Raw genomic sequence first — 55,772 nt, 5'->3', positions numbered from 1 at the left:
CCTGGGTCCGGCACGGCGAGGGCCTCGTCGGCTGGGGCGAGGCCGCACGCCTCGTCCTGCCCGGCGGCGAGGACCGCTTCGTCCGCGCCCGCGAATGGCTCGCCTCGGTTCTGGGCACCGCCACCGTCGAGGACCCGCTGGGCGTCCCCGGCTCAGGGCCCGTCGCCTTCGGCAGCTTCTCCTTCGACGCCAAGGCCGGCGAGTCGGTCCTCATCGTGCCGCGTGTCGTCCTGGGACACCGCGACGGCCGCTCCTGGTACACCACGATCGGCGAGCACTCCGAGTCGCTGGCGCTGCTGCGCCGCCCGGTCGCCCCCTCCGGCATCCGCTGGTCCGACGGCGAGGTCGACGCGCCGCACCACATGCGCGCCGTGGCCGCCGCCGTCGAACGCATCCGCGCGGGGCACCTGTCCAAGGTCGTACTCGCCCAGGACCTGCTCGCGACCGCCGACGCGCCCATCGACACGCGCGTCCTGCTGCGCCGCCTCGCGGACCGCTTCCCCTCCTGCTACACCTTCGCCTGCGCCGGGCTGGTCGGCGCGACCCCCGAGCTGCTCGTACGCCGCATGGGCGGCGAGGTCGAGTCCCTCGTCCTGGCCGGCACCATCGCCCGTGACTCCGCCGACGAATCCCTGGCCACGACCCTGTTCGCCTCGGCCAAGGACCGCGAGGAGCACTCCTACGCCGCCGACATGGTCCGTGACGCGCTCGCGCCGCTGTGCCACGAGCTGACCATGCCCGACGAGCCCGAGCTGCTGCGCCTGTCCAACGTCATCCACCTGGCCACGCCCGTACGCGGCCGCCTGGCCGAAGAACGCTCCGTACTGGACGTCGTGGCCGCCCTGCACCCCACGCCCGCGGTCGGCGGCACCCCGACCGACAGCGCCCTGGACCTGATCCGCGAACTCGAGACGATGGAACGCGGCCGCTACGCCGGACCGGTCGGCTGGATCGACGCACGCGGCGACGGCGAGTGGGGCATCGCGCTGCGCTGCGCCCAGATCGAGGGCGCCCGCGCCCGCCTGTACGCCGGCGGCGGCATCGTCGCCGGCTCCGACCCGGCCGCCGAGCTGGCCGAGGCGCAGAGCAAGTTCCGTGCCATGCGCTACGCCATCGACGGCTGAGACACCCACGGCGCGCGCCCGCCTTCCATCCTCGCCGGCGTACAAAGTGCCTGCGAGTGATCTTGTCGCGGTGATCCTTGTGCAGTCCGCCGGCCGTTCCGCACGATGGTCTCCATGACGGAGTCTGGTGTGGAAGAGCTGCTCGGGTCGTTGTCGGCCAAGGCGTTGCTGCGGCGACCGCCGACCCGCGAGGAGGCTCTCGCGGTCCTGGAGACCGATGACGACGACATCCTCGAGGTGGTCGGGGCCGCCTCCCGCGTACGCCGCCGGTTCTTCGGCCGGCGGGTGAAGCTGAACCACCTGGTCAACATGAAGAGCGGCCTGTGCCCGGAGGACTGCGGCTACTGTTCCCAGCGGCTCGGCTCCACCTCCGAGATCCTGAAGTACTCCTGGATCGGCACGGAAGAGGCCGCCGGCAACGCCGAACGGGCGATCGCGGCGGGAGCCAAGCGCGTGTGCCTGGTGGCCAGCGGACGCGGGCCCGCCGACCGCGACATCAGCCGGGTGGCGGACACCGTCGCCGCGATCAAAGGCACGGCACCCGAGGTCGAGGTGTGCGTCTGCCTGGGCCTGCTCAAGCCGGGCCAGGCCGAACGGCTACGCGAGGCGGGCGCCGACGCCTACAACCACAACCTCAACACCAGCGAGGAGAACTACGGGCAGATCTGCTCGACCCACGGCTTCGAGGACCGGGTACGGACGGTGAACGAGGCCAAGCAGGCCGGGCTGTCCCCGTGCTCGGGCGCGATCTTCGGAATGGGCGAGACCGACGAGGACATCGTGGACGTCGCGTTCGCCCTGCGTGAGCTGGACCCCGACTCGGTGCCGGTGAACTTCCTGATCCCCTTCGAGGGCACACCCCTGGCCGGCCGGTGGGATCTGACCCCGCAGCGGTGCCTGCGCATCCTGGCGATGTTCCGGTTCGTCTTCCCGGACGTGGAGGTACGGCTGGCGGGCGGCCGGGAGATCCACCTGCGAACGCTCCAGCCGCTGGCCCTGCACCTGGCCAACTCGATCTTCCTGGGCGACTACCTCACCAGCGAAGGCCAGCCCGGAGCCGACGACCTGCAGATGATCGCCGACGCCGGCTTCGTCGTCGAGGGGGCCGACGAGCAGACCCTCCCCGACGCCCGCCAGGACCTGGTCACCCTCCGCCGCCGCGGCGCGGGCACCGACCTGCCGGCCAACACCTGACGGCCGCAGGCCCGGACCCCGTACGGGCCCCCGCAGTACCCCCCTCTGGCGGGACGCCTAGGGTCTTTCTCCTGGTCATGCTGTTGCCGTGTGGCGCCCCCTGTGCCGTGTGGCGCGGCCCGGGGTGGCGCCTGGGTGGCGCCACCCCCGGGGTTATCCACAGAATCTCGCTCTACTTCCACCCGCAGCTGTTCCGGCTGGACAATGTGAGTGGGATGGCACCCCCCGGGCGGGTGGGCTCCATGCGGGTGGGCTCCATGCGGGTGGGCTCCATGCGGGTGGGCTCCATGCGGGTGGGCTCCATGCGGGTGGGCTCCATGCCGATACCGAGGACTTCGGGACAGGTCCTAAGGGCGGAGCACGATTTTGCCGTGGGTGTGTCCCCGCTCCAGCTCGCCGAACGCGTCCCGCACCCGCTCCAACGGGTAGGTGCGGGCGATCGGCACCTCGAGGTCCCCGCGTGCGGCGAGCCGGGCCAGCTCGCCGAGCACGACCGCGCAGGCCGCCGCGCCTTCTCCGTCGGTCCGCGCACCGACCTTGGCCGCGGCCTGCCAGTCGCGGATCGTGTCGATCCGCGCCGGTCGTACGCCCAGCTCCACCGCCAGCTCCACGTAGCCGTTGCCGACCGTGTCGATGAACGCGTCGACGGTCCCGCCCGAGGCCTGCCGGATCCGTCCGGCCACGCCCTCCCCGTACTCGACCGGGACGACGCCGTGCTCCTTCAACCAGGCGTGATTCGGCGTGCTCGCCAGCCCGATCACCGTGGCGCCGCGCCGCCGCGCGAGCTGCACCGCGAGGGACCCGACGCCGCCCGCCGCACCGGACACGACGACCGTGTCGCCCGGTCCGGGGTCGGCCGCGAACACGGTGGCGTACGCGGTCGTGCCGGCCACGTACAACGACCCGGCCGCGTCCCAGGACAGGCCCTCCGGACGCGGGGTCAGGTTCACGTCGTTCACCACGACGTACTCCGCGTGGCTCGCCCGTGCGTGGGTGAAGCCCAGGACCTCGTCTCCCACTCTGGCGCCGCGCACATGCGGGCCGAGCTCCACCACGACGCCGGCCAGATCGCTGCCCTGACCGGAGGGGAACGTCGCCGGCCAGCGCTCGTGCAGCTCGCCGGCGCGGATATGGACCTCACCGGGCTGGATCCCGGCCGCGCGGACCTCGACCAGCACCTGCCCAGGGCCGGGCACCGGACGCTCCACCTCCTCCACCCGCAGGACATCGATCCCGCCGTACTCGTGGAACCGCACCGCCTTCATCGCGTGATCACCGCTCTTCCTCGTTCGGAGTTCGGATGGGCCTCGGATGGCCACACCTCGACCCTGCCGTCCCGCCGGCGGCTCAGGAACGGAGCGGTCTCCCTAGGATCGGCGGTCCGAGGATCCAGGGGACGAACGGTGATATCACTAGCGACATGGGGATGAACCGCGACGACCTCGCCGACTTCCTGCGCCGCGCCCGTGCGCGGCTGACTCCACGGGACGTCGGACTGGTCGAGGGGCCGAGGCGGCGTACTCCGGGACTGCGCCGCGAGGAGGTCGCGGCGCTCGCCGCGATGTCGGCCGACTATTACATGCGGCTCGAGCAGGCCAGGAGCCCGCAGCCCTCGGTCCAGATGCTGGCCGCGCTGACGAGCGCGCTGCGGCTGACCACCGACGAGCGCGACCACCTGTACCTCCTCGCCGGGCACCGCCCGCCGGAGGGGGCACGGGCCGGGGAGTACCTGCGGCCGAGCATGCTGTACGTCCTCGATCGGCTGGACAGCGTCCCGGTGCAGGTCCTGAGCGACCTGGGCGACCTGCTGGCGCACAACGACATGGCGCAGGCGTTGTTCGGGTGCGTGTGCACGGTGGCACGGGAGGACCGCAACATCGTGCTGCGCTGGTTCACCGAGCCGGACGTGCGAAACCACTTCGCCGCCGAAGAGCACGAGGAGCAGGCCCGGCAGCTGGTCGCCGACCTGCGCGCCGCGGTGACCCACCGCGGGAACGACGCGGCGTCACGCGCACTCGTCACGCGGCTCCGCGCGGCCAGCGCCGAGTTCGCGGCACTCTGGGACCGCCACGAGGTCGCGGTGCGCAGGTCGCACCCGTACCGGCTCGTGCATCCCGAGCTCGGCAGGATCGAGTTCGACTGCGAAGTGCTGGCGACGCCCGCCACGGACCAGCGACTGCGGGTCTTCACCCCGCCGCCCGGCGGCACCGACGCGCTGGACATGCTGCGTGTGCTCGGCCCCCAGCACCGGCACGACACCGCGGCGACGCGCACCTGACGGACCCCCTCAGGCGCGTGAGCCGATGAGGACGCCGATCCCGTCCAGGACGCGGCGCAGGCCGAACTCGAAGGCGTACTCCGGGTCGTAGGCCGCCTCGTGCGCGGCCCCGGCCGCCGCGCCCACCCGCGCCGCGGTCGGGTGGCGTTCCGCGTCGAAGACCTTCTCCAGCAGCGGCGCGTGCGCCTCCCACCACTGCAGGTCGGTCATCCCGGTACGCCGCTCGGCCTCCTGCGCGTCGACCAGCCCGCGCGCCGCGCCGGTCACGTGGCCCAGCACCAGCGTGAGCACGGAGTCCATCTCCACGTCGGTCAGCCCGATGCCCTCGACCGCGCCGAGCTCGTAGTCGTACTTGGCCAGCATGTTCGGCCCCAGTCCCGGCCGCGCGGCCGCCATGTGCACCAGCCAGGGATGCCTGCGGTACAGCGCCCAGTTCTCCCGTGCGACCTGCTCCAGCCGGCCCCGCCAGCCGCCGGCCACCTGGCCGGGGCGCGCGGTCTCGCCGCTGACCGAGTCCAGCATCAGGTCCAGCAGCTCGGCCTTGCCCGGCACGTAGGTGTAGAGCGACATCGCGGCGACACCCAGGCGTTCGGCGACGTGCCGCATGGACAGCGCCGTCAGGCCCTCGGCGTCGGCGACCTCGACCGCGGCCCGGGTGATCCCCTCGACCGTCAGGCGTGGCCTCGGGCCGCGCCGCGGCCCGGCCGTCCCGGTCGCGCGGCCTCCCCACAGCAGCTCCATGCTGCGCACCGGGTCGCCGCTACCGCTGTACTCCGTCGTCACCCCGCCATTTTGCAGTACTCGCCCGCACGCCATCCCGGTTCGAACTCCGTACGGTGTACGTTATTGTTGGACTCTGTACGGCGTACGGCGTACGGCATTAGGGAGCGGCATGGGCGACGCGGCGATCCGCACCGAAGGACTGCGCAAGCGATACGGCGGCACCGCCGCACTCGACGGCCTCGACCTGACCGTGCCGCCGGGAACCGTACGCGGCCTGCTCGGCCCCAACGGCGCCGGGAAGACCACCGTGATCCGGATCCTGGCCACCCTGCTGCGCCACGACGGCGGCAACGCCGAGGTCGCCGGAATCGACGTGGCCCGCCACCCCGCCGAGGTCCGCCGCCGGATCGGCCTGCTCGGCCAGCACACGGCCGTCGACGAGGTCCTCAGCGGCCGGCAGAACCTACGGGTCTTCGGCCGCCTGCACCACCTCGGCGCCCGCGCCGCCCGCACTCGCGCGGACGAGCTCTTGGACCGGTTCGCGCTCACCGAGGCGGCGAACCGGCAGGTCAAGACCTACTCCGGCGGCATGCGCCGCCGGCTGGACCTGGCCGCGACCCTCATCATGGCCCCGGCCGTGCTGTTCCTGGACGAACCCACCACCGGCCTGGACCCGCGCGCACGCGCCGAAGTCTGGGACGCCGTACGCGCGCTGGTCCGCGACGGCACCACCGTCCTGCTCACCACCCAGTACCTCGACGAGGCCGACCAGCTCGCCGACACCGTCTCGGTGATCGACCACGGGCGCGTCGCCGCCGAAGGGGCACCCGAACGCCTGAAGTCCCGGCTCGGCGCCGACCGCCTCGACATCGTCGTCCGCGACGCCGCACGGATCACCGCGGCCGCCGGCATCCTCGGCCGGGTGAGCGGCGCCGAACCGGCGATCGACCGCGCCGCCCGCCGCGTGAGCGTACCCGTACACGACCGCGTCTCCGCACTGATCGGCACCGCGCGCGCACTGGAGGACGCCGGCATCGCCGCCGAGGACATCGCGCTGCGCCGGCCCACCCTCGACGAGGTCTTCCTCCACCTCACCGGCCATCCCGCCGACACCACGACCGGGGTGAGCGCATGACCGCCGCACCGCCTCGCCTGACGGCAGTGACCGACGGCTGGACCCTCACCCACCGCACGCTCATGCACTGGGCACGCCGGCCCGCCCAGGTCGTCCTCGGGCTGCTGTTCCCCGTCATGACCGTGCTGATGTTCGGCTACCTGTTCGGCGGCGCGATGCTGGTGCCCGGCGGCGGAGACTACCGGGAGTTCCTCCTGCCCGGCATGTACGCCATGACGATGGTCTTCGGCCTCGAGACCACCTTCACCGGCATCGCCACCGACGCGGCCAAGGGCATCACCGACCGGTTCCGGTCCCTGCCGATGGCCTCCTCCGCCGTCGTCACCGGACGCTGCGCCGCCGACATGCTGCACGCCGCGCTCGGTCTCGCCGTCATGATCGCCTGCGGTCTGGCGGTCGGCTGGCACTGGCACCACGGCGCCGGGCGGGCACTGGCCGCGGTCGCGCTGCTGCTCCTGCTGCGCTTCGCGCTGCTGTGGGCCGGCATCTACCTCGGCCTCACCGCCACCGGCCCCGAGTCGGTCGTCGCCGTACAGGTGCTCGTCTGGCCACTGGGCTTCCTGTCCGACATCTTCGCGGCGCCCGCCACGATGCCCGGCTGGCTCGGCGCGATCGCCGGCTGGAACCCCCTGTCGGCCACGGTCTCGGCGGCACGAGAGCTGTTCGGCAACCCCGGCTGGGCCGAGGACACCTGGCCGGCCCGGCACGCACTGCCACTGGCCGTGGCGTGGCCGCTGCTGATCACCGCGGTGTTCCTGCCCCTGTCGGTCCGCCGCTACCGGCGGCTGGGCCGATGAGCACCGAGGCTCGGCTAATGCGGTGCGCCGCCGTCTTCGAACCCGCCGACCCCCCGCGTGACGGACGGCTGGCCTTCTGGGACCCACACGGCGCCCGCCCGCCCGCGCCGCACCACGGCGAACCCGGTGAGATCACGGTCGCCGTCCCCCGCGACGGCTCGATCACCCGTGTCACCGTCCCGGCCCTGCGGATGCCGCCCGGCGCGGCGCTGCCGATCCTGCTGCGAGCCCGGCACACCACCGCGCATCCCGCGACGGCGTTCTGGGCAGCGGCCGCGCTCGCCGCGCTGGACCTCGTGGCACGAGGCCGGATCCGCCCGCTCACGTCCACGGACGGCCACGGCGTCTGGCACGCCGGACCACTGGACGCCGCCGACCTCGAACACCTCGCCGCGCTCGCCGCGGCCCTGCCGCCCGAGGCACGTGCCACTCCCCTGCCCGGAACCCTCGACCTGCCCGACCCCGCCGGCCTCGTCCGCGCGTTCCTGGACGCCGTCGCCGACGAGATGCCCCGCGCACCCGGCCGGCCGCCCCTCGGCCCGCCGCCGGCGGCCACCCGTACCGAAGAGGGCGCGCTGCGGATCTCGCTGCGCGCCGAGCTGATCGACCCGGCCACCGGGGACCTGCGCCTCGTGGTGCAGGTCCACCGCGGTGCCGAGATCGCCGACGCCGCGACCCTGTGGGCCGGCGACGTCCACGGGTTCGGGCCACGCGCCCGGCTCGAGGTGACCCTCGCCGTACGCCGCGCGGCAAGGGCGTGGCCGCCACTCGAGCGACTCTTGCGCCGGCCGCTGCCCGACACGCTCTCCCTCACCGACGAGGAGACCTCCGCCCTGCTCGGCGACGCGGCTCGGCGGCTCGGCGCCGAAGGCGTCCAGGTGCACTGGCCGCGCGAGCTCGCGCGGAACCTGACCTCGATGGCGGTCCTCGGCGACCGCGAGACCCTCCCCGGCGCCCACGACAGCGGCCTGTTCGACGACGATCGGCTCCTGAGCTTCGACTGGCGGCTCACGCTCGGCGGCGAACCCCTCACCGGCGCCGAGATGGACCTGCTCGCCGGCGCGCACCGCCCGGTCGTACGGCTCCGCGACCAGTGGGTCCTGCTCGACCCCGAGCTCGCACACCGGGCACGCGAGCGCACCCAGAAACCGATCACCGCGATCGACGCTCTCGGCGCCGCGCTGGCCGGCACGATCGAGGTCGACGGCACCCGCGTCGAGGTCGCCGCCCGCGGCAGGCTCGCCGCGCTGCGCGAGCGCATCGCCGAACCCGCCGCCGATCCGGTCCGCCAGCCCGCCGAGCTGACCGCGCCCCTGCGCGACTACCAGCTGCGCGGCCTCGGCTGGCTCGCCCGCATGACCTCACTCGGGCTGGGCGGCTGCCTCGCCGACCAGATGGGCCTCGGCAAGACGATCACGTTGATCGCCCTCCACCTGCACCGCCGCGCCGCGGCGTACGGGCCGACACTCGTCGTGTGCCCCACATCGCTGCTCGGCAACTGGCAGCGGGAGATCGAACGCTTCGCCCCCGGCACGCCCGTACGACGCTTCCACGGCGGCCACCGGGAACTCACCGACGAGGGATTCGTGCTCACCACATACGCCACGATGCGGCTCGACGCCGCACGCCTGGCCGCCCACCGCTGGGGTCTTCTCGTCGCCGACGAGGCACAACACGTCAAGAACCCCGCCTCGGGCACCGCCAGGGCGCTGCGCACCATCCCCGCCGCCGCACGGGTCGCGCTCACCGGCACACCCGTCGAGAACAACCTGTCCGAACTGTGGGCCGTACTCGACTGGACCACACCGGGCCTGCTCGGCACCCGCACCGCGTTCGCGGCCCGCTGGGCCGAGCCCATCGAGGCCGGTGACACCGCCACGCCCGAACGCCTGTCCCGGCTGATCCGGCCCTTCCTGCTGCGCCGTCTCAAGTCCGACCCTGGAATCGCGCCCGAACTGCCACCCAAGACCGAGACCGACCGGCCCGTCTCACTCACCCGCGAACAGGCCGGACTGTACGAGGCCGCCGTACGCCAGACCATGACCCGGATCAGGGCCGGCACCGGCATGGCCAGACGGGGACTCGTCATGAAACTGATCACCGCCCTGAAGCAGATCTGCAACCATCCCGCGCACTACCTCAAGGAGACCGGCTCTCTTCTCGCGGGCCGCTCGGGCAAGCTCGACCTGCTCGATGAGCTCCTGGACACGATCCGCACCGAGGACGGCACCGTACTGATCTTCACCCAGTACGTCGCCATGGCACGCCTCATCGAAGGCCACCTCACCCACCGCGGCCTGCCCGCCACCCTGCTGCACGGCGGCACACCCGTACCGCGACGTGAGGAGATCGTGCGCCGCTTCCAGGACGGCGACATCCCCGTCCTGCTGTTGTCACTGCGCGCGGCCGGCACCGGGCTCAACCTCACCCGCGCCGACCACGTCATCCACTACGACCGCTGGTGGAACCCGGCCGTCGAGGACCAGGCCACCGACCGCGCCCACCGCATCGGCCAGACCCGGGCCGTCCAGGTCCACCGGCTGATCGCCGAAGGCACCATCGAGGACCGGATCGCAGGCATGCTCCGGCGCAAACGCGACCTCGCCGAGACCGTGCTCGGCTCCGGCGAGGCGGCGCTGTCCGAGCTGTCCGACGACGAACTGGCCGACCTCGTCGCGCTGCGCGAGGACCCCCGATGACCGCGGACGGCCGGCAGGACCGGATCCGCGGCTTCCCCGCCTTCGCCCGGCAGCGCGCGAGCCGACGGTTCGCCCGGTCATGGTGGGGCCACGCCTGGATCAGGGCGATCGAGGACACCTCACTCGACCAGGCCCTGCTGACCAGGGGCCGTGCGTACGCCCGAGCCGGACGCGTCGGCCCGATCACCATCAGCCCAGGCCGCATCGCCGCACTCGTCCAGGACGACCACGACCTGCCCCACCAGGCCGTCATCCACGTCGAACGGCTCACGAACACCCAGTGGGAACGCCTCCTGGACGAGATCGCCGCCCGGTCAGGGCACATCGCGGCACTGCTCGACGACGAGATGCCCCGTGACCTCGCCACCGCCGCCGAGGACGCGGGCGTGCCCCTGCTGCCCGGCATCGGCGACCTCGAGCCCGACTGCGCCTGCCCCGACTGGGGGCACCCCTGCAAGCACGCCGCCGCGCTGTGCTACCAAGCGTCATGGCTGCTGGACGAGGACCCGTTCGTGCTGCTGTTGCTGCGCGGGCGCGGCCGGCGCGAGCTGCTGGAGGAGCTCCAGCACCGCACCCCGCCCCTCGGAACTCCCGCCGCCGAGGCGTACGCGCTCCCGCCACGGCCACTCCCTCCCCCACCACCGCTGCCCCCGGCGGCCGGATCCGAACCGATGGAACCGCTCGCCGCACTGGCCGCCCAGCGTGCGAGAGCCCTACTCGAGTCGTAGATCTCAGCGAGTCGAGGCCAACACCCGGTTGTTTGACGAGAACCGGTCACCACGGCATCATCGGCGTCGGCGTGGCCTACGCCGAACCTCCCCCGGCCGTCCCCCAGCACGGTCTTCAACGGAGGCAAAGGGGCTGTTGTCTCAGGCCGCTGTCGTGGTCCGATCGTCTCGGGCGTGGTCGCTGGGGGGCTCCGGTCGAGATGCGGAAGGCCACAGATGACAGCGAACACCAATCTCAAACGCCTCGTACGTGCCCGTGCCGCCAAGACCGGGCAGTCCTACACCGCCGCCCTCCAGCACTTCCGTCCGGCTGACGGCCGGCCGGAGGCGAAACCCCTGCGGCTCGCCGTCGCGCAGACCAACGTCCAGCACGACCCGCGCAGCGGCGACGAACTGCGCGAGAGCGGACGTGAGGTGCGCCGCTTGATGCGCGACGCACACAAGGCCGGCGCGCGGGTCGTGCACTTCCCGGAGGGCGCCACCTGCTCCCCGCACAAGCGGATCATGTCCGCCACCGGGCCGGACACGGTCGGCCCGGCGGACTGGGACCGGTTCGCGTGGGACGCCCTGCGGCAGGAGCTGAACGCAACGGCAGAGCTCGCCCGCGAACTCAGGCTCTGGACCGCCCTCGGCTCGGTGCATCGCCTGACTCCGCCACACCGCCCCCACAACAGCCTGTACGTCATCTCCGACGAGGGGACCGTGGCGACCCGCTACGACGAACGCCTGCTGTCGAAGACAAAGATCTCGTACATGTACGCACCCGGCTCCGGCCCCGTCACGTTCGAGGTCGACGGTGTGCGGTTCGGGTGCTCGCTCGGCATGGAGGTCCACTTCCCGGAGCTGTTCGGCGCCTACGAGCGGCTCGACGTCGACTGTGTCCTGTTCTCCTCCACGGGAGGGGCGCCGGACGACGGCGCGATCTTCGCCACCGAGGCTCAGGGGCACGCAGCGGCCAACGGCTACTGGATCGGCTTCTCTGTGCCCACACAGCACAGCACGATCACGCCGTCAGGAGTGATCGGTCCAGGCGGGGAATGGCTCGCCCGGTGTCCACGGGACGGGACGCCTTCCCTTGCGGTCGCCGACCTCGACCACAGCACGGAGAGCGTCGAAGTCGCCCTCACCAAGGCCCGCCCTTGGCGACGCACGGCGCGTGCCGGCGTTTACGACCCGCACTTCGTCCGAGACCCGCGGAGCGATGACCGCAGCACCTTCTAGTCACCGCGGCGCTCGCACGTGCGTCGCGGCCGCACCGGTACACCGCGCGGACGGCTGTCTGCCTGGTGGTGGACTTTTTTAAGAGGGCTGATGTGAAGTCATTTAAGCACCCGCCTTTACATAGTAAGTTCATGCTCAAACCACGCGGAGCGGCACCGTCTTCGATCGACCCGGCCGGATTCTCCACCGCCGGTCATGCCCTCCCCGGCCACCGTGGATCTTGAGAAGCCCGACATCCGCGGCCCGCCCACCGGTCATTGCCACGGCCTGAATCCGCCCAGGAGATGACATCTCCCCCAGATAGGGTCGGCAGCATGACTCGATGGATCGAACTCGACGGCGCCGTCAACGTCCGCGACCTGGGCGGCCTCGCCACGGCCGGCGGTGACACCATCCGTACCGGCCTGCTGCTGCGCTCGGACAACCTCCAAGGGCTCACCGCGGCGGACGTCGACCTCCTCGTGTCCGAGATCGGCGTGCGGCACGTCATCGATCTGCGCAGCGACACCGAGGTCGAGCTCGAAGGGCCCGGCCCGCTCACCCGCGAACCCGAGGTGACCGTCCACCGCCTGTCCCTGTTCGCCGAAGGCGGCGGCCTGACCGACGTCGACGCCGACACCTCCGTTGAAGGCAACGGCATCGACACCGACAAGATCCTCCCCTGGCAGGATCGCCCGGAAGAGGGCGGCCACGAGAGCGAGCGCAGCGTCGGCCACTACCTCGGCTACCTCGCCGACCGGCCCGACTCCGTCGTCTCCGCGCTGCGCGTCATGTCCCAGGGGACCTCGATCGTGCACTGCGCCGCGGGCAAGGACCGCACCGGCGTCGTCATCGCCCTCGCCCTGCACGTCGTCGGCGTGCCCCGCGAACGGATCGTCGCCGACTACGCCGCGACCGGCGAGCGGATCGAGGCCATCCTCGCCCGGCTCCGCTCCAGCCCCACCTACGCCCAGGACCTCGACTCGCGGCCCGCCGACACCCACCTGCCGCACCCGTACACGATGGAGAAGTTCCTCAGCGTCCTCGACGAGCGCGACGGCGGCCCGCTCGGCTGGCTGCGGCGCCACGGCTGGACCGACGACGACACCACCGCGCTCCGGACCGCGCTGCTCGCCTGACCGCCCGTGTCCCCCGCTGACGTGCTCGACCGGTACGCCCTCAACCGCGCCCTGTTCGAACGCCAGTCGCTCCTGCGCCCGGCCGGGCACACCGCCCTCCAGGCCGTCGAACGCCTCGTCGGCATGCAGGCGCAGGCACCGCTCGCCCCCTACGTAGGGCTGTGGACGCGGCTGCGCGACTTCCGCCCCGACGACCTCGCCGGCCTGATCACCGGCCGGCAGGTCGTACGGATCGCGCTGATGCGCGGCACCATCCACCTCGTTACCGCCGCCGACTGCCGCACCCTACGGCCCCTGCTCCAGCCCCTCCTGGACCGTGCGCTGCGGAGCGGTGCCGGCCGCCGGCTCACCGGCCTCGACCTGCACGCGATCGCCGCCGCCGGCCGCGAGCTGGTCGACGAACGCCCCCGCACCTTCGGTGAGCTCGGCGCCGCGCTCACCGAACGCTGGCCCGGCCACGCCCCCGCCGACCTCGCCCACGTGATCCGCGCCCTCGTCCCGCTCGTGCAGGTGCCGCCTCGCGGCCTCTGGGGCCACGGCGGACAGGCCACCCACACCTCGGCCGAGACCTGGCTCGGAGGCCGCCTCGACCCCGCGCCCGCGCTCGACGACCTGGTCCTGCGTTACCTCGCCGGTTATGGCCCGGCGACGCCCCGTGACATCCAGGTCTGGTCCGGCCTGACGCGGCTCCGCGAGGTCGTCGACGGGCTCCGTCCCCGGCTGCGCGTCTTCCACGACGAGCACGGCAACGAGGTGTTCGACCTGCCGGACGCGCCACGCCCCGACCCCGGCACACCGGCCCCGCCGCGCTTCCTGCCCGAGTACGACAACCTGCTGCGGTCCCACGCCGACCGCACCCGCGTACTGCCCGGCGGCCACCGCGACCGGCTGGCCACCCCCAACGACTCACCACGCCCGGCGTTCCTGGTGGACGGCTTCGTCCACGGCACCTGGAAGCTCACCCGCGCCCGCGGCACCGCCACCCTGACCATCGAGCCGTTCGCATCACTGCCCGACCCCGGCGCCGTCACCGCCGAGGCCGCGCGCCTCCTGGAGTTCGCCGCCGCCGGTGACACTCACGACATCAAAATTGCCGAAGTCACGGCGGGCTGACCGGATCGTTCCGCAATGGGCCTGGATCAGGCCTGTCGGCCCGGTGCTCGTCCTGGTCAGACTGGAGACCATGAACCGAGCGCTGATCGTGATCGATGTCCAGGAGTCGTTTCGGGCCCGCCCGAGCTGGGAGCAGATCGCCGACCCGAAGATCGCGGAGCCCGTCAACCGGCTGGTCCGCCTTGCCCGTGCCAACGGCGACCTGGTGGTCTGGGTGCTTCACACCGAGCCTGGCAGCCAGAGTGTGTTCGACCCGGCCCAGGGCCACGTCCGGCTGCTCGAGGAACTGGAACAGCCCATGCCCGGCGAACGGGTACTCCACAAGACCTCCCACAACGCCTTCACCACCACCAACCTGCAACAGTTGTTGACCGAGGCGGGCGTGCGCGAGCTGGTGGTCTGCGGCATCCGCACCGAGCAGTGTGTGGAGACCACGACCCGGGTCGGCAGTGACCTCGGGTACCAGGTCGTCTTCGTGACCGATGCCACCACGACCAGCCCGTACGGCGGGCTCAGCGCCGAGGCGATCATCGAGCGTACGGAGGTCGTCCTGCGTGACCGGTTCGCTCGGATCGCCACGGTGGCCGAGCTGGAAGCGGAGCTGGGAACATCCGAGGCGTGAGCCATGTCGTGTTCGTCCTGCTGCCCGGAGTTCACCTGCTCGACGTGGCCGGACCGGCCCAGGCGTTCGGGACGGCAGCAGACTTCGGGCACGCCTACCGGCTCAGCTATGTCGCCGAGCGGGAGCAGGTGCGCAGTGCCCAGGGCCTGCCGCTGACCACGCACGTCCAGTGGCCGTCTCTGGGCCCCGGCGACCTGGTCGTGGTGCCGGGCTGGCAAGCGCCCACACTGCGTGGCGGGCCGCGGCTGAGCCCAGCCGATGTGGAGCGGTTGCGCGCTCACCACGCCGCCGGGGGCACCGTCGCCAGCGTGTGCGCGGGAGCGGAGGCGCTGGGCCAGGCCGGACTGCTGGATGGACGCCGGTGCACCACGCACCATCACCACCAGGATGAGCTGGCGGCCCGCTATCCCCGGGCGACGGTGGTGCGGGACGTGCTGTTCACCGTCGATGACCGGGTGGTGACCTCGGCGGGAGTCGCCAGTGGCATCGACCTGGCGCTGCATCTGCTGGCCGTCCGGCACGGCCCGGCGCTCGCCGCCCAGGTAGCGCGGGACATGGTCATCTACACCCGCCGTAACGGGCATGAACCGCAGGCCAGCGTCATGCTGCGGCACCGCGCTCATCTGGATGACGCCGTTCACCGTGTCCAGGACCTCATCGACGAGCGGCTCGCCGAGCCACTGCCGCTGGCGTACCTCGCCGCCTGCGTCGGCGTCAGCCAACGCACCTTGACCCGGCTGTTCAGCCGTGCCACGGGCGGGCTCACCCCCCTGCGTTACCAGCAGATACTGCGGCTGGAACGCGCCCAGCACCTGATCGACCATGGAACGATGGTGGAGGCCGCGGCCCGCGAGGTGGGCTTCGAGGACGCCCGAATGCTACGCCGCCTCCGCGCCCGCGCGTCGTGAGCCGCCGCCGGCGACGCTCACGACGCCGGGATCGCCTGAGTCACAGCCGCAGCGACGCGCGTACCGCGTCCTGCCCGGCCTCCCGCATCCGTGCGTGCAGCGCCGCGTTGACCGCGCGGTCCGTGCGGGCCTCCACGATCCGCAGCCCCTCGCCCGCCATGACCTTGGCCAGCCCGTCCATCGACTCCAGCCGTGTGTACGGCAGGGCGTGCGCCGCCGCCAGCGAGGCGATGTCGACGTCATGCGGTGTGCCGAAGACCCGCTCGAAGGGCTCGGGGAACGCCGACTGCGGCAACAGCGAGAAGATCCCGCCACCGGAGTTGTTGATCACCACCAGGGCCAGGTCGGGCCGGCGGTCCTGGGGTCCGATGACCAGACCGTTCTGGTCGTGCAGGAACGCCAGGTCGCCCAGCAGCGCGTACGCCCGGTTGCCGTGCGCGAGCGCGGCACCGATCGCCGTCGACACCAGACCGTCGATACCGCTCGCCCCGCGGCTGGCCAGAATGCGGATGCCCCGCCGCGGATGCATCGTCTGGTCCAGGTCACGGATCGGCATGCTCGCCGCGGCCAGCAGCAGCGACCCGCCCGGCATCGCCGACACCAGGTCACGGGCCAGCCGCGGCTCGGACAGCTCACCGGACTCGTCGAGCACCGCGTCCACCGCGCGGCGCGCGACCAGGTCCGCTGTGCGCCAGCCCTTCAGCCACGCGTCATCACCCGACACGACCGGGATCTCCGCCTCCTGGGCCACCTGCGTGGCCGAGCGCACCGGGTCCGGCCAGCGCGAGAGCGACGGCGTGACCACGACGTGCTCTTCGGCGCGCCGCAGGTAGGACAGCAGCGGGCGCGACAGTCCCGGTTTGCCGAGCGTCACCACGACCTCGGGCCGGTGCCGCTCCACGAACTCCGGCACGCTCAACAGGAAATGGTGCGCCGACAGGGCGTGGTCGCCGTAGCGGGCGTTGCCGTTGGGCTCCGCCAGCACCGGCCAGCCGGCCATCGACGCCGCCGCGACGTAGCGCTTGACGTTGACCGCCCCGTCGCCGACCACGAGCACCCCGCGCCGCGTCGCCGGCACGTGCAGCACCGAACCGGGTGTCGCCGCCCGCACCCTCGTCCACGCACCCGTCGCGTCACCGTCCAGCGGCTCGCACCACGACTCGTCCCCGTCAGGGGTCAGCGGCTCGCGGAAGGGGAGGTTCAGGTGGACCGGGCCCGGGTCCGGGCCCATCGCGAGATGCCACGCGCGGCTCAGGAGCGAACGCCAGTACGCGACCATGCCCGGCCGCTCCTCGGGAGTGCCGACCTCACAGCTCCACCGCACCGCCGAGCCGTACAGCTTGATCTGGTCGATCGTCTGGTTCGCGCCCGTCTCGCGCAGCTCCGGCGGCCGGTCCGCGGTCAGCACCAGCAGCGGCACCCCGGACTCGTGCGCCTCCACGACCGCCGGATGGAAGTTGGCCGCCGCGGTGCCCGACGTGCACACCACGACCACCGGCCGGCCGCTTCGCTTGGCCATGCCGAGCGCCAGGAACGCCGCCGACCGCTCGTCGATCCGCACGTGCATGCGGATCTTGGACTGCTCGTAGAACGCGAGCGCCAACGGCGCGGACCGCGACCCGGGCGCCAGCACCACATCGGTCAGGCCACAGCGCACCAGCTCGTCCACCAGGACGGTCGCCAGAGCGGTCGCCGGATTCACAACACCACCCCACGCTCAGCACGTCGCGCGTCCAGGACGGACCGCGCCTCCGCGGCCCGCCGCAGCCAGCCGTCATCTTCCACCTCGTAGCGGCCCAGGGAGTCCTCGTCGACCTCCGGGCGGCGTACCTCGATCGCACCGTCCACCGCTGCCAGCGGCTCACGTACGACGTCGCCCTCCAGCAGGGACAGCGTGCCGAGCCCGCAGGCGTAGGGCAGCTCCGGCAGCGCGGCGGCCAGCGCCAGTCCTGCCGCGAGCCCCACCGACGTCTCCACGGCGCTGGAGACGACCACGGGCAGCCCGCACGCCTCCGCCACCGCGAGTGCCGCCCGCACTCCGCCGAGCGGCTGGACCTTCAGCACGACGATGTCGGCGGCGTCGGCCGCGCGCACCCGGAGCGGGTCCTCGGCCCGGCGGATCGACTCATCGGCCGCGATCGGGGTGTCCACCCTCCTGCGCACCTCGGCCAGCTCCTCCAGCGTCGCGCACGGCTGCTCGGCGTACTCCAGCTCGCCCAGAGCCGTGATCATCCGTACGGCGGTGTCGGGGTCCCAGGCGCCGTTGGCGTCGACCCGCACCCGGCCGCCGGGTCCCAGCGCGTCGCGTACCGCCTCGACGCGCGCGATGTCGTCCGCCTCGTCCTGCCCGGGCTCGGCCACCTTCACCTTCGCCGTACGGCATCCGGATCCGCGCGTGATCGCGTGGGCGGCGTCCGCGCCGACCGCCGGCACCGTCACGTTGACCGGAATGCGCGTCCGCAGCGGCTCGGGCCAGCCCTCATCGGCCGCTTCGCATGCGGCGGCCAGCCAGCGGGCGCACTCGGCCGGGCCGTACTCGGGGAACGGGGAGAACTCCCCCCACCCGGCCGAGCCACGCACGAGCGCTCCCTCTCTTCGAGTGACGCCGCGAAACCGCGTGCGCATCGGGATGGCGAACACCCGCAATGGCCTGACCCCTTAATCCGTATCCCTCACGTTCGCCCAACCCTACGACCGCACGCCGATGACCCGCGCACCGGATGTCAGTAGTACCAGGGGAAACGGGACCAATCCGGATCGCGCTTCTCGAGGAACGCGTCCCGGCCCTCGGCGGCCTCGTCGGTCATGTACGCCAGCCGGGTCGCCTCACCGGCGAAGACCTGCTGACCGACCAGTCCGTCGTCGATCATGTTAAAGGCGAACTTCAGCATCCGCTGCGCCGCCGGGCTCTTGCCGTTGATCTTTCGCCCCCACTCCAGGGCCGTACGCTCGAGCTCGGCGTGCGGGACGACGGCGTTGACCATGCCCATCCGGTGCGCCGCCTCGGCGTCGTAGGTCTCCCCCAGGAAGAAGATCTCCCGCGCGAACTTCTGCCCGACCTGCCGCGCCAGGTACGCCGACCCGAAACCGCCGTCGAAGCTGGCGACGTCGGCGTCGGTCTGCTTGAAGCGCGCGTGCTCGCGGCTCGCCAGCGTGAGGTCGGCCACGACGTGCAGGCTGTGGCCTCCTCCCGCCGCCCAGCCGGGTACGACGCAGACGACGACCTTGGGCATGACCCGGATCAGCCGCTGGACCTCCAGGATGTGCAGCCGCCCCGAACGCGCCGGGTCGATCGTCGCGGCCGTCTCTCCCTCGGCGTAGCGATAGCCGTCCCGGCCACGGATCCGCTGGTCGCCACCGGAGCAGAACGCCCACCCTCCGTCCTTGGGCGAGGGCCCGTTGCCGGTGAGCAGCACGCAGCCGACGTCACTGGACATCCGTGCGTGGTCCAGCACCCGGTAGAGCTCGTCCACGGTGTGCGGGCGGAACGCGTTGCGGACCTCGGGCCGGTTGAACGCGATACGTACGGTGCCGTGATCGGTGGCCCGGTGGTAGGTGATGTCGGTGAGGTCGAAGCCCTCCACCGCCCGCCACGCGTCCGGGTCGAACAACTCCGAGACCATGCCTGTCCTCTCCTGCCGTCGGCGCCCTGCCATTCAAGCGGTCGGCCGCCTGCCTTGGCGAAGAGGGGGCTCTGTAAGAGACGAGGGGGGAGCGAACCGGCCGCCCGCCTTTACATAGTAAGTTCGATCTTGGATCACCTGGTTCAACCCGCGGAACCGGCCTCGATTAGCCTGGCGACTGCCATGAGCCGAACCCTTCACGCCGTCGTCCTGCCGCCGGGCCCTCTCCTCGCCCGCCGCCTGGAGGCCGCCCTCGACGGCAGCGGCCCCGCGATCTGCCCCCTCTCCCCCGGGCTGCCCGAGCCGGCGCTGCGCTCGATCGTCGACGCGCTCGCTCCGGCCGCGGTGGAGACCGCCGCCGGTACGGACTCCCTCGGCGCCGGACGCCCTGCCGACGCCGCGGTCCTGATCTCGACCTCGGGCTCGACCGGGCAGCCGAAGATCGTCGAGCTGTCCGCCGAGGCGCTGACCTCCTCCGCGGCGGCGACGCTCCGGCGTGTCGGCGCCGCCCCCGGTGACCGCTGGCTGTGCTGCCTGCCCACCGACCACATCGCGGGCGTCCAGGTGCTCACCCGGTCGATCCTCGCGGGCACGACACCGGTCATCCACGAGCGCTTCTCCGCCGAGGCCGCGCTGTCCAGCGGCGTCGAGCACATCTCGGTGGTCCCGACGCAGCTGCGCCGCATGCTCGGCCACGACCTGTCGGCGTTCTCCTCGATCCTGCTGGGCGGTGCCGCCGCTCCCCCGGACCTGCTGGCGGCCGCGCGGGCCGACGGCGGGCGGATCCTGACGACGTACGGCATGAGCGAGACGTGCGGCGGCTGTGTGTACGACGGCGTGCCACTCGACGGCGTCTCCGCCGTCGTGGGCGACGACGGGCGGATCCGGCTCGCCGGGCCGGTCCTGTTCGGCGGCTACCGGCTGCGGCCGGACCTGACCGCCGCGGTCATGGACGGGGGCTGGTTCGTCACCGGCGACCTCGGCGTGGTCGAGAACGGGACCCTGCGCGTGCGGGGACGGGCCGACGACGTCATCAACACCGGCGGCGAGAAGGTCGTCGCCGGCGAGGTCGAACACGTCCTGCGCACTCATCCGGCCGTCGAGGACGTGGTCGTGGTCGGACGGCCCGACCCCGAGTGGGGCGAGCTGGTCACCGCGGTCGTGGTCGGCTCGGTCACGCTCGCGGAACTGCGCGACCACGTCCGTGCGACCCTGCCCGCCCACGCCGCTCCCCGCGCCGTGGAGCTCGTCGCCGAGATTCCGCTGCTGGCATCGGGAAAGCCGGACCGGGTCCGGCTGCGTGGCCGGTTCTGAGAGAATCCCTCGTCGTGGTCGTACGTCGTGGACTGGCCGTGCTGGCACTGCTCGGGCTGGCGGCATGCTCGGCCGGTGGGCATCCGAAGCAGCGGCCCTCCGGCCCTCCCCTGGTGATCCCGAAACCGTCGCCGTCGCCCACCGGCAGACCGCACGCGGCGCGCCCCGGCGAGATCTGCGGGAAGATCACCACGATCGCCGGCTCGTCGGCGCGCGTGGTCGTCGTGCGGGGCCGTACGACCTGCGCGACGGCGTTGCGCGTCCTCGGCAAGTACAACGACCCCGCCGTCCCCGCCGAGGGCACGGCCGGTCTGGCCGTCGTCGACCACTGGACCTGCCAGACTCGGCGTACGGTCACGACCTGCACGCTCAGGTCGACCGTGATCCAGTCGCGTCCGTAGGAGACCAGGTGCTGATCGAGAACACGCTGGCCGAGCTCGGCCTCGTCCTCCCCGAGCCGATGCGCCTGCCGCCCGGTGCCGTGCTGCCCTTCCCCTGGGTACGCGTGCGGGGCGGGCGCGCCTTCGTCTCCGGGCACGGCCCGCTGCTCCCCGACGGGTCCCTGGCCGGTCCGCTCGGCAAGGTCGGCGACCAGGTCACGCCGGAGCAGGCCTATGAGGCGTCGCGCCTCACCGCGCTGGCGATCCTGTCCAGTCTCCGGCGCGAGCTCGGCGACCTGGACCGGGTCACGGCGTGGCTCCGGGTCTTCGGGATGATCAACACCGCACCGGGCTTCACGGCGACGCCGACGGTGATCAACGGTTTCTCGGACCTGATCCTGCGGCTGTGGGGACCGGACGCGGGCAGCCATGCCCGGTCGGCGGTCGGGATGGCGGAGCTGCCGTTCTCCATCCCGGTCGAGATCGAGGCCGAGGTGGAGATCGACGGCTGAGGCGGGTGCCGGCCCGTGGGGACCGCGAGCGCGGTGGGGCCGGTGTGCGCGTGCGGGTGTGACAAGAGTGGCCCTTGTCACACAGAGCGACCGGCGGGCCGCGATGACCAGGGTGCCGGGACCGGACGTGACGGCGTCCGCGGACGTTGTCACCGGTCAGAACGGCGCAGTGCACGGCGGCCGGAAACGTCAGACTTTACGGTGGAGCCGCCCCCGGGCACGTGAAAGATTCCGCCGTGCGGGAACAACCCAGACACAACTGCGCGTTTCGGATAGTGCGCGCATTTGCCATGACACACGTCCCATGCCGCCAAGATACGAAGGGAGGGAGGTGTCCTCATGTCGCGAAACGCCGCTGCTGCGACCGCAGCGCCGACCACGACGCCTCTCGAGGAGCTTCTCGACCGTGGCCATTCCCAGGGGCACCTCTCGCTTGACGAGGTGCGGAAGGCCTTTCAGGAAGTCGGTATCACCCCCGCGCAGGGCCGCTCCATCATCCGCGAGCTGACCGATGCCGGAGTCCGGCTGGCCAGCGAGGACAAGACCGCCGAGAAGCAGCAGGCCACGTCCACCAAGAAAAAGGGTACGGGCACTGTCAAGAAGGCTCCGCCCGCCAAGCCCGCCCCGTCCAAGGCGAAGCCGGCCCGGTCCAAGACGGCGACGAGGACCACTCGTACCGCCAGGTCCGGCAAGGCCGAGACCGCCGAGCCGGCAGAGCAGCCGGCAGAGCGGCGCACCGATCGCGGACCGGCCGGGAACGAGGCCGTGACCGAACCGGTGACCCCGGTCGAGGCCGACGACTTCGAGGTGGACGCCCCGACGGATCTCGATGACCAGTCATCGGTCATGGGCGACTCCGTGCACACGTACCTGAAGGCCATCGGCCGGCGCCAGCTGCTCACCGCGGCTCAGGAGGTCGACCTCGCCAAGCGCATCGAGGCCGGGCTCTACGCCGAGCACAAGCTGGAGAGCGGCGGCAGGCTGTCCGCACGTGCCCGTGCGGACCTGCGCCTCGTCGCCGAGGACGGCCAGCGGGCCAAGGCTCACATGCTGGAGGCCAACCTCCGGCTCGTCGTCTCGGTCGCCAAGAAGTACGCCGACCGCGGCCTGTCGCTGCTCGACGTCGTGCAGGAGGGCAACCTCGGCCTGATCCGCGCGGTCGAGAAGTTCGACTACACCAAGGGCTACAAGTTCTCCACGTACGCCATGTGGTGGATCCGCCAGGCCATCCAGCGGGGGTTCGCCGACTCGGCCCGTACGATCCGGCTCCCGGTGCACGTCCTGGAGATGCTGAGCAAGCTGAGCCGCGTCGAGCGGGAGATGCACCAGCGTCTCGGCCGCGAGCCGACTCCCGAGGAGCTGGGCGTGGAGCTCGACAAGAGCCCCGCGCAGGTCCAGGAACTGCTCCGCACCAGCCGCCAGCCGATCAGCCTGGACTCCACGATCGGCGAGGACGGCGAGACCCGGATCGGTGACCTCATCGAGGACACCGACACGCCCGAGGCCTCCGAGCTCGTCGACCGGCAGCTCATGGCCGACCAGCTGCGCCGTGCGCTCGGCGTGCTGTCGGCCCGCGAAGAGAAGATCATGGCGATGCGCTTCGGCCTGTACGACGGCACGCCGCGCACGCTGGACGAGATCGGCAAGCACCTGGGCCTGACCCGGGAGCGGATCCGCCAGCTGGAGAAGGAGTCGCTGTCCAAGCTGCGGCACCCGAGCAACGCCCAGCCGCTGCTCGACTTCGCCAGCTGATCGACCGAACGAAAGAGGGCCCCGCCGTACGGCGGGGCCCTCTTTCGTATGCGGCCGACGGCCCGTCTTGACGCCTCAGGGGGCTCAGCGGCTCACGGCCGTCTCACGCTCCACACGCGACAGCTTCTCGGGATTGCGCACCAGGTAGAGCCCGGTGACCAGGCCGCCCTCGACCCGCATCGCCACGACGCCGTCGATCTCCCCGTCGAGCCGTACGACCAGGGCCGGACCGCCGTTGACCTGCGCCGGCTCGAACGACATCCCGGCGCCGGCCTTCACCGCGCCGGCGGTGAAGACGCGGGCCACCTTGGCGGCGCCCACGATGGGCCGCAGCCGGGCCCGCTTGACCCCGCCGCCGTCGGTCAGGGCGACGACGTCCGGTGCGAGGATGTCGAGCAGGCTCTGCAGGTCACCCGTCTCGACCGCCCGCTGGAACGCCTGGAGCGCACCTCGCATCTCGGCCGGCGAGACGGTCCCCCGCGGTCGGCGCGCGGCCACGTGTGCCCGCGCCCGGTGGGCGATCTGGCGGACCGCGGCCGGGCTCTTGCCGACGGCCTCCGCGATCTCGTAGTACTTCAGGTCGAACACCTCGCGCAGCACGAACACCGCCCGTTCGGTCGGCGTGAGCGTCTCCAGCACCAGCAACATCGCCATCGAGACGCTGTCGGCCAGCTCGACGTCCTCGGCCACGTCGGGCGCGGTCAGCAGCGGCTCGGGGAGCCAGGGCCCGACGTAGGACTCCCTGCGCCGGCCGAGCGTACGCAGCCGGGTGAGCGCCTGCCGGGTCGTGATCCGGACCAGGTACGCGCGCCGGTCCCGCACCGCGCCGAGATCGACGCCCGCCCACCGAAGCCAGGTCTCCTGCAGGACGTCCTCGGCGTCCGCGGCAGAGCCGAGCATCTCGTAGGCGATGGTGAACAGCAGGTTGCGGTAGGCGACGAACGCCTCCGTGGCGGGATCCGGGCGGCCGTCCTCGCTCATGGGCTCGCTCATGCCCCCATCACGACCTCTCTGCGCTCTCGACTCACGTGCATAAGACACCAGGTCCCGCCGTTCTGTGACACCACCGCCGCGAAGAGAAGGAATCGGAGAACGATCGACACCGGACGCCGGCCGGCTATGGCGCACGTCACGTGGGCGCGGTGTCACGAGGGCCGGGCCGCCGGCATCTGGTGTTCGACCGGTTTCCCCAGCAAGGAGTGCGCAATGAATGCTCGACTGGACCTGTCCGGCAGCCCCGTCACCGCGAAGTTCATGCGGCACCTCGCCTCGGCGAGCAAGGTGGTCATCGCGGACTCGACACTGCCGGCCGCGACCCGGCACCTGGTGGTGCTCCGCGCGAGCCAGATCAACGGCTGCGGCTTCTGCACCGACCTCCACACCAAAGACGCCGCGCACGCCGGGGAGACCGCGGTGCGCGTCAACCTGGTCGCGGCCTGGCGGGAGTCCACGGTCTTCACCGGCGCCGAGCGCGCCGCCCTGGAGCTGACCGAGCAGGGCACCCGCATCGCCGACGCCGCCGGTGGTGTCACGGACGAGGCCTGGGCGGTCGCCGCCGAGCACTACGACGAGGAGCAGCTCTTCGCCCTGGTGTCACTCATCGCCCTCATCAACACCGCCAACCGCCTGGGCGTCATCACCCGGCAGCCCGGCGGCGGCTACCGGCCCGGCCGGTCCGGATGACCGGGAGTATCCGGCGGCCGCGACGTACGGGGTCGTGCGTGGCGGAGCGGGCGGCCTGACCGGTCAGGAATCGAGAAGCGCCGGTCACGAAGCCGCAGCTAGCGTGGTCGCCGTGGAACTTTTCGTCCGCGCTCGAACCGGACGGTTCCCCCCGGACCCACGACTTCAGGAGTGACCATGACCGGATCTTCCACCCAGGGAATCAAGACCGTGCTGCATCCCGTCTCCGACCTGGCGAAGGCCAAGGCGGTGTACGCCGCCCTGCTCGGCGTGCCGCCGCAGGCCGACGAGTCCTATTACGTCGGCTTCGAGGCCGAGGGCCAGCACATCGGGCTGGTCCCGGGCCGCGGGCCGCAGGACGTCACCTCACCGGTGGCCTACTGGCACGTGCCGGACATCGAGGCGAAGCTGGCCGAGGTGATCGCCGCGGGTGCCACCCTGAAGGAGCCCGCGCGCGATGTCGGTGGCGGCCGCCTGGTGGCCACCGTCACCGACCCCGACGGCAACGTGCTCGGACTGCTCCAGGACGGGTGAGCGAAGGCCCCGCTCCCGCGGCGCGGGAGCGGGGCCACCGGTTTCGGCCCATGTGCGCCGGTCATGCCGTACCGCCGCAGAACCGGACGTACTCTGGCTGGTCAGATCGAGCCAGGCGGCCCCGCCCCACAGATGGAGACACGATGAGCATGGCCACGAGAACGGACACGCAGTCGCCTGCGCCGCACTCTGCCGACAGCCACGACCTGATCCGCGTGCACGGCGCGCGTGTGAACAACCTCAAGGACATCAGCATCGAGATCCCGAAGCGCCGGCTGACGGTGTTCACCGGCGTCTCCGGCTCGGGCAAGAGCTCGCTGGTGTTCGGCACGATCGCCGCGGAGTCACAACGGCTGATCAACGAGACCTACAGCGCCTTCGTGCAGGGCTTCATGCCGACGCTCGCGCGGCCCGAGGTCGACGTACTCGAAGGGCTGACGACCGCGATCATCGTCGACCAGCAGCGGATGGGCGCCGACCCCCGCTCCACCGTCGGCACCGCCACCGACGCCAACGCGATGCTGCGCATCCTCTTCAGCAGGCTCGGGCGGCCGCACATCGGCTCGCCCAAGGCGTACTCCTTCAACGTCGCCTCGATCAGCGGGGCGGGCGCCGTCAAGCTGGAGCGCGGCGGGAAGACCGTGAAGGAGCGACGCAGCTTCAAGATCACCGGTGGCATGTGCCCACGCTGCGAAGGCCGGGGCGCGGTCACCGACTTCGACCTGTCCGCGCTGTACGACGACCGCAAGTCGCTCAACGATGGTGCGCTCACGATCCCCGGCTACAGCGTCGACGGCTGGTTCGGCCGCATCTTCCTCGGCTGCGGCTTCTTCGACCCTGACAAGCCGATCCGCGATTTCACCAAGAAGGAGCTCCACGACCTCCTCCACAAGGAGCCGACCAAGATCAAGGTCGACAACATCAACCTGACGTACGAGGGTCTGATCCCGAAGATCCAAAAATCGATGCTCTCCAAGGACGTCGACGCGCTGCAGCCGCACATCCGGGCGTTCGTGGAGCGGGCGATCACCTTCACCACCTGCCCCGAGTGCGACGGCACCCGGCTGAGCGAGGCCGCCCGGTCGTCGAAGATCGAGGGGATCAGCATCGCCGACGCCTGCGCGATGCAGATCAGCGACCTCGCCGGATGGGTGCGGAACCTGGACGAACCGTCCGTCGCGCCGCTGCTGGCGACGCTGGCGCACACTCTCGACTCGTTCGTCGAGATCGGGCTCGGCTACCTCAGCCTCGACCGCCCGTCGGGCACGCTGTCCGGCGGCGAGGCGCAGCGCACCAAGATGATCCGCCACCTCGGATCCTCGCTCACCGACGTCACCTACGTCTTCGACGAGCCGACGATCGGGCTGCACCCCCACGACATCCAGCGGATGAACGACCTGCTGCTTCAGCTGAGGAACAAGGGCAACACGGTGCTCGTCGTGGAGCACAAGCCGGAGACGATCGCGATCGCCGACCACGTCGTCGACCTCGGGCCCGGCGCCGGTACGGCGGGGGGCACCGTCTGCTTCGAGGGCACCGTCGAGGGGCTGCGGGCGAGCGGCACCATCACCGGCCGCCATTTCGACGACCGGGCCGCTCTGAAGGAGTCGGTGCGCAAGCCCACCGGCACGCTGGAGATCCGCGGCGCCACCTCACACAACCTGCGGGACGTCGACGTCGACATCCCGCTCGGGGTGCTCTGCGTGATCACCGGTGTGGCGGGCTCCGGCAAGAGCTCGCTCGTGCACGGGTCGATCCCTCCCGGCGAGGATGTGGTCTCGATCGACCAGACCGCGATCCGCGGCTCGCGGCGGAGCAACCCGGCGACGTACACCGGACTGCTCGACCCGATCCGCAAGGCGTTCGCTAAGGCCAACGGCGTGAAGCCGGCACTGTTCAGCGCCAACTCCGAGGGCGCGTGCCCCGGCTGCAACGGCGCCGGCGTCGTCTACACGGACCTGGCGATGATGGCCGGCGTCGCCACCACCTGCGAGGAGTGCGAGGGCAAGCGGTTCGAGGCATCGGTGCTGGACCACCACCTCGGGGGCCGCGACATCAGCGAGGTGCTCGCGATGCCGGTGACCGAGGCCGAGGAGTTCTTCGGCGCCGGCGAGGCACGCACGCCCGCGGCGCACAAGATCCTCGAACGGCTCTCCGACGTCGGGCTCGGCTACCTCAGCCTCGGCCAGCCGCTCACGACGCTGTCCGGCGGCGAGCGGCAGCGGCTCAAGCTGGCCACCCACATGGCCGAGAAGAGCGGCGTCTACGTCCTCGACGAGCCGACCACCGGCCTCCACCTCGCCGACGTCGAGCAACTGCTCGGCCTGCTCGACCGGCTCGTCGACTCCGGCAAGTCGGTCATCGTCATCGAGCACCACCAGGCGGTCATGGCGCACGCCGACTGGATCATCGACCTGGGCCCCGGCGCCGGCCACGACGGGGGCCGGATCGTCTTCGAGGGCACACCGTCCGACCTCGTCGCCGCCCGCTCCACCCTCACCGGCGAGCACCTCGCGGCCTACGTCGGCGCCTGATGAGATGGGGACGGCCCGGCAGCGGTAGGCAACGCCGGCAGGTCATGGCACGATTTCGCAGGTGACCAGTACACCCGCCACGGCGCAGCACCTGAGCGACCTCGCGCGGTTGCGCCGCGTCCGCGACCGGATCGACCGGGAGTACGCGCGACCGCTGGACGTCGAGGCGCTCGCCCGTGGCGCGCACATGTCGGCCGGGCACCTCAGCCGCCGGTTCCGGCTCGCCTACGGCGAGTCGCCGTACTCCTATCTGATGACGCGGCGGATCGAGCGTGCGATGGCGCTGCTGCGCCGGGGCGACCTCAGCGTCACCGAGGTCTGTTTCGCGGTCGGCTGCTCGTCACTCGGCACCTTCAGCACCCGCTTCACCGAACTGGTCGGCATGCCGCCCAGCACCTACCGTGACGACGCGGCGCGCGCGACCGCGGGGATCCCGTCCTGCGTCGCGAAACAGGTGACCCGGCCGGTCAGGAACCGGCGGGCACCGGCCACGAACCCGCCGCCGGAGTAGCCGTAGCCGGCCGCGACCATCCCCCTGCGGACGAGGGTCGCGGCCTGTCCGTCCCTTCTTCCCGCGCCACCGCCCCGGTCAGAGGGGCTCGGCCAGCGGCGGCCGGTCCGGGAGGCTCTCGGTGAACAGTGGATCACACGCCAGCCGGTAGCCGCGCTTGACCACGGTCTCCACGAGACCGCCCCGGCCCAGGCCACGGCGCAGCCGCGCCACCGCCATCTCCACCGCGTGCTCGTCCGGCCGCTGCCGGCTCGGCGGGCCGCCGGGTAGACCGCGGCTGGGGAGCACGCTGGTCAGCTCGGCGCGAGAGACCACATGCCCGGGACGGCGGGCGAGCGCCCGCAGGATCGCCATCGGCGCGGGGGCGATCGGCTTCAGCTGCCCGTCGAGGACCACGGCGTGCCCGCGAAGCTCCAGGGCATGGCCGTGCACGGCGACGCGGCTCGCGCGACGGGCCGGCAGCTCCACCGCCAGAGCACGTACGAGCGCGCTCAGCCGCGCGCGCTCCGGGCTGATCGGCACCACTCCCCTCTCCTGCAGCGGCGCGGCGGTCACCGGCCCCACGCAGGCGGCCACGACATGGGTGCGCAGTGCGTCCAGCAGCATCGCTTCCAGGTTGTCCTCCGCCGCGACCGCCATCATCGCGGCCACCGCAGGGGCACTGGTGAACGTGATCGCGTCCACGGTGCCGGCCACCGCCTGCCCGAGGAGGCGGCGCAGCGGCGTCGGATCGTCGGTACGCGCCCAGCGGTAGACGGGGATCTCCACCACCTCGGCGCCGGCGCGCCGCAGGGTATTCGTCAGGTGCGGCGTCGGCTCGCCGTACAGCTGGATGGCGATCCGGCGCCCGGTGAGGTCCTCCTCCAGCAGGTGCCGCAGGATCTCCTCCCAGCTCTCCGATGCCGGCGACCATGCCTCGGCCATCCCCGCGGCACGCACGGCTCCCCGGGCCCGCGGTCCGCGGGTCAGGATCCGGGCATCGCCCAGCAGCTTGACCAGTCGCTCGTGCAGACCCCAGCCCTCGACCGTCTCCAGCCAGGCGCGGAACCCGACACCCGCCGTGATGATCACGTCGTCGACGGGCCGGGACAGCAGCTCGCGTGTCGCGTCGAGCAGCTCGACGTCGTCGGCGAGCGGCACCAGGCGGATCGCCGGGGCGTACACGACGCGGGCGCCCTTGCGTTCCAGCAGCGCCGACAGCTCCTCGCGACGGCGGGCGGCCGTGACCCCGACCGTGAACCCGGCCAGCGGCTCGTCGTTCACTGCTCGGCCACCTCCACGCGTTTTCGCACCGGCGCGCCGGTCACAGGCGCCGTGGCGTCGCGTGGAGGGCCAAGGCCGTCGATGAAGGAGGTGGTGCGGGGTTCGATCAGGACCGTACGAGCCGGGCGCCTTGACAAAGTAAGGTTGCCTCGGGCCACACCGGCGAAGCCGGCAGCGGATCCGCACGCCTCCATGACGACACGGCCGGTCATCTGTTCACCTCTCCCCGACGACGACTTGACCACGATCTTTACGACGGGGCGTTTCGGGCCTGGGTCCCGCTTGTTACCGCTGTGCTACAAGCCGCTCACTACTACCCTGACCTGCGGATCTTCACGGCGGCCGAGACACAGGCCGGCAACAGGCGGGGTGTTCCCGGCCGCGAACGGCGGCCGGGACGGGCATGCGGAAAAGCGGCGGTGCGGTGTCGCGGAGTCAGACCGTCTCCGCCGCGAGATGCTCGGCCAGCACCGCACGTTGCGTGCGGCGCGCCTGCTCGTGACGCTCGCGGCCCGCGTCGGTGAGCGTCACGAAGATCGCCCGGCGGTCGTCGTCGCACATGCTGCGCGCGACGAGGCCGCCCCGCTCGAGCCGGGCCACCGTGCGCGACAGGGCACTCTGGCTGAGGTACATGTCGCCGGCGAGATCATGCATCCGCCGCTGCTCACAGGTCGCGTCGACGAGGCGGTCGAGCGCCTCGAACTCGCTCATGCCGATGCCGTGCGCGTCCTGCAGTGCGCGGTCCAGGGCACACGAGACGTTGCTGTAGGAGGCGAGCAGCTCGCGCCAGCGCCGCACGACGGCGTCCTCACCGGCTTCGGTCATGCGCGGACCATAGCATGCCCTCACATTAGTTGCAAGCGCATTTAATGCTTGGACATTCAATGCATGTGCATGTAACTTCGTGCCGGTGACCACGACCGCAACACCTGAGTCCGTCCTTGTCCATCCCGATGTCCCGCAGCGTCAGCGCTGGCCGGCACGGCTGTGGGGCATCCTCGCCGTACTCTCTCTCGTGCTGTTCCTCGACGGACTGGACGTGTCGATGGTCGGCGTCGCGCTACCGTCGATCGGCGACGAGCTCCACCTGGCGACGTCCAGCCTCCAGTGGATCGTCAGCGGCTACGTCCTCGGCTACGGCGGCCTGCTGCTCCTCGGCGGACGCACCGCCGACCTCCTCGGCCGCCGCCGGGTCTTCCTCATCGCCCTGGCGGTGTTCGCCGTCGCGTCCCTGCTCGGCGGCCTCGTCGACTCCGGGCCGCTGCTGATCGCCACCCGTTTCATCAAGGGCGTCAGCGCGGCCTTCACCGCACCGACCGGACTGTCGATCATCACGACGACCTTCGCCGAGGGCCGGATGCGCAACAAGGCACTGTCGATCTACACGGTCTTCGGCGCCAGCGGCTACTCCTCCGGCCTGATCTTCGGCGGCCTGATGACCGGGATCGGCTGGCGGTGGACGTTCCTCATGCCCGTGCCGGTCGCGCTCATCGCGCTCGTGGCCGGATACGTGCTGCTCCCCCGCGGCCTGCCGGCCGCCAAGGGCGGCCACGACATCCTCGGCGCGCTCACCTCGACGGCCGCCATGCTCCTGCTCGTCTACAGCCTCGTCTCGGCTCCCGCACGGGGCTGGACCGGCCCGGTGACGCTCTCGCTGTTCGCCGCGGTGGTCGTCCTGCTGGTCGCGTTCGTGTACGTCGAGCGCCGCGTGGCACATCCGCTGATCCGGCTCGGCATCCTGCGCAAGGGCACGCTCATACGGGCCAACCTCGCGATGGTCGCGCTGTTCGGCTCCTACACCGCGTTCCAGTTCATCGTCACGCTCTACCTGCAGTCCGTGCTGGGATGGGCACCGCTGAAGATGGCCCTCGCGCTGCTGCCGACCGGGCTCCTGGTGGCCCTGAGCGCGCCGTTCGCCGGCACGATGATCGACCGGTTCGGCACCTCCCGGTTCATCGTCGGGGGGCTGGCGGCGATGTCGGCCGGCTACGTGCTGTTCCTGCGGATCGACACCCATCCCGTGTACGTGGTGGCGATCCTGCCGACCGCGATCCTGCTCGGCGTCGGCTTCGCCCTGGGGTTCCCCTCCATCAACGTCCAGGCGACCGCGGGCGTCGGCGACGACGAACAGGGCCTGGCCGCCGGGCTCGTGCAGACCGCCGGTCAGGTCGGCGCGGCGCTCGTGCTGGCCATCACGACCGCGATCATCTCGAGCGGCGGCACGCCCGCCCACACGGCGGCGGGCGTACTCGACGAGTACCGGCCCGGCCTGGTCTTCACGACCTTCGTGGCCGTCGGCGGCCTGGCCATGGCCCTGGTGCCTTTCGTCGTCCGCCGCCGCGCCGTGGCCCTCGCCACCGAGGAGCGGTGACCCCACCGGCCCGCGATGTCGAGACCGGGACGCCGGCTCCGACCCTTTCGCGTGGCGCCCGCACCGGGCACCGCGAACGAGAGGAGCCGAGCGTGAAGTACCTGGTGGGGATCTACGGCCGGGAACACGCGGAGACGACCGGGCGGCTCGAGGCCCTGCTCGAGGAGCTCACCGAGTCCGGTGAGCTGATCGGCGGGGAGACTCTCGCCGACCCCGTGGGCACCCGGACCGTACGCGTCCGCGGGGGTGTTCCGGAGATCGCGGACGGGCCGTTCGGCGGCACCGGGGACCAGCTGGCCGGATACGTCCTGGTCGACTGCGAGAGCATCGAGCGCGCGACCGAGATCGCGGCGCGCCTCCCCGGCGCCGGCTCCGGCGCGGTGGAGGTACGCCCGATCATGGACCTGTCCGGCCAGGAGATGTGACGGGACCTGCCGCACGGCGCGGCAGGTCCCGTGTGGCGTCACGCGCGGTAGGAGCCGTGCTCCAGATCGTGGAGGACGCCCTTGCTCGCGGGATGCCAGCCGTAGAGCTCGGCGGCCCGTGTGGGCACCACCCAGAGATTGCGCGTGAGCTGCCCGGCCAGCGGGCCGAACACGCCGGCGGCCTCCTCCCGCGTCATCGCGGCGGCCGGAACCCCCGCGTTGCGCCCGATCGCCTCGGCGATCTCCCGGAAGGAGGCGGCGCCGGCCTCCACGGCGTGCACCAGCGTCCCGGCGGACGCGGGCGCCTCCACGGCACGTGCGAACAGGTCGGCGGCATCGTCGACGTGGACCGCCGACCAGCGCGTCTCACCGCTGCCGACGTAACGGGCGACAGCGTCCGTCCGGGCGGAGGACAGCAGCGCCGTCGGCAACATGGAGCCGTTCCGCCCGTAGACGAGGCCCAGCCGCACGACCGTGCCCCCGGCCTCCAGCACCCGTTGCTCGCCGCGGCGCTTGAACGGCTGGAGCGTCTCCGCAGCGGCGTCCCGGTCCTCCGAGACCGGTTCAGGTCCGGTGTCCGAGAGCACGAGCGTGCTGCTGGTGTAGATCAGCGGCTTACCTCCGCCACCGTCGAGCAGCGCGCCGAGAGCCGTCTCCTCCTGCGCCGCGAAGGCGGGATCGGTGTAGTCGACGGCGGCGTGCACCACCACGTCCGCCCCCTCGGCGGCCTCCCGCAGGAGCCGCGCGTCCTCGAGTCCGCCCCGCCGGGCCCCGGCTCCCGACCGGCGAACCCGGCGCTCGCTCTCCTCCGTACGGGCCAGCCCGGTGACCGAGTGTCCAGCGGTGACCAGACGGGAGGCGACGACACCGCCGACGTAACCGCCGGCACCGGTGATGAAAACGCGCACGACATGCCTTTCGCTAAATGACCAGGTGGGTCTCAGTAGATCGACGGCCGTGGAAAAGGGGAAAAGCCTGTTCGGCATGCACCCATGCCCGCAGGGCATGGGTGCGCCGTGCCAGGGTGGTGGGGTGAACGACATCGACCTGCGGCAGCTGCGCTACTTCGTCGCGGTGGCCGAGGAACGCAACTTCACCCGGGCCGCGAGCCGGCTGGGCATGACACAGCCGGCGCTGTCCCGTGCGATCAGCGCGCTGGAGCACAGCGTCGGCGTCCCGCTGCTCGTCCGCGACCACCGTGACGTACGGCCGACCGCGGCCGGGCGGGTGCTCTTCGACGAGGCACGCGATCTGGACGATCTCGTACGGGCCGCGGTGACGCGGGCGGTACGGGCCGAACAGGAGGCCCCGTGCCTGCGCGTGACCGCACGCGGCTGCGAGATCGAGGCTCTGGACCACCTCGTACGTGCCTACAATACGAGCCATCCGGGAGAGCGGCCGGCGGAGGCCGTCGTCATCAACTGGCAGGCGCAGACCGACGCGCTACGCGACGGCAAGGTCGACGTGGGGCTCCTGCGCCATCCGTTCGACGACCGCGGGCTCGACAGCGACGTGCTGTGGACCGAGCCGCGCGTCGCCCTGCTGCCCGCCGGGCACGCTCTCGCCTCGCGTACGGTCATCGACCGCGCCGAGCTCGCCGGGGAGACCATCGCGACCTGGCCCGGCACCACCGAGGCGGAGACGGCCCACTGGACCGGCACCGACCTCGCCCCGCACGACTGGCGGCCCGGCCCGGCACTCCAGGACATGAGCCAGCTCACCGCGAACGTGCGGCTGGCGCGCACGATCGGCTTCGCTCCCCTGTCGCTGGTGGGCGACTCCCCGCCCGCCGGCGTCGTCGCGGTGCCCACCGAGGGCCTGTCCGGCAGCCGCCTCCACGTGGCATGGGCGAGCACGGCGACCTCTCCCGACATCGCGCGCTTCGTGCGGCACGCCGCCGCGTACGTCGCGGAGATCTGGACGGTCTGACCCCGGTCAGGCGGCGCCGCGGCGTTCGGCCAGGAGGGCGGAGGGCGTCAGCCCGGACAGGGCACGCACCTCACGGGCCAGGTGGGCCTGGTCGGCGTATCCGGCACGTGCCGCCAGATCCGCCAGGGACGGCCCGGCGGTGTGGTCGGCCAGGTCGAGGAAGCACTGGAACCGCGCGATGCGCGACAGAGTGCGCGGCTCCAGCCCGGTGTTCGCCAGGACCAGGCGGCGCAGGTGCCGCGACGACATGCCGAGGTCCTCGGCGATGTCACCGACACGGGCCCGCCGCCTGAGGCCGCCCAGAGCGCGTTCGACGCGCGGCTCACGCGCACCCGGATCCAGGAAGGAGGGGAGCTCGCCGCGCCGCACCTGGTCCGCGATCCGGCCCGCCTCGCGAGCCGGGAACAGGTCGCGCAGCGGCACCTGGAGGTCGCGGAGCTCGTACGCGGGCAGGCCGAGCGCCGGCCCGATGGCGGCGGTGCGAAGGCGCAGTCCGCGCAGGCGTTCCCCGCCGGAAAGGCGGGGCAGCTGAACCGACGTCGCCGGCCCGACGACGGTCGCCTCCCCCGCCGTGGAGACGATCAGATCGGCGCAGGCGTCCGGCAGGACGCGCTGGACGAAGGCGTCGGAGTCGACGCGTTGCTCCCAGGAGCACTCCACCAGCGGATGCGGCAGGACCGGGCGGTGTTCACGGTAGAACGCCCCCGACGGGGGCGCCGTGTCCGATCCGTTCAAGACAACCTTCCTCCGGTGGGCCCATGCTTCAACGTATGAAACAGCAAGCCCATTTCCTCACCCTGTCGACGCCCGATCTCGACGCCGCCCGCGCGTTCTACTGCGACGGGCTGGGCTGGACGGCGCTCCTCGACGTGCCCGGCGAGATCATCTTCTTCCAGGTGGCGCCCGCGCTGGTCCTCGGGCTCTTCCAGGCGGACAAGTTCGTCGCCGACATGGAGGGCACGCCGGCCGACGGCCGGCTCGGCGGTCTCACCCTGTCGCACAACGTGGACTCCCCCACCGCCGTCGACGCCGCCGTACGGCGTGCGGTCGAGGCGGGTGGCACGCTCGTCAAGCCCCCGCAGACCGCCGCCTTCGGCGGTTACCACGGCCACTTCGCCGACCCCAACGGCGTGGTCTGGGAGGTCTGCCACAACCCGGGCTGGCGCGTCGACGACGCGGGGAAAGTCCATCTCGGTCTCGTCGATTAATTGACCGATCGGTCTCGATACAGCTAACGTACGGGACGTGGCACGGACCAAGCAGTTCGATCCCGACGCGGCGCTCCAGCGGGCGCTGGAGCTGTTCTGGGAGCGCGGATACGAGGCGACCTCGATGGCCGACCTCGTCGAGCACCTGGGCATCGCACGCGCGAGCATCTACGCCACCTTCGGCGGCAAGCACGATCTCTACCTCAAGGCCTGCGAGCGCTACGTCCAGAGCCGCGACCCCGGCGTCGTCGAGATGCTGTCGCAGCCGGGCCCGGCCCTGCCCGCGGTACGCGCCCTGGTCCGCGCCTACGCCGAGGAGTCGATCGGCGACGAGCACCGGCGCGGCTGCCTGGTGGTCAACAGCGCGGTCGAGCTGGCCGGGCGCGACCCGCGTACGGCACGCCTGGTCGCGGCGAGCTGGGACACCGTGGAGACCGCGCTGACCTCGGCGCTGATCCGGGCACGCGCCCAGGGCGAGCTTGCGGACGGCAAGGATCCCCGCGCGCTCGCGCGCTTCCTGCTCGTCCTGCTCCAGGGCATCCAGGTGCTCGGCCGCACCGGCCCTGACCCCGCGCGCCTCCGCGACGCGGCCGAGCAGGCCCTGTCCCTGCTGGACTGACCCGGACCGAGCGACCCCCGACGAGGAGAAGGTTTTCGTGCGCCCTGATAACAGAACGATCGGTCTAGAAAGAGCGACGCTCATCCTGCTCGGCACCGTCCAGGTCACGCTCATCGCGAGCATCACCCTCATCACCGTCGCGCTGCCCCAGATCCAGCACGACCTGGGCGCGGACCCGCCGGACCTGGTGCTCGTCGCCTCCGCGTACGGCCTGTCCTTCGGCGGCCTGCTGCTGCTCGGCGGACGGCTCGCGGACCTGTTCGGCCCCCGCAGAGCGCTCATCGCCGGCATGACCGTGTTCGGCGCCGCCTCGGCCGTCGCGGCGGCGGCCCCGGGGCTCGGCGTGCTGCTCGCGGCGCGCCTCGGCGAGGGCGTCGGCGCGGCGCTGGCGGCGCCGGCCGCGATGGCGCTGGTCGGCGACGTCCTTCCCGACCGCCGCCGGTACGGCCGGGCGATGGCCGTGTGGGGGGTGCTGAGCAGTTCGGGGGCGACGGCCGGGAACGTCCTGTCCGGCGTGGCGGCGACCTGGATGTCGTGGCGATGGCTGTTCCTGCTGCCGCTGGCCGTCGCGATCGTCACCGTCGCCGCGGCACGGCGCCTGGTGCCGGAGGGCCTTCCGCGGTCCGGCGGCCGGATCGACTGGCCGGGCGCGTTCCTCGCGACCGCCGGCCTCGGCGCGCTGCTCTACGGTCTGGGGCACTCCGCCTGGGCGGTCGCCATCGGCCTGGCTGTCCTCGTCCTGTTCGGCCTGGTGGAGCACCACTCCCCCGTCCCGCTGACCCCGCTGCCCTTCGTACGCGGCCGCGCCCTGCCACTGATCGCCACCGCGCTGACCGCGGCGGCCATGGCGACCGCGTTCTACCTGCTCGCCCTCTATCTCCAGCAGGTACGCGGACTGTCGCCGCTGCGGACCTCGATGGTCCTGCTCCTGCCCGCCCCGGCCCTCGCCGCCGCCGGCGTACTCGCCGGGCCGCTCATCGCCCGGCTCGGCGCCCGGCGCGTCATGATCGCCGGGCTGGTGGTCACCGCCGCCGGGCTGTTCCTGCTCGCACGCCTCGGCCTGCCCTACGCCGGGCTGGTCGTCTTCTCGCTGGGGGCCGGGACGACGTTCGCCGCCGCGACGGTCTCCGCCATGGACGGCGTCCCGGCCGAGCAGGCCGGGCTCGCCGGCGGGGTGCTGAACTCCGCCATGGAGATCGGGCCGCCGGCCGGCCTCACTCTGCTGACCTCGCTCGCCGCCGCCCACTCACGCGACGTCCCCGCCGGGTACGCCTTCGCGCTGCGGGCCGCCGCGATCGCCTTCGTCCTCACCGCACTGACCGCGCTGCTTCGGCGCGGCACCAAATGATCAAGGAGAGATGGCAATGACCGCACGTTTCACCGGAAAGGTCGCGCTCGTGACCGGCGGCGGCTCCGGCATCGGCCAGGCCACCGCGCTGGCGTTCGCCCGTGAGGGCGCCGCCGTCGTGGTGTCCGGGCGCGGCGCCGAACCGCTGGCACGGACCGTGAAGCTCATCGAGGAGGAGGGCGGGACGGCGAGCGCCGTGACGGCCGACGTGTCACGCTCCGAGGACGTGGCCCGGCTCGTGGCGACGACCGTCGAACGCCACGGTGGCCTGCACATCGCGTTCAACAACGCCGCCGTCCTGCACGGTGGCCCGGTCACCGGCATCGACGAGGCGTCCTGGGACGCGATGGTCGGCACCAACCTGACCGGGGTCTGGCTGTCGCTCAGGCACGAACTCGCGCACATGCGGGCCAACGGCGGCGGCGTGATCGTGAACACCGCCTCCATCGGGGTCACCGCGGTGCCGGGGATCGGCGCGTACGGCGCGACCAAGGCGGGCGTGGTCGCGCTCTCCAAGGCGGCCGCGCGTGAGGCCATCGCCGAGGGCGTACGGATCAACGTGGTCAGCCCCGGGCCGATCGCCACCGCCATGTCGATGCGCCCCGGGGAAAGCGAGGCCGACGTCGCGGCTCGCGTCGGCGAACGCATCCCGGCCGGGCGGATCGGCGCGACCGAGGAGGTCGCGGCGGCGGTCCTGTGGCTGGCCTCGCCCGAGTCGGCGTTCGTCGTCGGTCACGAACTGACCGTCGACGGGGGTGCGACCGCCTGACCGCAGATCGTATGGCCTAAGTCCTGTTTCCTGCCCGATACCGGGCAGGAAACTTGGCTTTCGGGGCAAGAATCCGGCAGGATCACAACGCATGTCCGACCGCGTGTACGACGATCTCCTCGTCCACCTCAGCCGTACCACCTCGCTGAGCGCGGGCGAGGCCGCGCGGGTGGTCGCGGACGTGCTCGCGTACTTCGCCGAGCCGGCCGAGGAGTTCGTCCGGCGGCGGCACGCGGAGCTGAAGGCGCGCGGACTGACCAACGACCAGATCTTCGAACGCGTCGCGGCCGAGCTGCCGCAGCGCCGGGTCGCTCCTCCGGAGCTCTCGCTCCGTCAGCTGCGGCGCATCGTGTACGGATGACCATCGACGAGGAAAGGCAGGCCCCATGTGCGGAATCGTGGCCTACACCGGGCACAGGGACGCCGTCCCGATCCTGACCGAGGGGCTGGCACGCCTGGAGTACCGCGGGTACGACTCGGCCGGCCTCGCCGTCGCCGGGCGCTCCGGTGACCTGCGGGTGCGCAAGAAGGAGGGGCGCGTCGCCGCGATGGCGGCGAGCCTGCCCGCGCGCTTCAAGGGCGGCACGGGGATCGGCCACACCCGCTGGGCGACGCACGGCGAGCCGAGCGACGAGAACGCGCACCCGCACGTCGCCGGCACCGTCGCGGTCGTGCACAACGGCATCATCGAGAACGCCGACGAGCTGCGCGCCAAGCTGGCGGCCGACGGCGTGGAGTTCGCGTCCGAGACCGACAGCGAGGTCATCCCCCACCTGATCGCGCGGTCGAGCGCGGACGAGCTGGAGGACGCCGTACGCGAGGCGCTGTCACAGATCGTCGGCACGTACGGCATCGCCGTGGTGGACGCGCGCCACCCCGGCGTGCTCGTCGTCGCCCGCAACGGCAGCCCGGTCGTGCTGGGCATCGGGGAGAAGGAGATGTTCGCGGCCTCCGACGTCGCCGCGCTGGTCCGCTACACGCGCCAGGTGGTGCACCTGGACGACGGCGAGCTCGCCTCGATCCGGCCCGACGGGTTCCGCACGTTCACCCTGGACGCCCAGGTCACGCTCAAGGAGCCCTCGGTCATCGAGACCGAGGACGCGGCCTATGACGCCGAGGGCTACACGCACTTCATGCGCAAGGAGATCCACGAGCAGCCCGCCGCGGTCGAGCGTGCGCTGCGGGGACGGCTCGACGCCCGGTTCCACACGGCCCACCTGGGCGGGCTGGACCTGGACCCCCGCGAGGCACGTGCCATACGCCGGGTGAAGATCCTCGGTTGCGGCTCGGCGTACTACGCGGGCCAGGTGGGCGCGCAGCTCATCGAGGAGCTGGCCCGGATCCCGGCGGACGCCGAGCCCGCGTCGGAGTTCCGCTACCGCAACCCGGTCGTCGAGGCGGACACGCTCTACGTCGCGGTCAGCCAGTCCGGCGAGACCTACGACACGCTCGCCGCGGTGCAGGAGCTGCGGCGCAAGGGCGGCCGGGTCCTCGGCGTGGTCAACGCCGTCGGCAGCGCGATCGCCCGCGAGTGCGACGGCGGGATCTACCTGCACGCCGGTCCGGAGATCGCGGTCGCCTCGACCAAGGCGTACACGTCGACGGCGGTGGTGTTCGCGCTGCTCGCGCTGCACCTGGGCCGGATCCATGACCTGTCCCCCGCCGACGGCCGGCGGATCACCGAGGGGCTGCGGGCGCTGCCCGCGCAGATCGGGGAGATCCTGGAGCAGGAGGACCGGATCGCCGCACTGGCCGGGGACCTGGCGAAGTATCACAGCATGCTGTTCGTGGGGCGGGTCCGCGGCTGGCCGGTCGCACGCGAGGGGGCGCAGAAGCTCAAGGAGGTCTCCTACGTCCACGCGGAGGCGTATCCCGCGAGCGAGCTCAAGCACGGCCCGCTGGCTCTCGTCAGTCCCGCGCTTCCGACGGTCGCGATCGTCCCGGACGACGAACTCCTGGACAAGAACCGCTCGACGCTCGGGGAGATCAGGGCCCGGCACGGCCGGGTGGTGACCATCGGCCACGGTGTGGCGGGCGAGGACGCGATCGCGGTGCCGAAGAACGAACCCGAGCTCGACCCGATCCTGTTGACGATCCCGCTGCAGCTACTCGCCTATCACGCGGCGGTGGCGCTGGGCCATGACGTGGACAAGCCACGCAACCTGGCCAAGAGCGTGACCGTCGACTGAGGCAGGCACGGTCTTGGGCTCTCAGCGTGCGGACTCGCGCAGAATCTGGGTGAGGAACTCCGCGTTGGAGGAGGTCTCGCGGAGTTTGCCGGTGAGGAGCTCGAGAGCCTCCTGAGGACCGAGGGAGTGCAACACCTGGCGCAGCCGGGCCACGGTCTCCAGCTCGATGGAGGACATGAGCAGGTCGTCGCGGCGGGTGCTGGAGGGCGCGGCGTCGACGGCCGGGAAGATCCGCCTGTCGGCGAGGTCGCGGCGTAGCCGCAGCTCCATGTTGCCGGTGCCCTTGAACTCCTCGAAGAAGACCTCGTCCATACGCGAACCGGTCTCCACGAGCACCGACGCGATGATGGTCAGGGAGCCGCCGTCCTCGATGTTGCGGGCGGCGCCGAGGAAACGGCGCGGCGGGTGGATGGCCGTCGCGGCCACGCCGCCGGCCAGGATGCGGCTGCTCGAGGGAGCCGCGAGGTTGTACGCCCGGCCGAGCCGGGTGATCGAGTCGAGGATGACGACCACGTCGCCGCCGAGCTCGACGATCCGCTTGGCGCGCTCGATCGCCAGCTCGGCGAGGGCGATGTGCTCGCTCGCCGGGCGGTCGAAGGTGGAGTGGATGACCTCGGCGTCCGCCGACCGCTGCATGTCGGTGACCTCTTCGGGCCGTTCGTCGACGAGCACGATCATTACGTGGCATTCCGGGTTATTTGTCCGGATGGCCTTTGCGATGGCCTGCAGAATCATGGTCTTGCCCGCTTTGGGCGGCGCCACGATGAGACCGCGCTGGCCTTTTCCGATGGGGGTGACCAGGTCCATGATGCGGCCGGTCAGCTCGCCGGCGCCGGTTTCCAGGCGCAGCCGCTCCTGCGGGTACAGCGGCGTCAGATCGGCGAAATTCGGGCGCTTGACGGTGTTCTCCGGGTTTTCCGCGGGACGGCCGTTGACCGTGTCCACCCGGATGAGGTTGCGGAACTTCTCGCGCCGGTCTCCCGGGCGGGGGGTACGGGCGGCGCCCTCGATCCGGTCGCCGGGCCGCAGGCCGTACCTGGTCACCTGGGCGGCCGAAAGATAGGTGTCGCCGGGGCCCGGCAGGTAGCCGTCGGCCCGTACGAAGGCGTTCTTGTCGTTGATGTCGAGGATGCCCGACACCAGAACGGGAGGGATCTCCTGGGCGGTCGCCGCGGCGACCGGCCTGGTCTGGGTGGTGGTGCTCATGGGGGTCCTTTCAAAGGAAAAATCTGACAGAGCTCGCGGCGATGCACGCCATCCGATGTGAGGAAACGGCTTCTCGAGAACGCGTACGCAAAGGGGTACGCCGGAAATTCACGAGAGACATCTCAGGATGGAGGTTCGTCCGCCCGTAGAACTCGGGACGGAGGCTCAGCGACGCGGCTGGAAGGCGCCTATCCGATCGAGCCGGAATCTTCGGCGCTACGAACAGCGTATAGCACCCTGCCGTTATTCCGCCAGGGCGCCGCGCGGTCACGGCGTCCTCGCTCGCCAGGGGGAGGTGGGGCGCGGCGCCCTCTGCGAGGATCTCGGCATGAGATCCGTGGTGCGCCCACTGGTCAGCGTCTCCACCTACCGGCGCTGGACCTTCCTGCTCGGCGGCACCGCGCTCCTGGTCCCCTATCTCCTGATCTACGCCGCGCTCGCGTCGGTCACGGACTCGTACCGGCAGCAGCCCGCCCGCAGCGTCTTCGAGAGCGTGACCATGCTGCTCGCGTTCGTGGTGATCTCCAGCGCGGTGGCCTTCGTGCCGGCCGTACGCGTCCTGTGCCGGACCGCGGCCGAGACCCTGCTCGGCGTGCCGCTCCCGGAGGAGACCGCCGAGGGCCTGCGGTCGTGGCGCTCACGCCGGCGTACGGCCGTGTGGTGGCTGCTGCACATCGGGTTCGGCGGCATGACCGGGTTCACCGTGGTGGTCGGCGTGCCCGCGATCATCTACCTGCTGGAGGCCCCGTTCACCGGCCACGACCTCGGCCGCCGGCTCCTCGGCCGGCCCCTGCCGTTCGAGCCGTGGTTGTCGGTCACCCTCGCCCTGGCCGCCCTGCCCGCGATCATCTATCTGGGCGCCGCCGTCGGCGCGGTGTTCGCCCGGCTGGCGCCGGTGCTGCTCGGGCCCTCCCCCGCCGACCGGCTCGCGCGGCTGGAGCGGCAGACCGAGCAGCTCATGGAGCGCAACCGGCTGGCGCGCGAGCTGCACGACTCGGTCGGCCACGCGCTGACCGTCACCACACTGCAGGCCGCCGCGGCCGCCCGGCTGCTCGACACCGACCCGGACTTCGCCCGCCGGGCGCTCACCGCGATCGAGGAGACCGGACGCACCGCCCTGGAGGACCTCGACCACGTACTCGGCCTGCTGCGCGAGGACGCGAGCGCCAGGACCCCGCAGCGTACGCTCGCCGACCTCGACGGGCTGTTCGACCAGACCCGGTCGGCGGGCGTCGGGGTCGACGCCGACATCGGCCGCATCGAGGAGATCCCGCCGGTGGTGTCCAGGGAGGCGTACCGGATCGTGCAGGAGGGCCTGACCAACGCGCTCCTTCACGCGGGAAAGGTGAGGGTCACCGTGCGCCTGGCGGTGCGCGGGTCGCGCCTGGAGCTCGAGATGACCAACCCGGCCGGTGTGGCCCCGCCGGGGCCACCGCGTACGGGCGGCGGGCGCGGGCTGCGCGGCATCCGTGAGCGTGTCACCATCCTCGGGGGCCGGATGAGCGCCGGCGCCGACGACGGGTGCTGGCGGGTCTCGGTCGCGCTCCCGGTCGTGCCGTGGACCGGGGAGCCGGCCGGCGACCGATCCGATGGCGGGAATGACGGCATCCAGCGTGCGGGAGTGTGAGGGACCGGTGACGGACGTTCTCATCGTGGACGACGAGGTGCTGATCCGCACCGGCCTACGGGCGATCATCGACGCGGAGCCGGATTTCGCGGTCGTGGGTGAGGCGGGCGACGGCGCGGAGGTGCTGCCGCTGGTGCGGTCCCTGCGGCCGGACGTGGTGATGATGGACGTCCGGATGCCCGCGGTCGACGGCATCCAGGCCACGAGGAGCATCCTGGCGACGGTCCCCGACCCGCCCAGGATCCTGGTCATCACGACGTTCGAGAACGATGACTACGTCTATGAGGCACTGAGGGCGGGCGCCAGCGGGTTCCTGCTCAAGCGCGCCCGGCCGGAGGAGATCATCCAGGCGCTGCGCACCATCTCGCTGAGCGACTCGCTGCTGTTCCCCGCCGCGATCCGCGGACTCGCGGCCCAGCACGCCACCCGGTCGGCCGACCGGGTGGCGCGAGCCCGGCTCACCGAGCGTGAGGGCGAGGTCCTGGAACTCATGGCGAAGGGATTGTCGAACGCCGAGATCGCCGCGGAGCTCGTGGTGAGCGTGGAGACCGTCAAGACCCACGTCGGCAACATCCTGGCCAAGCTCCAGGCCCGGGACCGCACGCAGGCCGTGATCGCCGCCTACGAGTCCGGCTTCGTCAGCCCTTCTTGAGCGACGAGGCGTAGACGTCGACGTACTCCTGGCCGGACAGCGCCTGGATGGCCGAGACGATCTCGTCGGTGGCCTTGCGGAGATCGGCGCCCTCGGAGTACCGCAACGGCTCGCCGAAGTGGATCCCGGGACGCATGATCTTTCTCGGCATCCGGTAGCCGGTGGGCTGGATCTCGGCGGTCCCGGACAGCGCGCAGGGGTGGACCGGCGCACCGGACTCCACCGCCAGCCGCGCGACACCGGTCTTGCCGCGGTACAGCCGGCCGTCCGGTGAGCGGGTCCCCTCGGGGTAGATGCCGAACAGCCCGCCCTCCTTGAGGACGCGCAGAGCCGTCGAGAGCGCGTCGGCGGCCTCGGAACCGCCACTGCGGTCCACGGGGATGGTGCCCACGCCGCGGAAGAAGGCGGCCATCAACCGGCCCTTGAGGCCCTTACGGACGAAGTAGTCGTCCTTGCCGATGAAGACCATCTGTCCCGGCACGACGAGCGGCAGGAAGAGCGAGTCACAGAACGACAGATGGTTGGAGGCGATGATGGCAGGACCCTTGGGAACCGTGCCCGTGACCTTGGGCCGGAACACCAGGCGCAGCAGCGGACCAAGCAGTATGTGCTTGAGGAACCAGAAGAACACGGTCAGCCTTCCACCGAGGGGTGCCCGACAGTCTGACGCCTCACCTCCCGGTGCGTCGGTGCGGGGGCGTTACAAGAAACACGTGACGGTTCTTGTACCACACCCTCACTTGACGCGCATACTAGCCGTCGTCCGGCGTCCCGGCCATCGGTCCGTGCATCCTCGTCGCCCGGGCCTCGCGCGGCCGGCAGGGGGCACGCCTCATCGGAGCGGTCGGTCACGGACGTCAGAGCGCCGCGGCATAGGCCTCGGCCAGGCGTTCCATGACGCTCGGACCATCCCGTTCCGGTGCCGCTGTGCCGAGATGGAGGGTCCGCAGCTCGGCCATGAACCCGTCCCACAGCTCCGGCCCGCCGGCCGCGAGGAGCTCCGCCCGCACCCGCAGCCGCGTCGTGGTCGGGCGGTGGCGCAGACCCCAGTCGCCGAGCTGCGCGAAGACCGGCACCAACTGGATCGACGCCTCGGTCAGGCTGTAGGCGGCCCGCCGTCCGGGCCCGGCGTCCTCGCGGGTCAGCAGGCCGGCGTTCACCAGCCGCTTCAGCCGGTCGGCCAGGATGTTGGAGGCGATCCCCTCCTCGGAGCCGGCGAGCAGCTCCCTGAAGTAGCGCCGGTCACCGAACATCACGTCCCGCAGCACGAGCAGGCTCCAGCGGTCGCCGAACGCCTCGACCGCGGCATTGATCGGGCAACCCGAACGCGCCGGCTCCACCAGCTCACCCCTCACTTCCGACCTGGTTGCAATCTACCATCGGATGGCTTAGCGTCGGCCTACCGATTGCAAAAAGCAATCGGATGGCAGGAGGCGGCGAATGAACGACACCGAGCCACAGACCGCGGACGGAAAGGTGCTCTGGCACTTCCTGATGTCGCTGGACGGGTTCGTGGCGGGGCCGAACCACGAGATGGACTGGATGACCGGGACATCGGTCCGTCCGGGCCTGCACCGGAACTACATCGAGACCACGGGCGCCGTGCTGGGGGGCCGGGACGGCTGGGACGTCATCGATGACAGCCGCCCGTACGGCGGCGCCTGGGACGGGCCCATCTTCGTGCTCACCCACCACCCCGAGGACGCGGCGCCCGCCGACGGAGTGACGTTCCTGAACTGTGACCCGGCCGAGGCGGTGCGGATCGGGCTGGAGGCGGCCGGCGGCAAGAACCTCGAGGTGTTCTCGCCGACCATCGGCCGTCAGCTTCTCGAACGGGGACTGATCGACGAGATCGACCTGCACATCGCACCGATCCTGCTCGGCGAGGGCATCCGGCTGTACGACAACCCCGGCGGCGAGCCGATCCGCCTTCACGGGCTCGGCGAGGGCGACCCCACGGCGGCCGTGAACGTACGCTACCGGCCCACGACGACGGCGAGGATCCGGACGGCCGAGCGGTAGCGGTGCCGGGCCGGAGTCTTTTCCGCGTCGCGGCTCTCAGGTGGGCTGCCAGTCCGGGACGCGGCCGGAGGCGCGGAGCACGGCCTCCCAGCGGTCTCCCCCATTGGGTGCCGGCAGGTGCGGCACCCCGGTACGCCACGCGGCCTCGACGACGTCCGGGCGGCTCGGGCGGTGGTCCTTGTCGAGGGCGCGGGCCAGGTCCCAGGCGTGCAGATGCCACTCGACGCACACCGCCCCGGCGTAGTCGCCGGTCGTCAGCTTGGTCCCGCGATAGGACAGGTACGGCTCGTCCCACACGTCCGGCAGCCGGTCGGCGTACGCCTCGGCGGACACCGCGAACGCCACGATGTGCTCGCGTCCGGTGGCGGCGGGCAGGACGGCCAGCTCGGCGGCGTTCTGGCGCGACAGCTGGCGTACGAGCAGCGCGGCGGGCGCGTCCTGGGCGAACAACCGGGACAGGCGGCTGTCCGGCGCGTCGTTGAGGTACTCATGGAAGTTCTCCGCCACGCAGCGGAGGTGGCCGGCCAGATCGAGGGCCTCCCACTCACGGCACGGCGTCGGGATCGACCAGTCCGAGAAGTGCGCGGCCAGCTCACAGATGGCGACGACTCCCTCTCTGCACGCGTGCAGAAGGTCGCGCCGATCTGGCGGCGTGCGCTCCAAGTGATCCCCCCGGACAGAGCACTTCCTACTGACTCGCTTCGCCGCGAGCGGACCGGGCGCTGTGGCCCACGACGATTCCCTGAGTCGGTAGATTCTCAGAGTTGGACGGCCCATGCCACTTCGGAACGGCCGTGTTCATGCTGGTCTAGCGCACGAGACGATCAACGTCTGCGCCAAGTCTGCCCAGCGAACCGGTGACTTCGCTGCCAGGTCACCGCGCTGATGACCCGATGCAAGCGAACGATCTACGAGACCGCGGCCGACCTCGTACGCGAGCGGCTCAGCCGGCGACCGACGGGCTGGCGCGGAAGGTCAGCTTGTGCGTCTCGCGCAAGGTCCGCAGGCGGTCGGCCTCGTCGGTGTACGGGCGTACGGCCGGCTTGGCGCGGGCGCGGCGGGCGGCGATCTGCGCCGAGCGGCGCTGGCCGGCGTCGCCGTGCTCGTAGGTCTTGGTGCCCATGGCGACACGCTCGGCGGCGTCGGCGGTGAGGATCGCGGTGTACAGCGCGCGCTCGTAGCCGATCGCGAGCTCGCGCACCTCGGCGTACGGGCTGCGGGCGGCCTGGGCGGAACGAAGCCGGCCCTCGGCCTCCTGCGCGTCGGTGAGCCTGTCGCGAAGACCGGCGGCGAGCTCTTTGTCGGCGGCGTAGCGCTCAGCGACCTCCGGGCTCATCTTGCGACCCAGGCTCATGGCGGCGCTCCTTCTCTCGTTGCTGTCCGAGCCAAGGGTAGAGGGTGGCGAGGCGTGACACGCGGCCGGGACACTTCCCGGCCGCCGCCTTTACATAGTAAGGTGCAATCATGTCGCAGCGACCGCCGCTCACCCGCGAGCGCATCATCGAGACCGCGCTCCACCTCATCGACGGCCAGGGGCTCGGCCGCCTCACCATGCGCCGCCTGGGCGACTCGCTGGAGGTCGAGGCGATGGCGATCTACCATCACCTCCCCCACGGGAAGGAACAGCTCCTCGAGCAGCTGATCGCCTATGTCGCCGCACACCCGGTCCCTCCCGGCAACGGCGCCCCGCGCGACCGGCTGCGCGACTGGGCCCACGGCTACCGCGACCGCCTGCTGGAACACGTCGGCGTGATGCCGCTCATCGTGACCCGCCGCAACCCGGGCGCCCTGCTGGCCACGACCCAGTCCCTCGAAGACCTGCTGCGGACCGCGGGACGCACGGAGGCACAGGCGGCCGTCGGCGCGCACACGCTGCTCGGCTACCTCCTCGGCACCGTGGCCCTGGAGGCACGCGAACGCGCGGCCGAGACGACACCGGACGACCTCGACTGGGAGGGGCGTTTCCGCGCCGGCCTCGACGGCGTCCTCACTGGCATCGCCTGACGGCCGCGAGGCCCGGAGGCACTTCGGCCGAACCGCTCCTGACCGAGCCGCATCAAGGAAGGCGCGCGTCGCGGCGCGGCCGGAGGCGCGATGGGCCGGATCAGGCTCCGGGCATCGCGCACCCCTGACCTGGTGCATCACAGGTTGCCGTGGCTGTCACGCGGAGCGGTGACATCGTCGCTGTGAGACATGCCATAGCGAATGGCCGCATTCTCCCCGTACGATCAGCGGCCCCATACTCGGAAGTACCCGGAGGGGCTGGATGGCGCGACACTCCCGGCTCCGGCAGATCCAGCGGCTCGACCCCGAGCGCGACTACCAGGAGATCTACCGGCTCAGCGCGGAATACGAGTTCCCCTGGGACGTCACCCGCGCGCTGGAGCTGGCGCTGGTCCGCACGTACGCCGTGCCCTCGATCGGCAGGCTGCTGGACCGCACACGGGAGTTCGGTGAGCGTGGGCAGAAACGCTACGACGACACCGTCGTCCTGCTGTACGAGACGACGCGCGACGGCGGCATGGACTCTGAGCGCGGCCGGGCCGCGGTCCGCCGGATGAACAAGATCCACGGCAGGTACCCCATCGGCAACGACGACTTCGTCTACGTCCTGTCGACGTTCGTGGTCGTGCCGGTGCGCTGGATCTCGCGGTACGGCTGGCGGCCCTACAGCAGGCACGAGGTACGCGCCACGGTGAACAACTTCCGCCACATGGGCCGCCTCATGGGGCTGAAGGGCGTCCCGGAGACGTACGAGGAGTTCTCCTCCTTCCTCGACGAGTACGAGCGCGAGCACTACGCCTACGACGACGCCGGCCGAAGGGTGGCGGACGCGACGATCGCCATCTTCCAGGGCTGGTTCCCGCGTTTCGCGCGATCGCTCGCGCGCAACGGCGTGCTGTCGATCATGGACGAGCCGCTGCGCCAGGCGCTGGGCCTGCCGCGGGCACCGCGCGCGATGGAGGTGGCCGCCGACCGCGTTCTGCGGGCGCGTGCGGTGTTCGTACGGCTGATGCCGCCGCGCCCGGAGCGGATGCCGAAGAAGCCTCACCCCCGCTCCTACCCCGACGGCTACACGCTGGACGACATCGGCCCGCCGTGGGCGTGCGCGCACGCCGGCCGCGGTCAGCCGATCAGTCCTCCACGACGAGGATCTCCAGGCTGCGGCCACGGGGCGGACCGCTGATCCAGCTGAGCGGAGGGTAGGGGTCCAGACGGTCGACGGCCTCCGGGACGGTGTGCACGATCTGGTCGGCGTGCACGACGCACAGGTGGTGCCGCGGGATCAGGGTGAGCGCGCGGCGGCCCTGTGCCCGGCCGCCGTCGAGGACGACCGTGCCGGTCTCGGCGATGGCGAGCGCGCATCCGGTCACCACGCCGTCGGTCTCGGCCAGTGAGGCCGGGTCGAGCGGCGGGTCGTCGGCGAGCGGGCGTACGCCCTCCAGGCCCGCCAGCCAGCCACGCGGCAGGTCGGCCGGGACCGCGACACGCTTGGCCTCCCGTGCCCACAGCATGACGGCCATCGCGTCGACCAGCTCCTCGGCGGTCACGTGACGCACGGCGGCGTGGTGGGCCGCGACCTGTTCGCCGAACAGCGCGATCACATCGCCCCGCTCCATCGGGGGACGCCGCCGGTAGCCGCGCGGGACCGGCGCACCGTCGCGTCCCTCCCCCGACGCGGCGCGCACCCGCCGCAGGATCTCCTCCCGTGCGCTCATCGGCGGCGCCGCCACCAGGCGCGGAAGCTCTGTCTCGGCGGCGCGGGCAGGTCACGCGCGTCGGTCCACTTGCCGAGCAGGCCCGGCAGCCTGCGGATCCGGCCGTCACGGGCGAGCAGCCGCGCCCACCGGGCCCTCCGTACGAGCGTCCGCTCATAGCGCCGCTCGTCGCCCATGCTCCACGCGAGGCCGCGCATCAGCAGCAGCTCGGGCGTCGGCACGGGGCGCCGGCGCCGCGACTCGACGACACGGCCGCGCAGGTGCACGAGCATCCCGGGGATGTCGATCTTCACGGGGCAGACGTCCGCGCAGGCGCCGCAGAGGGTGGACGCGAAGGGCAGGGACGCGCCGAGCGACGCCTCGACGCCGCGTATCTGCGGGGTGAGCACGGCGCCGATCGGCCCGGCGCGGCCCTGGCCGTACGGCCGGGGACCGGTGCGCTCGAAGACCGGGCAGACGGCGCTGCAGGCCGAGCAGTGGACGCACCGCAGCGCCTCACGGCCGGCCGGGTCCGCGAGCACCTTCGTACGGCCGTTGTCGACCAGGACGAGCTGGAACTCCCCGGTCCGGGTCGCGACGGCGGGGTGCATCGGCCGGCCCGCGCCCGCGCGGGACAGCAGCTGGAGCAGCACCTCGAGGTCGGTCCAGTCCGGCACGATGTCCTCGATGCCGGCCACGACGACGAGTGTGCCGGGAAAGCTCAGGCCCTCGCCGCGGTCGGTGACGACGACGGTGCCCGTCTCGGCCACCAGGAAGCCGGCCCCGACGATCGCCGCCTTGGTGTGCGGGCCCGGCTCCCCGCCGTCCAGGCCGATCTCGTCGGTGACGTCGGATCGGACCAGGGCGTGTCCCTGGGCCTCCGGCGGTAGCAGCCTGGCGATGACGCGGCGTGCCTCGGCGGCGTCACGGGCCCAGTGGACCTGGCCGCCCTCCTCGGCGACCGAGGTCTCCAGCGTCTCCAGGTGCGTGCCGAGCTCACGGAGTGTGCGGTCCCTGATCGCGGCGCCGGCCTCCCGCAGCTCCTCCCAGCCGGGGACGGCCTCGGTCGCTTCCACGCGGCGCGCGCGTGCGTCGGCCGCGGCCTGGCGCCGGGTGCGGCGTGAGCGCGGGTCGGCGAGCTCGGGCCGTGCCGCGTCGGAGAACCTCACGACGCGTCCGATCGGGGCACGGGCCGTGGCGTGGGCCCGGCGGAGCCGGCCCGCCGCGGTCCGGCGGCCGCCGTCTCGAGGCCGGACGCGAGGATCTCCGCGAGGTGCACGGCGCGTACGCCGCTGCGCAGGCGCGACAGCGCCCCGCCGAGATGGGTCAGGCAGGAGTCGTCGGTGGCGCACACCACGTCGGCCCCGGTCTCGTGGATCCGCGCGATCTTGTCGGCCACCATGGCGACCGAGGTGTCGGCGTTCTTCATCGCGAAGGCGCCGCCGAAGCCGCAGCACTCGGTGGCCTCGGGCAGCTCGGCCAGCTCGAGACCGCGGACCGCGCGTAACAGCCGGAGCGGCCGGTCGGCGAGGCCGAGCGCGCGCAGCGACTGGCAGGTCGGCTGGTAGGTGACCCGGTGCGGATAGGAGGCGCCGACGTCGGTGACGCCAAGGACGTCGACGAGCAGCTCGGACAGCTCGTAGACGCGCAGGCCGGCCAGGGCCGGGTCCATCCGCGGGTAGGCCGTGCGGACCGTGGCCGCGCACGACGCGGACGGGGTCACGACGACCTCGTGTCCCGCGAAGATCCCGGCGAACCGGCGCGCCAGGGCGGTCGCTTCCGGGTGGTACCCGGACGTCCAGTGCATCTGACCGCAGCAGGTCTGTGCCGGCTCGAAGGTGACCTCGTGTCCGAGGTGTTCGAGCAGTCGTACGAGGGCCCGTCCGGTGGCGGGAAACAGCGCATCCCCCCAGCACGTGACGAACACGGCGATGCGCACGTGGGCTCCCCTTCCCTCCGACGCATGCAGCATCCTAGGGCGGAGATTCAAGACTGATCATGGAAACTCGAACACAGTCGTGCTCTGCACCAAGAGTTGTTCTTTGGCCGTTATTGATGCGAGTGTGAGCCGATAAGCCGTAAAGTGATCTCTGTCACCGGTGAGCACTGGGAGGCGATCAGGCCAACTGGAAGACCACCCGGCCGTGCTATGTCGCCGCGAGGTGAACCACAGCACACTTGACAACGTCTCATTGCATAGAGACAAACCGCAGACCGACCCAGTAGTTGAGACCGGAGGCACGAGTATGTGCCAACACCAGCCGCCATGTCCCACGGCGACGGCGCGCGACCGCGAGGCCGCACGCACCGTCACGTGCCACCCCGAACAAGGGTGGAGCCTCCTCTGCAACGGCATCGTGCTGTTCGAGGACACCGGCGAGCTGCTTCCTGACGGGGGAATCATCGCTCCACACCGTCCGACGGACCTTCCTGCTCCGTCGGCGGCCTGACTCGTCCCTGACGGGGACTAGTTCTTTCGGGTGATCATCCTCGGGGGATTCAGCTCTGCCCGCTCCATCGGCCGAGCCATTCGGCCGCCACGGCACCGACCGTGGACGGAGTCCTGGCCAAATCGTGCCGCTCTCCACCCACGACATGCACACACGTCGCATCGGCCGCGTCCGGCACACCGAACGGATCACGGTCGCCGTTGACCACCAGCACCTCCACCCCCGCCTGACGCAGCTCGTCGACTCGCGACTTCGCGGGGTTCCATGGTGGACGCAGCGGAAACGCCAGCGCGATCACGCCGCGGGCACCGGCCTTCAGCGCCGTACGGCAGACGACGCGCGCACCGTTGCTCCGCCCGCACTGGATCAGCGGCAGGTCACCGAAGAGCTCCTTCAGCGCCCCCACGACCGTCAGCCACGCCTCGTCCTGCGCCGCGGGCGCTCCCGGTGCACGCCGTCCCGCCACTCGGAACGGCTGCAGGACCCGGGCCACCGCCCCACCCAGCCGTAGCGCCTCGGCACGTACGGCAAGCAGGTCGGGCGCGTCCACTCCCCCGTTCGACCCGTGGGTCAGGACCAGCAGGAATCCCGGATCTTCGGGTCGGTCCAGTGTGACCTCGGCCGGCCCGGCCCCGGTCACGACCGTCACGTCGTCTCCCATGAGAACAGTCTGACCGCACCGCGTGTGGACGGCGCCACAGGGGCGAGAATGCGATCATGGCTCAAACCATGACCACGGCCGAATGGCAGGAGTTCGTCTCGAGCGGGACACGCACCGGCAAGGCCGCGGTGACGAGCGCCGACGGCGCGCCGCACGTCACGCCGATCTGGTTCCTGCTCGACGGAGACGACCTCGTCTTCACCACGCACGAGTCGAGCGTCAAGGGCAAGGCCCTGCGCCGCGACCCGCGCGTCTGCGTCTGCGTGGACGACGACACCCCGCCCTATGCGTTCGTCTCCCTGTGGGGAGAGGCGTCGCTGTCGGAGGAACTGCCGGAGCTACGCCGATGGGCGACCGACCTCGGCCGGCGCTACATGGGCGCCGACCAGGCCGAGGACTTCGGCGCGCGCAACGCAGTCCCCGGCGAGCTCCTCGTCCGCGTGCGCATCACCAAGGTGGTGGCGACCCGGGACCTGGCCGACTGATCAACCGTCGCCGGGCCGTCCCTGCGGCGGGACCGATCCGGTGGCGTCACGGAGGCGCTCGGTGAAGCTCTCCCGCAGGGCCTGTCCCCACGCGTAGTCCGCCGGCACCTGTACCAGGCGCTCGAGCAGGTCGTACGCGTCGGCGGGCAACCCGTCGGTGCCCTCGGTGTAGCGCATGGCGGCGAGCGTGTACATGTGGTCGAGCGCGTCGAACGCCTCACCCGTCAGCACGGGGAGGGCACCGGCGCGTACCGCGGCCTCGATGTCGTCGTCCCACCACAGGTGTTCCTCACCCGCGCCCGCGTCGGAGAACGTGCGCCGCAGGCGCGCGCGCACCTGCTCGCCGAGCGCCGGGTCGGACAGTCCGCGGCGCCACACCTCCTGGGCCGCCTCGTCGCGCCCGCGCAACGGGAGCGTGCGTGCCAGCAGCTCGATGGCGAGCGGCACGACCTCCGGGTCGGCGTCCTCGGTCGGAGTGACACTGCCGAAGGCGGCGATCGCCTGTTCGAGGTGGGCGATGCCGAGGTTCACCGCGAGGCGTGCGTGCGCCTGCGGGTCCTGCTTGCGGTCGAGCACGTCGAGCGCGCTGTCGAGGGCGCGCTGGGCACGCCCCGGCTCCCCCCAGTCGAGCAGCCGCAGTGCGAGGTCGTGCGCGGCCGCCGGCGTGTAGCGCCGGTCGCCGGTGGCGATGACCCGCTCCCACCACTCGCACGCCTGCGCGGCGTCGCCCTCCTCGTCGGCGATCTGCGCCAGCGCGAGGCAGGCCGGCGGGAGGTAGGCGGGGTTGCCGAAGTCGACGACGGTCTGCCACGCCTCACGCGCCCGGTCACGGTCGCCGTCGCGTTCCCACGACAGCGCCAGATGGTAGGCGGCGCGCGCGCCGTACTCCGGGTCCGCGGTGCCGATCGCGATCCGGTCGGCCTCGCGCGCGCCGTCGTGGTCGCCCTCGCCCTCGAGCACGACCGCGAGGCCGAGGGCCGCCTGCGCGCGTTCGGAGGTGTCACCGGCCGCGAGCACTTCGCGGAACAGCTCCGCCGCGCGGTCGAGCCTGCCCTCCTCGGCGTGCGCTCGTGCCTCTTCGAGGCGGGTCGACGGGTCCGCGGCCGTCTCGTCCGGTGGGGTGGTCATGACTCGCTCCGGCAGATCTGAACAGAACCGTCGCCGGACGTACTCACCGGCGCCTCGCAGGCGTCGCTCGCACTCATTTCCGTGCCCTTTGGGGGTAGGCGGCGTGTGGGATGAGCCTAACGGTGCCGGGACCGCTCCGTCCCATAGCGTGACGGCCATGTCCGGCTCGGGCCACCGGAGAACTCGGGGCGATGGAGAGCGATGGAAAGTGTCCTTGACACCGCGACGATGTAAAGCGTACTTTCCAGTGAACGTAAAAGGAGCTTTACACCATGCGGAGTGACGTACGGGAGCTGCGGACGGCCAAGGGCCTCTCCCAGCAGGCACTCGGCCAGGCGCTCGGCGTGTCACGCCAGACCATCAACGCGATCGAGCAGGGCCGGTACGACCCCTCCCTGCCGCTGGCGATCCGTATGGCCCGCTATTTCGGCAAGAGCGTGGAGGAGGTCTTCCATGTCGACGACGAGGACCGATGAGACGAGAGGCGCGCGGCGGTGGCTCGTGCCGGGGCTGTGCGTGGTGTTCGCGGCCGGGTACGCGGCCGTGTTCCTGGCCCACCATCGGCCGCTCCTGGCGGCGACCGGCGCCGGCGTGATGCTCGCGTACGGGCTCGTGCTGGTGGTCTTCTCCCGGCGCAGCGAGGCGGTCGCGCTGCTGCGCGAGGACGCCCCGGACGAGCGGCGCTCGATGATCACGACGAAGGCGGCCGCGAACACCTTGTACGTGCTCATCACCCTCGCGGTCGTCATGGTCTTCGTCCGTCTCGCCCAAGGGACGGATCCGGGCACGTGGGGCGTGCTCTGCGGCGTCGGCGGCGCCGCGTTCGTCATCTCGATCGTCTACGAGTCACGGCGCCACTGAACGACCGCGGAGGCCGGGCCGTGATCACGGCCCGGCCTCCGCGTACGGGCTCAGGACTCGAAGGCCTCCGGCGGAGGGCAGGAGCAGACCAGGTTGCGGTCACCGTAGGCCTGGTCGATGCGGCGCACCGGCGACCAGTACTTGTTCTCCCGCAGCGACGGCACCGGGTAGGCCGCGTCCTCGCGGGTGTAGGGGTGCTTCCAGTCGACGGTGAGCAGCGACGCGGCCGTGTGCGGGGCGTTCTTCAGCGGGTTGTCGTCGGCGTCGAACTCCCCCGAGGCGACGCGGTCGATCTCCCGCCGGATCTCGATCATCGCGTCGCAGAAACGGTCGAGCTCCGCGCGGTCCTCGCTCTCGG

58 protein-coding genes and 1 pseudogene (2 of these 59 cut by a window edge) are annotated in these 55,772 nt (G+C 71.8%); 38 read left to right on the top strand and 21 right to left on the bottom strand.

What is annotated here, in order from left to right:
- Window positions 1–1,124, top strand: the 3' portion of a protein-coding gene (locus tag FB559_RS42350; protein ID WP_141963695.1) for an isochorismate synthase. The gene continues 103 nt to the left of window position 1, outside the view; 1,124 of the gene's 1,227 nt are visible here — the last part of the coding sequence; its start codon lies off the left edge, out of view; the stop codon is at window positions 1,122–1,124.
- A gap of 114 nt (window positions 1,125–1,238) precedes the next feature.
- On the top strand, window positions 1,239–2,318 hold the full coding sequence (gene bioB, locus FB559_RS42345; protein WP_221640736.1) for a biotin synthase BioB: 1,080 nt from the start codon (window positions 1,239–1,241) through the stop codon (window positions 2,316–2,318).
- A 347-nt stretch (window positions 2,319–2,665) separates the two neighbouring features.
- On the opposite strand, the gene FB559_RS42335 is transcribed toward bioB, so the two are convergent.
- On the bottom strand, window positions 2,666–3,583 hold the full coding sequence (locus FB559_RS42335; RefSeq protein ID WP_141963691.1) for an NADP-dependent oxidoreductase: 918 nt from the start codon (window positions 3,581–3,583) through the stop codon (window positions 2,666–2,668).
- Window positions 3,584–3,744: 161 nt separating this feature from the next.
- Between FB559_RS42335 and FB559_RS42330 the strand changes: the two genes are divergently transcribed.
- The gene (locus FB559_RS42330; RefSeq protein ID WP_221640735.1) at window positions 3,745–4,596 is read left to right on the top strand and encodes a helix-turn-helix transcriptional regulator; all 852 of its coding nucleotides are present in this window, start codon (window positions 3,745–3,747) and stop codon (window positions 4,594–4,596) included.
- Between the two features lie 9 nt (window positions 4,597–4,605).
- Here FB559_RS42330 and FB559_RS42325 read toward each other — a convergent pair whose 3' ends face one another.
- Entirely contained in the window at window positions 4,606–5,379 is a 774-nt protein-coding gene (locus FB559_RS42325; RefSeq protein ID WP_221640734.1) for a TetR/AcrR family transcriptional regulator, read from the bottom strand.
- A 109-nt stretch (window positions 5,380–5,488) separates the two neighbouring features.
- On the opposite strand from FB559_RS42325, the gene FB559_RS42320 reads away from it, so the two are divergent.
- The 9 genes from FB559_RS42320 to FB559_RS42280 all read left to right on the top strand — a co-directional run bounded on the left by FB559_RS42320 (window position 5,489) and on the right by FB559_RS42280 (window position 15,660).
- A complete protein-coding gene (locus tag FB559_RS42320; protein WP_141963685.1) occupies window positions 5,489–6,454 on the top strand; it encodes an ATP-binding cassette domain-containing protein in 966 nt (321 codons plus the stop codon).
- Window positions 6,451–7,251: an ABC transporter permease gene (locus tag FB559_RS42315; protein WP_141963683.1), complete on the top strand. Its 801-nt coding sequence runs from the start codon at window positions 6,451–6,453 to the stop codon at window positions 7,249–7,251. The genes FB559_RS42320 and FB559_RS42315 overlap by 4 nt, the downstream gene beginning before the upstream one ends.
- Complete coding sequence (locus FB559_RS42310; protein ID WP_141963681.1) at window positions 7,248–9,950, top strand: DEAD/DEAH box helicase; 2,703 nt, start codon at window positions 7,248–7,250, stop codon at window positions 9,948–9,950. The genes FB559_RS42315 and FB559_RS42310 overlap by 4 nt, the downstream gene beginning before the upstream one ends.
- Window positions 9,947–10,678 carry an SWIM zinc finger family protein gene (locus FB559_RS42305; RefSeq protein ID WP_141963679.1) on the top strand — a complete coding sequence of 244 codons (732 nt, stop codon included), beginning with the start codon at window positions 9,947–9,949 and terminating at the stop codon, window positions 10,676–10,678. Before FB559_RS42310 ends, FB559_RS42305 begins: the two co-directional genes overlap by 4 nt.
- Window positions 10,679–10,894: 216 nt before the next feature.
- On the top strand, window positions 10,895–11,899 hold the full coding sequence (locus tag FB559_RS42300; RefSeq protein ID WP_141963677.1) for a carbon-nitrogen hydrolase family protein: 1,005 nt from the start codon (window positions 10,895–10,897) through the stop codon (window positions 11,897–11,899).
- Window positions 11,900–12,213: 314 nt separating this feature from the next.
- Complete coding sequence (locus FB559_RS42295) at window positions 12,214–13,017, top strand: tyrosine-protein phosphatase (protein ID WP_141963675.1); 804 nt, start codon at window positions 12,214–12,216, stop codon at window positions 13,015–13,017.
- A 6-nt stretch (window positions 13,018–13,023) separates the two neighbouring features.
- A complete protein-coding gene (locus FB559_RS42290) occupies window positions 13,024–14,130 on the top strand; it encodes a winged helix DNA-binding domain-containing protein (RefSeq protein WP_141963673.1) in 1,107 nt (368 codons plus the stop codon).
- A 70-nt stretch (window positions 14,131–14,200) separates the two neighbouring features.
- On the top strand, window positions 14,201–14,752 hold the full coding sequence (locus tag FB559_RS42285; RefSeq protein WP_141963671.1) for a cysteine hydrolase family protein: 552 nt from the start codon (window positions 14,201–14,203) through the stop codon (window positions 14,750–14,752).
- Window positions 14,749–15,660 (top strand): GlxA family transcriptional regulator, encoded by a 912-nt coding sequence (locus FB559_RS42280; protein ID WP_141963669.1) that lies wholly within the window; start codon window positions 14,749–14,751, stop codon window positions 15,658–15,660. The genes FB559_RS42285 and FB559_RS42280 overlap by 4 nt, the downstream gene beginning before the upstream one ends.
- Window positions 15,661–15,700: 40 nt before the next feature.
- Here FB559_RS42280 and menD read toward each other — a convergent pair whose 3' ends face one another.
- The 3 genes from menD to FB559_RS42265 all read right to left on the bottom strand — a co-directional run bounded on the left by menD (window position 15,701) and on the right by FB559_RS42265 (window position 19,283).
- Window positions 15,701–17,362, bottom strand: coding sequence for a 2-succinyl-5-enolpyruvyl-6-hydroxy-3-cyclohexene-1-carboxylic-acid synthase (menD, locus tag FB559_RS42275; RefSeq protein WP_141963667.1), 1,662 nt, complete (start codon window positions 17,360–17,362; stop codon window positions 15,701–15,703).
- Window positions 17,359–18,306, bottom strand: a complete 948-nt coding sequence (locus FB559_RS42270; protein ID WP_141963665.1) for an o-succinylbenzoate synthase — start codon at window positions 18,304–18,306, stop codon at window positions 17,359–17,361. Before FB559_RS42270 ends, menD begins: the two co-directional genes overlap by 4 nt.
- A 77-nt stretch (window positions 18,307–18,383) precedes the next feature.
- Entirely contained in the window at window positions 18,384–19,283 is a 900-nt protein-coding gene (locus FB559_RS42265; protein WP_141963663.1) for a 1,4-dihydroxy-2-naphthoyl-CoA synthase, read from the bottom strand.
- Between the two features lie 183 nt (window positions 19,284–19,466).
- Between FB559_RS42265 and FB559_RS42260 the strand changes: the two genes are divergently transcribed.
- From FB559_RS42260 to FB559_RS42250, 4 genes are all read left to right on the top strand, one after another.
- Window positions 19,467–20,597: an AMP-binding protein gene (locus FB559_RS42260; RefSeq protein ID WP_141963661.1), complete on the top strand. Its 1,131-nt coding sequence runs from the start codon at window positions 19,467–19,469 to the stop codon at window positions 20,595–20,597.
- A gap of 14 nt (window positions 20,598–20,611) precedes the next feature.
- Window positions 20,612–20,998 (top strand): hypothetical protein, encoded by a 387-nt coding sequence (locus tag FB559_RS45160; RefSeq protein ID WP_221640733.1) that lies wholly within the window; start codon window positions 20,612–20,614, stop codon window positions 20,996–20,998.
- A gap of 8 nt (window positions 20,999–21,006) precedes the next feature.
- Window positions 21,007–21,489: a RidA family protein gene (locus FB559_RS45155; RefSeq protein ID WP_221640732.1), complete on the top strand. Its 483-nt coding sequence runs from the start codon at window positions 21,007–21,009 to the stop codon at window positions 21,487–21,489.
- A gap of 339 nt (window positions 21,490–21,828) precedes the next feature.
- On the top strand, window positions 21,829–23,241 hold the full coding sequence (locus FB559_RS42250) for an RNA polymerase sigma factor (protein WP_141963658.1): 1,413 nt from the start codon (window positions 21,829–21,831) through the stop codon (window positions 23,239–23,241).
- A gap of 84 nt (window positions 23,242–23,325) precedes the next feature.
- On the opposite strand, the gene FB559_RS42245 is transcribed toward FB559_RS42250, so the two are convergent.
- Window positions 23,326–24,234, bottom strand: a complete 909-nt coding sequence (locus FB559_RS42245) for an RNA polymerase sigma-70 factor (protein ID WP_246122923.1) — start codon at window positions 24,232–24,234, stop codon at window positions 23,326–23,328.
- A gap of 213 nt (window positions 24,235–24,447) precedes the next feature.
- Here FB559_RS42245 and FB559_RS42240 point away from each other — a divergent pair, with 213 nt between their 5' ends.
- The 4 genes from FB559_RS42240 to FB559_RS42225 all read left to right on the top strand — a co-directional run bounded on the left by FB559_RS42240 (window position 24,448) and on the right by FB559_RS42225 (window position 28,503).
- Entirely contained in the window at window positions 24,448–24,924 is a 477-nt protein-coding gene (locus FB559_RS42240) for a carboxymuconolactone decarboxylase family protein (RefSeq protein ID WP_141963656.1), read from the top strand.
- A 177-nt stretch (window positions 24,925–25,101) separates the two neighbouring features.
- Window positions 25,102–25,458, top strand: a complete 357-nt coding sequence (locus FB559_RS42235; RefSeq protein WP_141963654.1) for a VOC family protein — start codon at window positions 25,102–25,104, stop codon at window positions 25,456–25,458.
- A 143-nt stretch (window positions 25,459–25,601) separates the two neighbouring features.
- On the top strand, window positions 25,602–27,992 hold the full coding sequence (locus tag FB559_RS42230; protein ID WP_141963652.1) for an ATP-binding cassette domain-containing protein: 2,391 nt from the start codon (window positions 25,602–25,604) through the stop codon (window positions 27,990–27,992).
- Window positions 27,993–28,044: 52 nt separating this feature from the next.
- Window positions 28,045–28,503 carry a helix-turn-helix transcriptional regulator gene (locus FB559_RS42225; RefSeq protein ID WP_221640762.1) on the top strand — a complete coding sequence of 153 codons (459 nt, stop codon included), beginning with the start codon at window positions 28,045–28,047 and terminating at the stop codon, window positions 28,501–28,503.
- Window positions 28,504–28,581: 78 nt separating this feature from the next.
- Here FB559_RS42225 and FB559_RS42220 read toward each other — a convergent pair whose 3' ends face one another.
- Window positions 28,582–29,766: a uroporphyrinogen-III synthase gene (locus FB559_RS42220; protein ID WP_246122922.1), complete on the bottom strand. Its 1,185-nt coding sequence runs from the start codon at window positions 29,764–29,766 to the stop codon at window positions 28,582–28,584.
- 435 nt (window positions 29,767–30,201) lie between these two features.
- The gene (locus tag FB559_RS42215) at window positions 30,202–30,591 is read right to left on the bottom strand and encodes a MarR family winged helix-turn-helix transcriptional regulator (RefSeq protein WP_141963648.1); all 390 of its coding nucleotides are present in this window, start codon (window positions 30,589–30,591) and stop codon (window positions 30,202–30,204) included.
- An 85-nt stretch (window positions 30,592–30,676) separates the two neighbouring features.
- On the opposite strand from FB559_RS42215, the gene FB559_RS42210 reads away from it, so the two are divergent.
- Window positions 30,677–32,137: an MFS transporter gene (locus FB559_RS42210; protein ID WP_246122921.1), complete on the top strand. Its 1,461-nt coding sequence runs from the start codon at window positions 30,677–30,679 to the stop codon at window positions 32,135–32,137.
- Between the two features lie 92 nt (window positions 32,138–32,229).
- Window positions 32,230–32,562: a YciI family protein gene (locus FB559_RS42205; RefSeq protein ID WP_141963644.1), complete on the top strand. Its 333-nt coding sequence runs from the start codon at window positions 32,230–32,232 to the stop codon at window positions 32,560–32,562.
- Window positions 32,563–32,600: 38 nt separating this feature from the next.
- On the opposite strand, the gene FB559_RS42200 is transcribed toward FB559_RS42205, so the two are convergent.
- A complete protein-coding gene (locus tag FB559_RS42200; RefSeq protein WP_185792750.1) occupies window positions 32,601–33,470 on the bottom strand; it encodes an NAD-dependent epimerase/dehydratase family protein in 870 nt (289 codons plus the stop codon).
- A gap of 124 nt (window positions 33,471–33,594) precedes the next feature.
- On the opposite strand from FB559_RS42200, the gene FB559_RS42195 reads away from it, so the two are divergent.
- Complete coding sequence (locus FB559_RS42195; protein WP_221640730.1) at window positions 33,595–34,491, top strand: LysR family transcriptional regulator; 897 nt, start codon at window positions 33,595–33,597, stop codon at window positions 34,489–34,491.
- Between the two features lie 6 nt (window positions 34,492–34,497).
- Here the strand turns inward: FB559_RS42195 and FB559_RS42190 are convergent, their stop codons facing one another.
- A complete protein-coding gene (locus tag FB559_RS42190) occupies window positions 34,498–35,226 on the bottom strand; it encodes a helix-turn-helix domain-containing protein (protein ID WP_141963640.1) in 729 nt (242 codons plus the stop codon).
- A 35-nt stretch (window positions 35,227–35,261) separates the two neighbouring features.
- Between FB559_RS42190 and FB559_RS42185 the strand changes: the two genes are divergently transcribed.
- From FB559_RS42185 to glmS, 6 genes are all read left to right on the top strand, one after another.
- On the top strand, window positions 35,262–35,699 hold the full coding sequence (locus tag FB559_RS42185) for a VOC family protein (protein ID WP_141963638.1): 438 nt from the start codon (window positions 35,262–35,264) through the stop codon (window positions 35,697–35,699).
- 37 nt (window positions 35,700–35,736) lie between these two features.
- Window positions 35,737–36,318, top strand: coding sequence for a TetR/AcrR family transcriptional regulator (locus FB559_RS42180; protein ID WP_141963636.1), 582 nt, complete (start codon window positions 35,737–35,739; stop codon window positions 36,316–36,318).
- A gap of 37 nt (window positions 36,319–36,355) precedes the next feature.
- Window positions 36,356–37,666 carry an MFS transporter gene (locus FB559_RS42175; protein ID WP_246122920.1) on the top strand — a complete coding sequence of 437 codons (1,311 nt, stop codon included), beginning with the start codon at window positions 36,356–36,358 and terminating at the stop codon, window positions 37,664–37,666.
- A gap of 16 nt (window positions 37,667–37,682) precedes the next feature.
- Window positions 37,683–38,435 (top strand): SDR family NAD(P)-dependent oxidoreductase, encoded by a 753-nt coding sequence (locus FB559_RS42170; protein WP_141963634.1) that lies wholly within the window; start codon window positions 37,683–37,685, stop codon window positions 38,433–38,435.
- A 91-nt stretch (window positions 38,436–38,526) separates the two neighbouring features.
- Window positions 38,527–38,796 (top strand): hypothetical protein, encoded by a 270-nt coding sequence (locus FB559_RS42165; protein WP_141963632.1) that lies wholly within the window; start codon window positions 38,527–38,529, stop codon window positions 38,794–38,796.
- 25 nt (window positions 38,797–38,821) lie between these two features.
- Window positions 38,822–40,624: a glutamine--fructose-6-phosphate transaminase (isomerizing) gene (glmS, locus tag FB559_RS42160; RefSeq protein WP_141963630.1), complete on the top strand. Its 1,803-nt coding sequence runs from the start codon at window positions 38,822–38,824 to the stop codon at window positions 40,622–40,624.
- 21 nt (window positions 40,625–40,645) lie between these two features.
- Here glmS and rho read toward each other — a convergent pair.
- A pseudogene (rho, locus tag FB559_RS42155) lies at window positions 40,646–41,854 on the bottom strand (transcription termination factor Rho); the annotation flags it as partial.
- A gap of 304 nt (window positions 41,855–42,158) precedes the next feature.
- Here rho and FB559_RS42150 point away from each other — a divergent pair.
- Together FB559_RS42150 and FB559_RS42145 are read left to right on the top strand one after the other, a co-directional pair.
- Window positions 42,159–43,457 (top strand): sensor histidine kinase, encoded by a 1,299-nt coding sequence (locus FB559_RS42150; RefSeq protein ID WP_141963627.1) that lies wholly within the window; start codon window positions 42,159–42,161, stop codon window positions 43,455–43,457.
- Window positions 43,458–43,464: 7 nt separating this feature from the next.
- Window positions 43,465–44,109 (top strand): response regulator, encoded by a 645-nt coding sequence (locus tag FB559_RS42145; protein ID WP_246122919.1) that lies wholly within the window; start codon window positions 43,465–43,467, stop codon window positions 44,107–44,109.
- On the opposite strand, the gene FB559_RS42140 is transcribed toward FB559_RS42145, so the two are convergent.
- The gene (locus FB559_RS42140) at window positions 44,096–44,740 is read right to left on the bottom strand and encodes a lysophospholipid acyltransferase family protein (protein WP_141963623.1); all 645 of its coding nucleotides are present in this window, start codon (window positions 44,738–44,740) and stop codon (window positions 44,096–44,098) included. The two genes, FB559_RS42145 and FB559_RS42140, sit on opposite strands and share 14 nt — an antisense overlap.
- Before the next feature lie 226 nt (window positions 44,741–44,966).
- On the bottom strand, window positions 44,967–45,464 hold the full coding sequence (locus FB559_RS42135; protein ID WP_246122918.1) for a winged helix-turn-helix transcriptional regulator: 498 nt from the start codon (window positions 45,462–45,464) through the stop codon (window positions 44,967–44,969).
- Between the two features lie 85 nt (window positions 45,465–45,549).
- Between FB559_RS42135 and FB559_RS42130 the strand changes: the two genes are divergently transcribed.
- Entirely contained in the window at window positions 45,550–46,131 is a 582-nt protein-coding gene (locus FB559_RS42130) for a dihydrofolate reductase family protein (protein WP_141963621.1), read from the top strand.
- 36 nt (window positions 46,132–46,167) lie between these two features.
- Here FB559_RS42130 and FB559_RS42125 read toward each other — a convergent pair whose 3' ends face one another.
- On the bottom strand, window positions 46,168–46,794 hold the full coding sequence (locus FB559_RS42125; protein WP_141963619.1) for a maleylpyruvate isomerase N-terminal domain-containing protein: 627 nt from the start codon (window positions 46,792–46,794) through the stop codon (window positions 46,168–46,170).
- Window positions 46,795–47,074: 280 nt separating this feature from the next.
- On the bottom strand, window positions 47,075–47,485 hold the full coding sequence (locus FB559_RS42120) for a plectin (protein ID WP_141963617.1): 411 nt from the start codon (window positions 47,483–47,485) through the stop codon (window positions 47,075–47,077).
- A 110-nt stretch (window positions 47,486–47,595) separates the two neighbouring features.
- Between FB559_RS42120 and FB559_RS42115 the strand changes: the two genes are divergently transcribed.
- Both FB559_RS42115 and FB559_RS42110 read left to right on the top strand, forming a co-directional pair.
- On the top strand, window positions 47,596–48,135 hold the full coding sequence (locus tag FB559_RS42115) for a TetR/AcrR family transcriptional regulator (RefSeq protein WP_141963615.1): 540 nt from the start codon (window positions 47,596–47,598) through the stop codon (window positions 48,133–48,135).
- Between the two features lie 262 nt (window positions 48,136–48,397).
- Entirely contained in the window at window positions 48,398–49,318 is a 921-nt protein-coding gene (locus tag FB559_RS42110) for an oxygenase MpaB family protein (protein WP_141963613.1), read from the top strand.
- Here FB559_RS42110 and FB559_RS42105 read toward each other — a convergent pair.
- From FB559_RS42105 to FB559_RS42095, 3 genes are read right to left on the bottom strand one after another with little or no spacing between them, the layout of a single operon-like run.
- Window positions 49,266–49,850, bottom strand: a complete 585-nt coding sequence (locus tag FB559_RS42105; protein WP_141963611.1) for a LutC/YkgG family protein — start codon at window positions 49,848–49,850, stop codon at window positions 49,266–49,268. The genes FB559_RS42110 and FB559_RS42105 overlap by 53 nt on opposite strands.
- Complete coding sequence (locus FB559_RS42100) at window positions 49,847–50,998, bottom strand: LUD domain-containing protein (protein ID WP_246122917.1); 1,152 nt, start codon at window positions 50,996–50,998, stop codon at window positions 49,847–49,849. The genes FB559_RS42105 and FB559_RS42100 overlap by 4 nt, the downstream gene beginning before the upstream one ends.
- Window positions 50,995–51,768, bottom strand: a complete 774-nt coding sequence (locus FB559_RS42095) for a (Fe-S)-binding protein (RefSeq protein WP_141963609.1) — start codon at window positions 51,766–51,768, stop codon at window positions 50,995–50,997. The genes FB559_RS42100 and FB559_RS42095 overlap by 4 nt, the downstream gene beginning before the upstream one ends.
- A 307-nt stretch (window positions 51,769–52,075) precedes the next feature.
- Here FB559_RS42095 and FB559_RS45150 point away from each other — a divergent pair, with 307 nt between their 5' ends.
- Complete coding sequence (locus tag FB559_RS45150; RefSeq protein WP_141963607.1) at window positions 52,076–52,279, top strand: DUF5999 family protein; 204 nt, start codon at window positions 52,076–52,078, stop codon at window positions 52,277–52,279.
- 49 nt (window positions 52,280–52,328) lie between these two features.
- Here the strand turns inward: FB559_RS45150 and FB559_RS42085 are convergent, their stop codons facing one another.
- Window positions 52,329–52,940, bottom strand: coding sequence for an alpha/beta hydrolase family protein (locus FB559_RS42085; RefSeq protein WP_141963605.1), 612 nt, complete (start codon window positions 52,938–52,940; stop codon window positions 52,329–52,331).
- A 56-nt stretch (window positions 52,941–52,996) separates the two neighbouring features.
- On the opposite strand from FB559_RS42085, the gene FB559_RS42080 reads away from it, so the two are divergent.
- Window positions 52,997–53,425 (top strand): PPOX class F420-dependent oxidoreductase, encoded by a 429-nt coding sequence (locus tag FB559_RS42080; RefSeq protein ID WP_141963604.1) that lies wholly within the window; start codon window positions 52,997–52,999, stop codon window positions 53,423–53,425.
- On the opposite strand, the gene FB559_RS42075 is transcribed toward FB559_RS42080, so the two are convergent.
- Window positions 53,426–54,553 carry a tetratricopeptide repeat protein gene (locus FB559_RS42075; protein WP_141963602.1) on the bottom strand — a complete coding sequence of 376 codons (1,128 nt, stop codon included), beginning with the start codon at window positions 54,551–54,553 and terminating at the stop codon, window positions 53,426–53,428.
- A 272-nt stretch (window positions 54,554–54,825) separates the two neighbouring features.
- On the opposite strand from FB559_RS42075, the gene FB559_RS42070 reads away from it, so the two are divergent.
- Entirely contained in the window at window positions 54,826–55,029 is a 204-nt protein-coding gene (locus tag FB559_RS42070; RefSeq protein ID WP_141963600.1) for a helix-turn-helix transcriptional regulator, read from the top strand.
- Window positions 55,007–55,414 (top strand): DUF2178 domain-containing protein, encoded by a 408-nt coding sequence (locus FB559_RS42065; protein ID WP_141963598.1) that lies wholly within the window; start codon window positions 55,007–55,009, stop codon window positions 55,412–55,414. The genes FB559_RS42070 and FB559_RS42065 overlap by 23 nt, the downstream gene beginning before the upstream one ends.
- A 50-nt stretch (window positions 55,415–55,464) precedes the next feature.
- On the opposite strand, the gene gcvP is transcribed toward FB559_RS42065, so the two are convergent.
- Window positions 55,465–55,772, bottom strand: the 3' portion of a protein-coding gene (gcvP, locus tag FB559_RS42060) for an aminomethyl-transferring glycine dehydrogenase (RefSeq protein ID WP_141963596.1). The gene runs 2,527 nt beyond the window's last position; 308 of the gene's 2,835 nt are visible here — the last part of the coding sequence; its start codon lies beyond the right edge, outside the window; it ends in the stop codon at window positions 55,465–55,467.

It is taken from the genome of Actinoallomurus bryophytorum (assembly GCF_006716425.1).
Taxonomy (GTDB): Bacteria; Actinomycetota; Actinomycetes; order Streptosporangiales; family Streptosporangiaceae; genus Actinoallomurus; species Actinoallomurus bryophytorum.
The sequence above is the reverse complement of the archived record's forward strand: the minus strand, read 5'-3'. Positions and strand labels throughout refer to the sequence as shown.

Coding starts and splice junctions, on each gene's coding strand:
- bioB (WP_221640736.1), top strand. CDS start 1,239: ATGACGGAGTCTGGTGTGGAAGAGCTGCTCGGGTCGTTGTCGGCCAAG.
- FB559_RS42335 (WP_141963691.1), bottom strand. CDS start 3,583: ATGAAGGCGGTGCGGTTCCACGAGTACGGCGGGATCGATGTCCTGCGG.
- FB559_RS42330 (WP_221640735.1), top strand. CDS start 3,745: ATGAACCGCGACGACCTCGCCGACTTCCTGCGCCGCGCCCGTGCGCGG.
- FB559_RS42320 (WP_141963685.1), top strand. CDS start 5,489: ATGGGCGACGCGGCGATCCGCACCGAAGGACTGCGCAAGCGATACGGC.
- FB559_RS42315 (WP_141963683.1), top strand. CDS start 6,451: ATGACCGCCGCACCGCCTCGCCTGACGGCAGTGACCGACGGCTGGACC.
- FB559_RS42310 (WP_141963681.1), top strand. CDS start 7,248: ATGAGCACCGAGGCTCGGCTAATGCGGTGCGCCGCCGTCTTCGAACCC.
- FB559_RS42305 (WP_141963679.1), top strand. CDS start 9,947: ATGACCGCGGACGGCCGGCAGGACCGGATCCGCGGCTTCCCCGCCTTC.
- FB559_RS42300 (WP_141963677.1), top strand. CDS start 10,895: ATGACAGCGAACACCAATCTCAAACGCCTCGTACGTGCCCGTGCCGCC.
- FB559_RS42295 (WP_141963675.1), top strand. CDS start 12,214: ATGACTCGATGGATCGAACTCGACGGCGCCGTCAACGTCCGCGACCTG.
- FB559_RS42285 (WP_141963671.1), top strand. CDS start 14,201: ATGAACCGAGCGCTGATCGTGATCGATGTCCAGGAGTCGTTTCGGGCC.
- FB559_RS42265 (WP_141963663.1), bottom strand. CDS start 19,283: ATGGTCTCGGAGTTGTTCGACCCGGACGCGTGGCGGGCGGTGGAGGGC.
- FB559_RS42260 (WP_141963661.1), top strand. CDS start 19,467: ATGAGCCGAACCCTTCACGCCGTCGTCCTGCCGCCGGGCCCTCTCCTC.
- FB559_RS42250 (WP_141963658.1), top strand. CDS start 21,829: ATGTCGCGAAACGCCGCTGCTGCGACCGCAGCGCCGACCACGACGCCT.
- FB559_RS42245 (WP_246122923.1), bottom strand. CDS start 24,234: ATGAGCGAGCCCATGAGCGAGGACGGCCGCCCGGATCCCGCCACGGAG.
- FB559_RS42240 (WP_141963656.1), top strand. CDS start 24,448: ATGAATGCTCGACTGGACCTGTCCGGCAGCCCCGTCACCGCGAAGTTC.
- FB559_RS42235 (WP_141963654.1), top strand. CDS start 25,102: ATGACCGGATCTTCCACCCAGGGAATCAAGACCGTGCTGCATCCCGTC.
- FB559_RS42230 (WP_141963652.1), top strand. CDS start 25,602: ATGAGCATGGCCACGAGAACGGACACGCAGTCGCCTGCGCCGCACTCT.
- FB559_RS42215 (WP_141963648.1), bottom strand. CDS start 30,591: ATGACCGAAGCCGGTGAGGACGCCGTCGTGCGGCGCTGGCGCGAGCTG.
- FB559_RS42185 (WP_141963638.1), top strand. CDS start 35,262: ATGAAACAGCAAGCCCATTTCCTCACCCTGTCGACGCCCGATCTCGAC.
- FB559_RS42170 (WP_141963634.1), top strand. CDS start 37,683: ATGACCGCACGTTTCACCGGAAAGGTCGCGCTCGTGACCGGCGGCGGC.
- FB559_RS42165 (WP_141963632.1), top strand. CDS start 38,527: ATGTCCGACCGCGTGTACGACGATCTCCTCGTCCACCTCAGCCGTACC.
- glmS (WP_141963630.1), top strand. CDS start 38,822: ATGTGCGGAATCGTGGCCTACACCGGGCACAGGGACGCCGTCCCGATC.
- FB559_RS42150 (WP_141963627.1), top strand. CDS start 42,159: ATGAGATCCGTGGTGCGCCCACTGGTCAGCGTCTCCACCTACCGGCGC.
- FB559_RS42130 (WP_141963621.1), top strand. CDS start 45,550: ATGAACGACACCGAGCCACAGACCGCGGACGGAAAGGTGCTCTGGCAC.
- FB559_RS42120 (WP_141963617.1), bottom strand. CDS start 47,485: ATGAGCCTGGGTCGCAAGATGAGCCCGGAGGTCGCTGAGCGCTACGCC.
- FB559_RS42115 (WP_141963615.1), top strand. CDS start 47,596: ATGTCGCAGCGACCGCCGCTCACCCGCGAGCGCATCATCGAGACCGCG.
- FB559_RS42110 (WP_141963613.1), top strand. CDS start 48,398: ATGGCGCGACACTCCCGGCTCCGGCAGATCCAGCGGCTCGACCCCGAG.
- FB559_RS42105 (WP_141963611.1), bottom strand. CDS start 49,850: ATGAGCGCACGGGAGGAGATCCTGCGGCGGGTGCGCGCCGCGTCGGGG.
- FB559_RS45150 (WP_141963607.1), top strand. CDS start 52,076: ATGTGCCAACACCAGCCGCCATGTCCCACGGCGACGGCGCGCGACCGC.
- FB559_RS42085 (WP_141963605.1), bottom strand. CDS start 52,940: ATGGGAGACGACGTGACGGTCGTGACCGGGGCCGGGCCGGCCGAGGTC.
- FB559_RS42080 (WP_141963604.1), top strand. CDS start 52,997: ATGGCTCAAACCATGACCACGGCCGAATGGCAGGAGTTCGTCTCGAGC.
- FB559_RS42075 (WP_141963602.1), bottom strand. CDS start 54,553: ATGACCACCCCACCGGACGAGACGGCCGCGGACCCGTCGACCCGCCTC.
- FB559_RS42070 (WP_141963600.1), top strand. CDS start 54,826: ATGCGGAGTGACGTACGGGAGCTGCGGACGGCCAAGGGCCTCTCCCAG.
- FB559_RS42065 (WP_141963598.1), top strand. CDS start 55,007: ATGTCGACGACGAGGACCGATGAGACGAGAGGCGCGCGGCGGTGGCTC.